Annotated in this window: 59 protein-coding genes and 1 tRNA gene (2 of these 60 cut by a window edge); 30 read left to right on the top strand and 30 right to left on the bottom strand. The window is 58.4% G+C overall.

Translation table 11 applies throughout. From position 1 onward, the window contains the following. Both NL116_RS09545 and NL116_RS09540 read left to right on the top strand, forming a co-directional pair. Positions 1–4,745 carry the 3' portion of an RHS repeat-associated core domain-containing protein gene (locus NL116_RS09545; RefSeq protein ID WP_494376950.1) on the top strand. The gene continues 112 nt to the left of window position 1, outside the view, so the window shows 4,745 of its 4,857 coding nt (coding positions 113–4,857); its start codon lies off the left edge, out of view; the stop codon is at positions 4,743–4,745. Continuing rightward, positions 4,742–5,161: a hypothetical protein gene (locus NL116_RS09540; RefSeq protein ID WP_494376949.1), complete on the top strand. Its 420-nt coding sequence runs from the start codon at positions 4,742–4,744 to the stop codon at positions 5,159–5,161. The genes NL116_RS09545 and NL116_RS09540 overlap by 4 nt, the downstream gene beginning before the upstream one ends. 454 nt (positions 5,162–5,615) lie before the next feature. Here the strand turns inward: NL116_RS09540 and NL116_RS09535 are convergent, their stop codons facing one another. The 7 genes from NL116_RS09535 to NL116_RS09505 all read right to left on the bottom strand — a co-directional run bounded on the left by NL116_RS09535 (position 5,616) and on the right by NL116_RS09505 (position 8,490). Next, positions 5,616–5,828, bottom strand: coding sequence for a hypothetical protein (locus NL116_RS09535; RefSeq protein WP_494376948.1), 213 nt, complete (start codon positions 5,826–5,828; stop codon positions 5,616–5,618). Between the two features lie 98 nt (positions 5,829–5,926). Beyond that, positions 5,927–6,109: a hypothetical protein gene (locus NL116_RS09530; RefSeq protein WP_494376947.1), complete on the bottom strand. Its 183-nt coding sequence runs from the start codon at positions 6,107–6,109 to the stop codon at positions 5,927–5,929. A 122-nt stretch (positions 6,110–6,231) separates the two neighbouring features. After that, on the bottom strand, positions 6,232–6,666 hold the full coding sequence (locus NL116_RS09525; RefSeq protein ID WP_494376946.1) for a hypothetical protein: 435 nt from the start codon (positions 6,664–6,666) through the stop codon (positions 6,232–6,234). A gap of 153 nt (positions 6,667–6,819) precedes the next feature. Then, entirely contained in the window at positions 6,820–7,191 is a 372-nt protein-coding gene (locus NL116_RS09520) for a bacteriocin (protein ID WP_494376945.1), read from the bottom strand. A gap of 329 nt (positions 7,192–7,520) precedes the next feature. Then, positions 7,521–7,709, bottom strand: coding sequence for a hypothetical protein (locus tag NL116_RS09515; RefSeq protein ID WP_494376944.1), 189 nt, complete (start codon positions 7,707–7,709; stop codon positions 7,521–7,523). Positions 7,710–7,885: 176 nt separating this feature from the next. Continuing rightward, positions 7,886–8,206 (bottom strand): YbjQ family protein, encoded by a 321-nt coding sequence (locus tag NL116_RS09510; protein WP_494376943.1) that lies wholly within the window; start codon positions 8,204–8,206, stop codon positions 7,886–7,888. Positions 8,207–8,400: 194 nt separating this feature from the next. After that, positions 8,401–8,490: transfer RNA gene (locus NL116_RS09505), tRNA-Ser, on the bottom strand. A gap of 307 nt (positions 8,491–8,797) precedes the next feature. Between NL116_RS09505 and NL116_RS09500 the strand changes: the two genes are divergently transcribed. The 3 genes from NL116_RS09500 to NL116_RS09490 all read left to right on the top strand — a co-directional run bounded on the left by NL116_RS09500 (position 8,798) and on the right by NL116_RS09490 (position 11,540). Beyond that, the gene (locus NL116_RS09500) at positions 8,798–9,487 is read left to right on the top strand and encodes a crotonase/enoyl-CoA hydratase family protein (protein WP_494376942.1); all 690 of its coding nucleotides are present in this window, start codon (positions 8,798–8,800) and stop codon (positions 9,485–9,487) included. Positions 9,488–9,698: 211 nt separating this feature from the next. Then, positions 9,699–10,421 (top strand): 1-acylglycerol-3-phosphate O-acyltransferase, encoded by a 723-nt coding sequence (locus NL116_RS09495; RefSeq protein WP_494376941.1) that lies wholly within the window; start codon positions 9,699–9,701, stop codon positions 10,419–10,421. A 147-nt stretch (positions 10,422–10,568) separates the two neighbouring features. Then, positions 10,569–11,540, top strand: coding sequence for a magnesium and cobalt transport protein CorA (locus NL116_RS09490; protein WP_494376940.1), 972 nt, complete (start codon positions 10,569–10,571; stop codon positions 11,538–11,540). A gap of 51 nt (positions 11,541–11,591) precedes the next feature. Here NL116_RS09490 and NL116_RS09485 read toward each other — a convergent pair whose 3' ends face one another. The 3 genes from NL116_RS09485 to NL116_RS09475 form a co-directional block, all read right to left on the bottom strand. Continuing rightward, entirely contained in the window at positions 11,592–12,314 is a 723-nt protein-coding gene (locus NL116_RS09485; RefSeq protein ID WP_494376939.1) for an amidotransferase, read from the bottom strand. A gap of 96 nt (positions 12,315–12,410) precedes the next feature. Then, positions 12,411–14,555: a 3-hydroxyacyl-CoA dehydrogenase NAD-binding domain-containing protein gene (locus NL116_RS09480; RefSeq protein ID WP_494376938.1), complete on the bottom strand. Its 2,145-nt coding sequence runs from the start codon at positions 14,553–14,555 to the stop codon at positions 12,411–12,413. Positions 14,556–14,581: 26 nt separating this feature from the next. Beyond that, a complete protein-coding gene (locus tag NL116_RS09475) occupies positions 14,582–15,787 on the bottom strand; it encodes an acetyl-CoA C-acetyltransferase (RefSeq protein ID WP_494376937.1) in 1,206 nt (401 codons plus the stop codon). 591 nt (positions 15,788–16,378) lie between these two features. On the opposite strand from NL116_RS09475, the gene NL116_RS09470 reads away from it, so the two are divergent. Further along, positions 16,379–17,200 (top strand): c-type cytochrome, encoded by an 822-nt coding sequence (locus NL116_RS09470; RefSeq protein ID WP_494378027.1) that lies wholly within the window; start codon positions 16,379–16,381, stop codon positions 17,198–17,200. Positions 17,201–17,259: 59 nt separating this feature from the next. Here the strand turns inward: NL116_RS09470 and NL116_RS09465 are convergent, their stop codons facing one another. The 10 genes from NL116_RS09465 to NL116_RS09420 form a co-directional block, all read right to left on the bottom strand. Beyond that, positions 17,260–18,069, bottom strand: a complete 810-nt coding sequence (locus tag NL116_RS09465; RefSeq protein WP_494376936.1) for a transglutaminase family protein — start codon at positions 18,067–18,069, stop codon at positions 17,260–17,262. Further along, a complete protein-coding gene (locus NL116_RS09460; protein WP_494376935.1) occupies positions 18,066–19,016 on the bottom strand; it encodes an alpha-E domain-containing protein in 951 nt (316 codons plus the stop codon). Before NL116_RS09460 ends, NL116_RS09465 begins: the two co-directional genes overlap by 4 nt. A gap of 12 nt (positions 19,017–19,028) precedes the next feature. Next, complete coding sequence (locus NL116_RS09455) at positions 19,029–20,438, bottom strand: circularly permuted type 2 ATP-grasp protein (RefSeq protein ID WP_027922514.1); 1,410 nt, start codon at positions 20,436–20,438, stop codon at positions 19,029–19,031. A 395-nt stretch (positions 20,439–20,833) separates the two neighbouring features. After that, a complete protein-coding gene (locus NL116_RS09450) occupies positions 20,834–21,175 on the bottom strand; it encodes a ribonuclease E inhibitor RraB (protein WP_027922513.1) in 342 nt (113 codons plus the stop codon). 213 nt (positions 21,176–21,388) lie between these two features. Beyond that, the gene (locus NL116_RS09445; protein WP_494376934.1) at positions 21,389–21,622 is read right to left on the bottom strand and encodes a hypothetical protein; all 234 of its coding nucleotides are present in this window, start codon (positions 21,620–21,622) and stop codon (positions 21,389–21,391) included. A 155-nt stretch (positions 21,623–21,777) separates the two neighbouring features. After that, entirely contained in the window at positions 21,778–22,653 is an 876-nt protein-coding gene (gene speE / locus NL116_RS09440) for a polyamine aminopropyltransferase (protein ID WP_494376933.1), read from the bottom strand. Between the two features lie 277 nt (positions 22,654–22,930). Further along, positions 22,931–23,122 (bottom strand): PLDc N-terminal domain-containing protein, encoded by a 192-nt coding sequence (locus tag NL116_RS09435; protein ID WP_494376932.1) that lies wholly within the window; start codon positions 23,120–23,122, stop codon positions 22,931–22,933. A gap of 64 nt (positions 23,123–23,186) precedes the next feature. After that, positions 23,187–23,717, bottom strand: coding sequence for a hypothetical protein (locus NL116_RS09430; RefSeq protein WP_494376931.1), 531 nt, complete (start codon positions 23,715–23,717; stop codon positions 23,187–23,189). A gap of 113 nt (positions 23,718–23,830) precedes the next feature. Continuing rightward, on the bottom strand, positions 23,831–24,349 hold the full coding sequence (locus NL116_RS09425) for an ankyrin repeat domain-containing protein (RefSeq protein WP_494376930.1): 519 nt from the start codon (positions 24,347–24,349) through the stop codon (positions 23,831–23,833). Positions 24,350–24,445: 96 nt separating this feature from the next. After that, complete coding sequence (locus NL116_RS09420; protein ID WP_494376929.1) at positions 24,446–26,284, bottom strand: long-chain-acyl-CoA synthetase; 1,839 nt, start codon at positions 26,282–26,284, stop codon at positions 24,446–24,448. A gap of 340 nt (positions 26,285–26,624) precedes the next feature. Here NL116_RS09420 and NL116_RS09415 point away from each other — a divergent pair, with 340 nt between their 5' ends. Then, positions 26,625–26,903, top strand: a complete 279-nt coding sequence (locus NL116_RS09415) for a DUF3509 domain-containing protein (RefSeq protein ID WP_494376928.1) — start codon at positions 26,625–26,627, stop codon at positions 26,901–26,903. 123 nt (positions 26,904–27,026) lie between these two features. On the opposite strand, the gene mtnC is transcribed toward NL116_RS09415, so the two are convergent. From mtnC to aroC, 5 genes are read right to left on the bottom strand one after another with little or no spacing between them, the layout of a single operon-like run. Further along, the gene (gene mtnC / locus NL116_RS09410) at positions 27,027–27,710 is read right to left on the bottom strand and encodes an acireductone synthase (protein WP_494376927.1); all 684 of its coding nucleotides are present in this window, start codon (positions 27,708–27,710) and stop codon (positions 27,027–27,029) included. A gap of 4 nt (positions 27,711–27,714) precedes the next feature. Further along, complete coding sequence (locus NL116_RS09405) at positions 27,715–28,260, bottom strand: 1,2-dihydroxy-3-keto-5-methylthiopentene dioxygenase (RefSeq protein WP_494376926.1); 546 nt, start codon at positions 28,258–28,260, stop codon at positions 27,715–27,717. A 20-nt stretch (positions 28,261–28,280) separates the two neighbouring features. Further along, positions 28,281–28,907: a methylthioribulose 1-phosphate dehydratase gene (locus tag NL116_RS09400; protein ID WP_494376925.1), complete on the bottom strand. Its 627-nt coding sequence runs from the start codon at positions 28,905–28,907 to the stop codon at positions 28,281–28,283. Next, positions 28,904–30,049 carry an MFS transporter gene (locus NL116_RS09395; protein ID WP_494376924.1) on the bottom strand — a complete coding sequence of 382 codons (1,146 nt, stop codon included), beginning with the start codon at positions 30,047–30,049 and terminating at the stop codon, positions 28,904–28,906. Before NL116_RS09395 ends, NL116_RS09400 begins: the two co-directional genes overlap by 4 nt. Positions 30,050–30,083: 34 nt before the next feature. Next, positions 30,084–31,175 carry a chorismate synthase gene (gene aroC / locus NL116_RS09390; protein WP_007914036.1) on the bottom strand — a complete coding sequence of 364 codons (1,092 nt, stop codon included), beginning with the start codon at positions 31,173–31,175 and terminating at the stop codon, positions 30,084–30,086. A 128-nt stretch (positions 31,176–31,303) separates the two neighbouring features. On the opposite strand from aroC, the gene NL116_RS09385 reads away from it, so the two are divergent. Both NL116_RS09385 and NL116_RS09380 read left to right on the top strand, forming a co-directional pair. Continuing rightward, a complete protein-coding gene (locus NL116_RS09385) occupies positions 31,304–32,257 on the top strand; it encodes an alpha/beta hydrolase (protein WP_494376923.1) in 954 nt (317 codons plus the stop codon). A 95-nt stretch (positions 32,258–32,352) separates the two neighbouring features. After that, entirely contained in the window at positions 32,353–33,144 is a 792-nt protein-coding gene (locus NL116_RS09380; RefSeq protein ID WP_494376922.1) for a hypothetical protein, read from the top strand. A 111-nt stretch (positions 33,145–33,255) separates the two neighbouring features. On the opposite strand, the gene prmB is transcribed toward NL116_RS09380, so the two are convergent. Then, positions 33,256–34,164, bottom strand: coding sequence for a 50S ribosomal protein L3 N(5)-glutamine methyltransferase (gene prmB / locus NL116_RS09375; RefSeq protein ID WP_494376921.1), 909 nt, complete (start codon positions 34,162–34,164; stop codon positions 33,256–33,258). A 239-nt stretch (positions 34,165–34,403) separates the two neighbouring features. On the opposite strand from prmB, the gene NL116_RS09370 reads away from it, so the two are divergent. The 7 genes from NL116_RS09370 to NL116_RS09340 all read left to right on the top strand — a co-directional run bounded on the left by NL116_RS09370 (position 34,404) and on the right by NL116_RS09340 (position 39,590). Beyond that, entirely contained in the window at positions 34,404–34,994 is a 591-nt protein-coding gene (locus NL116_RS09370; protein ID WP_494376920.1) for a cysteine hydrolase family protein, read from the top strand. 131 nt (positions 34,995–35,125) lie between these two features. Then, the gene (locus NL116_RS09365) at positions 35,126–35,446 is read left to right on the top strand and encodes a hypothetical protein (protein ID WP_494376919.1); all 321 of its coding nucleotides are present in this window, start codon (positions 35,126–35,128) and stop codon (positions 35,444–35,446) included. A gap of 85 nt (positions 35,447–35,531) precedes the next feature. After that, the gene (locus NL116_RS09360) at positions 35,532–36,089 is read left to right on the top strand and encodes a Smr/MutS family protein (protein WP_494376918.1); all 558 of its coding nucleotides are present in this window, start codon (positions 35,532–35,534) and stop codon (positions 36,087–36,089) included. Positions 36,090–36,166: 77 nt separating this feature from the next. Beyond that, a complete protein-coding gene (gene folE / locus NL116_RS09355) occupies positions 36,167–36,712 on the top strand; it encodes a GTP cyclohydrolase I FolE (RefSeq protein WP_003204506.1) in 546 nt (181 codons plus the stop codon). A 104-nt stretch (positions 36,713–36,816) separates the two neighbouring features. Beyond that, positions 36,817–37,188: a glutathione S-transferase N-terminal domain-containing protein gene (locus NL116_RS09350; protein ID WP_494376917.1), complete on the top strand. Its 372-nt coding sequence runs from the start codon at positions 36,817–36,819 to the stop codon at positions 37,186–37,188. 347 nt (positions 37,189–37,535) lie between these two features. Next, the gene (locus tag NL116_RS09345; protein ID WP_027922494.1) at positions 37,536–38,885 is read left to right on the top strand and encodes an NCS2 family permease; all 1,350 of its coding nucleotides are present in this window, start codon (positions 37,536–37,538) and stop codon (positions 38,883–38,885) included. Positions 38,886–38,963: 78 nt separating this feature from the next. Beyond that, a complete protein-coding gene (locus NL116_RS09340; RefSeq protein ID WP_494376916.1) occupies positions 38,964–39,590 on the top strand; it encodes a LysE family translocator in 627 nt (208 codons plus the stop codon). A 371-nt stretch (positions 39,591–39,961) separates the two neighbouring features. Here NL116_RS09340 and NL116_RS09335 read toward each other — a convergent pair whose 3' ends face one another. Next, complete coding sequence (locus tag NL116_RS09335; protein WP_494373779.1) at positions 39,962–40,987, bottom strand: IS110 family RNA-guided transposase; 1,026 nt, start codon at positions 40,985–40,987, stop codon at positions 39,962–39,964. A gap of 152 nt (positions 40,988–41,139) precedes the next feature. Then, entirely contained in the window at positions 41,140–41,493 is a 354-nt protein-coding gene (gene uraH / locus NL116_RS09330) for a hydroxyisourate hydrolase (RefSeq protein WP_042558430.1), read from the bottom strand. 420 nt (positions 41,494–41,913) lie between these two features. Between uraH and puuE the strand changes: the two genes are divergently transcribed. The 7 genes from puuE (at position 41,914) to NL116_RS09295 (ending at position 49,226) form a co-directional block, all read left to right on the top strand. Further along, positions 41,914–42,840: an allantoinase PuuE gene (gene puuE / locus NL116_RS09325; protein ID WP_494376915.1), complete on the top strand. Its 927-nt coding sequence runs from the start codon at positions 41,914–41,916 to the stop codon at positions 42,838–42,840. Next, entirely contained in the window at positions 42,837–43,352 is a 516-nt protein-coding gene (gene uraD / locus NL116_RS09320; protein WP_494376914.1) for a 2-oxo-4-hydroxy-4-carboxy-5-ureidoimidazoline decarboxylase, read from the top strand. The genes puuE and uraD overlap by 4 nt, the downstream gene beginning before the upstream one ends. 88 nt (positions 43,353–43,440) lie before the next feature. After that, complete coding sequence (gene alc / locus NL116_RS09315) at positions 43,441–44,436, top strand: allantoicase (protein ID WP_121733428.1); 996 nt, start codon at positions 43,441–43,443, stop codon at positions 44,434–44,436. Positions 44,437–44,554: 118 nt separating this feature from the next. Continuing rightward, positions 44,555–45,058: an ureidoglycolate lyase gene (locus NL116_RS09310; RefSeq protein WP_008146154.1), complete on the top strand. Its 504-nt coding sequence runs from the start codon at positions 44,555–44,557 to the stop codon at positions 45,056–45,058. A gap of 50 nt (positions 45,059–45,108) precedes the next feature. Continuing rightward, positions 45,109–46,410, top strand: a complete 1,302-nt coding sequence (locus tag NL116_RS09305) for a urate hydroxylase PuuD (RefSeq protein ID WP_494376913.1) — start codon at positions 45,109–45,111, stop codon at positions 46,408–46,410. Between the two features lie 165 nt (positions 46,411–46,575). Then, a complete protein-coding gene (locus NL116_RS09300) occupies positions 46,576–47,934 on the top strand; it encodes a nucleobase:cation symporter-2 family protein (protein ID WP_494376912.1) in 1,359 nt (452 codons plus the stop codon). Positions 47,935–48,440: 506 nt separating this feature from the next. Next, positions 48,441–49,226: an outer membrane protein OmpK gene (locus NL116_RS09295; RefSeq protein ID WP_494376911.1), complete on the top strand. Its 786-nt coding sequence runs from the start codon at positions 48,441–48,443 to the stop codon at positions 49,224–49,226. A gap of 138 nt (positions 49,227–49,364) precedes the next feature. Here NL116_RS09295 and NL116_RS09290 read toward each other — a convergent pair whose 3' ends face one another. Both NL116_RS09290 and NL116_RS09285 read right to left on the bottom strand, forming a co-directional pair. Beyond that, positions 49,365–50,537, bottom strand: a complete 1,173-nt coding sequence (locus NL116_RS09290) for a patatin-like phospholipase family protein (protein ID WP_494376910.1) — start codon at positions 50,535–50,537, stop codon at positions 49,365–49,367. A 26-nt stretch (positions 50,538–50,563) separates the two neighbouring features. Next, a complete protein-coding gene (locus tag NL116_RS09285; protein WP_494376909.1) occupies positions 50,564–51,496 on the bottom strand; it encodes a lipid A biosynthesis lauroyl acyltransferase in 933 nt (310 codons plus the stop codon). Between the two features lie 118 nt (positions 51,497–51,614). On the opposite strand from NL116_RS09285, the gene minC reads away from it, so the two are divergent. The 7 genes from minC to NL116_RS09250 all read left to right on the top strand — a co-directional run. Beyond that, positions 51,615–52,352 carry a septum site-determining protein MinC gene (gene minC, locus NL116_RS09280; RefSeq protein ID WP_494376908.1) on the top strand — a complete coding sequence of 246 codons (738 nt, stop codon included), beginning with the start codon at positions 51,615–51,617 and terminating at the stop codon, positions 52,350–52,352. A gap of 201 nt (positions 52,353–52,553) precedes the next feature. Beyond that, positions 52,554–53,366: a septum site-determining protein MinD gene (gene minD, locus NL116_RS09275; protein ID WP_027922482.1), complete on the top strand. Its 813-nt coding sequence runs from the start codon at positions 52,554–52,556 to the stop codon at positions 53,364–53,366. Next, the gene (gene minE, locus NL116_RS09270) at positions 53,366–53,620 is read left to right on the top strand and encodes a cell division topological specificity factor MinE (protein WP_007944431.1); all 255 of its coding nucleotides are present in this window, start codon (positions 53,366–53,368) and stop codon (positions 53,618–53,620) included. The genes minD and minE overlap by 1 nt, the downstream gene beginning before the upstream one ends. Before the next feature lie 90 nt (positions 53,621–53,710). Then, positions 53,711–54,346, top strand: a complete 636-nt coding sequence (locus NL116_RS09265) for an RluA family pseudouridine synthase (RefSeq protein ID WP_494376907.1) — start codon at positions 53,711–53,713, stop codon at positions 54,344–54,346. 119 nt (positions 54,347–54,465) lie between these two features. Continuing rightward, complete coding sequence (locus NL116_RS09260) at positions 54,466–55,755, top strand: M18 family aminopeptidase (RefSeq protein WP_494376906.1); 1,290 nt, start codon at positions 54,466–54,468, stop codon at positions 55,753–55,755. 157 nt (positions 55,756–55,912) lie between these two features. Next, complete coding sequence (locus NL116_RS09255) at positions 55,913–56,089, top strand: hypothetical protein (protein WP_172825912.1); 177 nt, start codon at positions 55,913–55,915, stop codon at positions 56,087–56,089. Positions 56,090–56,166: 77 nt separating this feature from the next. After that, positions 56,167–56,731 carry the beginning of a mechanosensitive ion channel family protein gene (locus NL116_RS09250; RefSeq protein ID WP_494376905.1) on the top strand. The gene runs 1,592 nt beyond the window's last position, so only the first 565 of its 2,157 coding nucleotides appear in the window; its start codon is at positions 56,167–56,169; its stop codon lies beyond the right edge, outside the window.

Below are 56,731 nucleotides of genomic sequence, written 5' to 3'. Positions count from 1 at the left end.
TGTGCCTCAACGACTACGACGCCTGGGCGGAGAGTTTCTGGACCGGCCAGACGCTGGAAATCGAGCAGGTGTTCAAGGTCGGCAACGAAGTCCGGCTGGACGCGCCAAAGCATTCCACTGCGCCTGTCAGCTCCACCGTCGGGGCGTGCCCGGCTAACGGCCCGTTGACGCTGGTGCACATGTTCGACGCGGCGCGATTCGTGCCGATTGGCAATACGCCGGTAACGCTCGAGCCGTTGAACGCTGACGGCACCTATGGCGAGCCGGTCAACCACACTATCGGCCCCAGCGGCATTCTCGAAATCCCCGACTGCGACCGCGGTCAACGTTACCGCATCACCTTCTTTCCGAATGTTTCCACTGACCATGTCAAAGCGCTGTACGCCTCCTATCAAGGCGTCATCGACGGCCTGGAAGACTGGCTGCGCAATGAGTGGACGACTGAATTCGAAGCTTCATGGGCCGAGTTCTCCGAGGCCGGATTCATCAAGCGCTACGGCCTGCTGAAACAGGCTGACTGGCGCGGTGTCGAGAACTCGCTCAATGGTGTGTGGGACGACGTGAAGCAGATTTACGAGCTGATCACCGACCTGCAGGCCAACAGCGAAAAGCTCCTTGAATACCTGACCGAGGTCGAGCTTGAAACGCTGCTGAACGCCTCGGCTGAATCGATTGCCAATCTGCTGCTGGTGTTGAGTGACGAGCCGTTGATGTTCATCCATCTGGCGGCGCTCACCAGTTGGTTGCGGATGATGCCACCGCAGCATATCGCCGAAGTTGTGGCGGAAATTCGTACAGGGATATTGATCGGACTCCTGTTGGCACGCTACACGGGGTCTGTAGGGGTGAGGGTCGGTATCAGTGCCAAGGTGCTGAGCACGATCAAATCGGAGCGAGCGAGAAAATGGCTGGCAGCCGCGAGTTTGCGACTGGCTACCCTATCCGATCTGACGCCCCATGCGGGTGTATTCAAGCCCCTCGCCGTCAACATTCGGAATGCGCCGCTGAACCCTGCGCCTGCGGTGCCGTTACAGATCAGCGCGGGCTCTGCCCCGGTTGTGTTGGTCAACAACCCGGTCGCCATCGCTCGCAACAAATCAGCAGCCAAGACTCGCCTGGGCCGGCACGAACAACGGGACGATGCCGCCGAGCAGGCGAAAAACCCAAACGGCGACAGCGCCGATTGCGCTCCACTGACCTGCACCAATGGCTGCCCGGTGTCGATGGTCACCGGCGAAGAACTGCTGACCCTGGACGATGGATCGCTTAACGGTTTGCTGCCGTTTGCGTTCACCCGGTTGTACCGAACCAGCGCTGTGGAAATCGATTGCGGACTGGGCTGGGGCTGGAGTCATTCGCTGGCGCACCGCTTGGAACTGGACGCAGAACAGGTCGTCTGGATCGACCACGAAAACCGTCGCACAACGTTTCCGCTGCCCAGTCTGGAACGCCCGGCTATTCACAACAGCCTGTCGCGGTCAGCTATCTACCTAGGCGATCAGCCAGAGGAACTGGTGCTCGCCCTCGCTGGCGAGACTGTGCGGTTCTATCACTTCCGCAATGGTCGACTGACTGCAATCAGCGACGCCTACAACAACCGGTTGCACATCACTCGTGATCGTCAAGATCGCATTCAGCGCCTCGACAACGGCGCCGGTCGTTCGCTGTTGTTGCGCTACGAGCGCCGGCACATTGTCGCCGTCGAGTATCAGTCATTTCATCCCACCGACACCGCGAATGACACCTGGCGTAACGAGCAAACGCTGATTGCCTACCGCTACGACGCCCGACAGCGACTGATCGAAGCGACCAATGCCGCCGGGGAAAGCGAACGGTACGACTACGACGACCAACACGTGATTCTCCAGCGGCAACTGGCCGGTGGCGCCAGTATCTATTGGGAGTGGGAGCGATCTGGCAAAGCGGCCCGATGCACAAGGCACTGGGCGACGTTCGCACAAATGGATACGCACTATGCCTGGGACAACAACGGCGCAGTACGGGTTAAAAACGTCGATGGCAGCGAGGAGGTTTACGTCCATGACGATACGGCGCGGTTGGTGCGCCGGGTCGCGCCGGATGGCGCCGAGCAGCTCAAGACTTATGATCAAAAAGGTCAGCTGATTGCCGAACAGGGGCCGCTGGGGGCGATTACTCAATATCGCTATGACGATCTCGGGCGGCTGGTTGCGCTGATTCCACCAGAAGATGAGCCGACGTCCTACGAATACCGCAACGGTTTCCTGCATGCGCGCTATCGCGGACAGGCGGTTTGGAAATACCAACGCAATGCTCAGGGCGATGTCATCGAGTCCATCGCCCCCGACGGCCAGATCACTCACTACCACTACGACACTCAAGGACAACTGGCATCGATTCGTTATCCGGACAACGGTCGTCATGTGTTCGTGCGGGACGCTATCGGGCAACTGATCGAGGAAACCCTGCCAGACGGCGGCCAGCGGCGATTTTCCTACGACGCTCTGGGACGGCAGATTTGCCGTCAGGATGAATATGGCGCTGTTACTTACTTCCAATGGGACGCCGTCGGCCGACTGATACAGACGACGCTTCCTACCGGCGCCAGCCGAGCCTTCAGCTACAACGCCTACGGCAAAATCACCGCCGAACGCGATGAACTGGGACGGATCACGCGCTTCGAGTACGACGATGACCTGCATCTGGTCAGCCGCCGGATCAACCCCGACGGCACCCAACTGCATTACCGCTATGACAACGCACGGCTACTGCTGACCGAAATCGAGAACGAATCCGGCGAACACTATCGACTGGACTACACGCCCAGCGGATTGATCCGACAGGAAGTCGGGTTTGACGGTCGACAAACGGCGTATGCCTACGACCTCAACGGCCACCTGCTGGAGCGAACCGAGTTCGGCGATGACGGCTCGCAACTGCTGACCCGTTACCAACGAGACTCTGCCGGTCGCCTGCTGATCAAAACCCTGCCCGATGGCAGCAATGTTGAATACCAGTACGACAGCCTCGGCCGCTTGGTCAGCGTCGATGACAACCACGATCACCCACTGGAATTCGAATACGACACTCAAAACCGGCTGATCACTGAACACCAAAGCTGGGCCACATTGCGCTATGGCTACGACGCTTGCGGCCGACTCAACCACCTGCGCCTGCCTGACAACAGCAAAATCGCTTACCACCGCGCCCAGGGTGGTGCGCTGACAGCCATCGACCTCAACGGCACCCGTCTCACAAATCACACCTATGAGTTCGGCCGCGAACTGCAGCGCCAGCAAGGCTTGTTACACAGTCAGTACGACCACGACGAACAAGGTCGCCTGACAGCCCACGCTGTAAACCAAAATCAGCAATCGCTTTATCGTCGCGACTTTGCCTACAGCGCCAACGGCAATCTCAACACCATCGCCGACACCCGCCACGGCCAACGCAACTACCAATACGATCCGCTCAATCGCCTGATCCGCGTCCGCCACTCCCGCGATCAACAGCCCGAAAGCTTCGCCCACGATCCCGCCGGCAACCTGCTGATGCAGGATCGCCCCGGCCCGGCCTCCGTCAAAGGCAATCGCCTGCTGATGCAAGGCGACCGCCACTTCGAGTACGACGCGTTCGGCAACCTGATCAACGAACGCCGGGGCACCGGGCAAAAACTCGTCACCGAATACCGCTACGACTGCCAACACCGATTAATCAGCGCCACGCTGCCCAACGGCACCCACGCAATCTACCGCTACGACGCCTTTGGCCGCCGCATAAGCAAAACCGTCGACGGCAAAACCACCGAGTTTTTCTGGCAAGGCGACCACCTTGTCGCCGAACACAGCCAGGACCACCACCGCAGTTACCTCTACGAACCCGGCACCTTCCGCCCACTCGCCATGCTCGACGGCAAAGGCCCGCGCCAAGCCTGCCCGTTCTACTACCAACTCGACCACCTAGGCACCCCGCAAGAACTTACCGACTACAGCGGCGACACCATTTGGGCCGCGCAATACACCGCCTACGGTCGCTTGACCCGACTGAACCGCGACACCCATCAGGTGCTGGATCAACCGTTGAGGTTTCAAGGGCAGTATTTCGACGCAGAGACGGGGCTGCATTACAACCGGCATCGTTATTACAACCCGGATGTGGGGCGTTATCTGACGCCCGATCCGAGTGGGTTGAAGGGTGGGTTGAACGGGTATCAGTACACGCGGAACCCGACAGGGTGGGTTGATCCGTTGGGGTTGAATGACTGTCCTGGGGTGGATGGGTGTAAGCGGCCGGCGTTTGGGGAGGAGGATCCGGCTAGCAAGATAACGATTAAAGATCGTGAACCCCAATTACCGAAACCCAAAAAAGAGGACGACTTCTTATATCGCGGAGACGAAAGGGAGCCTCACGATGTATTTGAAAATGGTTTTAAAAGCAAAGGAAAAAGCAACGACCTACTTCTACACTCATTGGACAGTCGGGATCCACCGAGCAATTTTATTAGCACATCCACTTCTAGGGAAGCCGGGAAATTTTTTGCCACTGAATACAACACAAAAACGGGCTATCTATACACACTCAACAAAATCCCCGGACACGATCTAAATATTGAATTAGGATCTTTGTACGAGTTTGGTAGAGAAAAAGAAATTGCCATTCCAAGCCGCATTGAAAAAGAGGATGTACTGGGAGCAACCCTAATTCTTGATAATGGCAAAGACTTTGGTTATTCCATACCTAACCCCAACAGGAGGATTAAAAAATGATCCGGACAGTAGAAATAACAATTGAAAACAATGGAATTAAAGAAACGGCTCGATTGACATGCGATAACAAAGGTGGAAACGGCGATGTAACCATTATGTTTACGATGCAAAACGGAGTATCTAAAACCTATTCTGACTCTGATTTTTATAGATGCTTCGCTCGCACTAGAGAAGACAACACTGAAATAAAATTCCTATGCAAAGGATCAAAAGTAAATGTTCATACGTCCAGCATGTCATCACAGATGTCCCTTGGGCTGAAAGCATATGAATTGACTTTAGGTAAAGCATCATCATTCGACGACGTGATTTACATATTCGATTACGACGAACACAATTTAACTAACGACTCAGCCAAACAGCGCGCCTTTTATAGAAAATGGATAGAGACTGAAAAAACCTACGATGAGGACTAGTCGTAACTAAATACCAAAAGCCCGGTACATTACCCGGGCTTTTTACCGCTTTAAGTACCGGTCTCTTTCTTTCTCCCATCAGCCTCTTCTCCAGAGCTGTCCGATCCACCTGCCCCACTCCCACCACTTACCGCCCCACTCCCATTCCCCGGACTAGTACTACTCCCATTAGCATCACCCCCATTCCCACCATTAATACTCCCCGGCGGCAACGCATTCCCATCCGCAGAATTCGCATCCATTTCAGTCGACGGAGGCATCCCCCCTTTATCCACAGGCGCATCGTTCCCATTGGATTGAGCAAACGCATTCAACGAGCCAAGACACAACAGCCCTGCAATGGTCAGGGCTGTTAATTCTGAACTGACCATGACGCATCTCCTTTAAAAAATGCACACTCCTGATCTGGCAGCGCTCTTTTTTCAAAGGTGCAACACAATCGACGAGCGGCTTTTCAGCTCGGCTCACCCGAGTAATCCTCACCGGCAATGTCCGGATCTTCAGGATCCGCCTCGACATCACCGCGCGTCACATCATCGGCGGGCACTTGTTCCACCGCCGTATCGTCATCCGGCGGACGCTGATCACGACTCAACGAATCAGTGGGCGAAGGCAGCGGATATTCAGGGGTGTCGTCAGTGTCGGTGTCTTTCGGACCTGCGTTCATAAGCACCTCTCAAAGGGCCTGAAAATCAGGCCCTGGTATTTCGAGGTGTGATGCCTAGTTGCGTTCGATCAGGGAGACGATCGGTCTTACAAGACACATCAACCTACGTCTTCATCCTCTTCTTCGTACTCAAGGTTTCCCACGTCACCCGCGTCATCAGAGTCGTTGAGGGGCACCGTGGCGTCGTCCATCAATGACCCCGGATCTTCATTGCCAGGGTCGTTGATGAACGGAAGCCCGTTCGGGCCTTTTTGTTCCTTACCTTCGGTTTCCGGCGTCATGGCATGCCTCGCGTAGTTGGGGGGTGTATGAAGTTCGAGACTGCCTGTAGCCAATCGTTCCGGATTGCGAATGACAGACGCAAAAAACCCGGCACCAGGCCGGGTTTCTATTCGAGAGCGTATTAGTGATTCTTGTTTTTGTGCTTATGTTTGTGACCGTTTCCGTGGCCGGAATGCGAGCCGCCATTGTTGCCGCCGTCGCCCAGGTTGTTCCCGACTGCACCACCCGCGGCACCACCAAGGCCCGCACCGATGGTCGAACCGGTAGAGCCGCCGAGGCTGTTGCCAACCACCGAGCCGCCTGCCGCACCTAATCCACCGCCAATGGCCGCTTCATTGCGATTGCCCTTGCTCGCACCGACTGCGCTACCTGCCGCACCACCAACGCCCGCACCAATGGCGGCGCCTGTGCTGCCGCCCAACTGTCCGCCGACGACGTTACCCAACGCACCGCCCAGACCACCACCCACTGCAGCGGTGCCGTCGCTGGCCGCCATTGCACCTTGAGCCGCCAACAGTCCAACCACAAACGCAGACAGCACCAAAAGTCGAGCCATGATGTTTCTACAGTTTTTGCCGTTGTTAACCGGAGTCATGGAACGCCTCTTGTTCTTCGGGGGTATACGACCTTTGAGGTGTGGGTCAAAGAATCGTTCATTAACTAAAAAGCCCGGAGTTTACCCGGGCTCTTCGATGCAGATTGATCAGGGTCAGTGACGCTTGTGACCGTTGGCCAGGTTGCTGCCAACGCCGCCGCCCAAAGCACCACCCAAACCAGCGCCGATGGTAGAACCGTTCTTGCCGCCCAGGCTGTTGCCAATCACCGAACCACCGGCCGCGCCAACGCCACCACCAATGGCAGCGGAAGTACGGTGGCCTTTGCGTGCGGCAACAGCACTGCCGGCTGCGCCCGCTACGCCCGCACCAATCGCTGCACCGGTGCTGCCGCCCATGCTCTGGCCGACCACATTACCCAGCGCGCCGCCCAGACCGCCGCCGATTGCCGCGGTGCCATCACTGGCAGCCATCGCACCTTCAGCAACCAAAAGCCCAAGAACCAGCGCAGGCAGTGTTAAACGCATGACGAAAACCTCAAAAATAGGGGATAAACGAAAGGCGGGAATTGAATGCTTTAACGCGGTAAACGTCCACACAAAATCCTCCGCACTTCGCAATTAGCGACGGTTGGACAACTTTTATGGAAAAGGTTTTATCACAGGCAAAAAAAAGCCCGCTGGGGAACGGGCCAGGTACTGCTTTCTAACGGATGGTTTGAGCCTACGGGCGACGGTGTGAAAAGTTTGTGAAAAATAAACAGCCATCACCACCGAGCGGCTGTGGACCGTTTTAAACCGATAACCGGTACCAAAATGAAAACCCCGCTCAATGGCGGGGTTGGACCGGGGAACGGTTATTTCCTGGAAGGCGCCGCCACTCTCGGCAGAAATTTCGCCTTCGGTCCTCTGGGCACTGTTGATTTCACTTTGTTGATCTGGACCGGGTCTTCCCCGAAGCCCGCCACATACTCTGTCTGGCCGCATTTAACGCAATTGTTGATTGGAAATTCAGCCCCGTCGTCTTCGATATACGGATCAGCCATACCTTTTCCCCTCTCAAAAAGAGTCGACACCGGCAAAGCCTTTTGCCTGAAAAATATCGACCACCAATGCGTTTGAGACTAGCCGGTCATTACCGGACTTGTAATTCAGATTTTTGCATGCCCGACGAATGGCCCGCGTTGGGCCGGAAAAAAACTGCGCGATTAAACAGGTCGGCTCAGTTCAGCTTGACCGCCGTCCCCGTCACAAATACCACCACCATCCCGCCTTTCCCTGCCGGCATGCTGATCTCAAAATCCAGCCCCACCACTGCGTCTGCCTGAAGTGCCCGCGCCCGCTCCTTGAGCTCGTCCGTCGCCTGAATCCGCGCTTCCTTCAACGCCCGCTCCAACGTCTGAGAACGACCCCCGAAAAAATCCCGCATTCCGGCGAAGATGTCGCGGATAACGTTAACGCCCTGCACTGATTCAGCGCTGACGATGTCCAGGTAAGCAGTAATCTGGCGGCCTTCGATGGCGTGGGTCGTGGTGGTGATCATGGGTATTCCTTTCCAAGAGAGGCTCAAGAAGACGCTAAAACCTTATAACGCACCATCCGGTACGACTTCCTACAGGTAAGAGACTCGTCCTACATAAACTTCAAAAATGAGAGTGCCACTTATAAAATCCAGCACCCAGAAACCACAAAACCCCTGATTTCTCTCGAAATCAGGGGTTCTGGTTACATCGAATTTGGCGGTGAAGGAGAGATTCGAACTCTCGATACAATTTCTTGTATACACACTTTCCAGGCGTGCTCCTTAAGCCACTCGGACACTTCACCGTATCTCGTCAAACAAGTTCTGTCTGTCGAGGCGCGCTAATGTAGTCGAAAGCTTTTCCGATGGCAAACTTTTTTTGCAGAATTTTCATGCGCTTAGCGTTTCAGTTGTTCCACCGGGTTGGGGGCATGGCAAACCCGCCAATCTCCGGCTTCGCGCCGGCTTCTATATAGAAGGGAATGCGCCGCGGATGTGGCGGGATACACGTGTCCGGCGGGGAAAGGGTGACTGGCGGGTCAGTCACGGCGCTTTACCTGGCCTGTCGTGGTGGGTAACGTCTGCCCCAACTTTCATACAAGGAATAGCGTCATGAGTGAGTTGATTTCCTACCATCTCGAAGACGGTATCGCGACCCTTACCTTGAGCAATGGCAAGGTCAATGCCATCTCGCCCGACGTGATTGCCGCATTTAACGCTGCGCTGGATCAGGCGGTGACTGATCGCGCGGTGGTGATCATTACCGGTACGCCGGGGATTCTGTCGGGTGGTTACGACTTGAAGGTGATGACGTCCGGCCCGAAAGAAGCTGTGGCGTTGGTTACTGCCGGTTCGACGCTGGCCCGTCGCCTGCTGTCGCACCCGTTCCCGGTGATCGTGGCGTGCCCAGGGCATGCCGTGGCCAAGGGTGCGTTCCTGCTGTTGTCGGCGGATTACCGCATCGGGGTTGATGGCCCGTTCAGCATTGGTCTGAACGAAGTGCAGATTGGCATGACCATGCACCACGCCGGCATCGAGATTGCCCGTGATCGTCTGCGCAAATCGGCGTTCCATCGTTCCGTGATCAATGGCGAGATGTTTAACCCGCAGAGCGCTGTGGATGCTGGTTTCCTTGATGCGGTGGTGTCGGCCGAAGAGCTGGAGGGCGCGGCACTGGCGGCAGCTCGTCAGCTGAAGAAGATCAACATGACCGCGCACAAGAACACCAAGTTGAAAGTACGCAAAGCGCTGCTGGAGACGCTGGACAACGCGATCATCCTCGATCAGGAACACTTGGGTTAACCCAAACTCGCCGCACCGAAAAGCCCGGCCGTCGTGTCGGGCTTTTTCTTACGCATTGCGTTTAAAGTCTGTAACCGCTCTAGAACGCGTCTGACCCACAAGTCGGAAACATGCGCACAAACATCGCCTATCTCCCTCCTCTGTAGCGGCAATTGCCGAAAACAGTGCACATCCGTACACTGCGCCACCTTTCGTCCCGGTGGGCCTGTAAATGCTGTTTGTGTTTCGTATGTTATTGATGGGCCTGCACTTTATTCTGGCCGGTGTGCTTGGGGTGATTCTGGGCCTGTGTCGCCCGTTCAACCCGGACAACAGCCGTTTGTGCGCGCGTCTGTATGCGTGGCCGGCGATGTGTATTTTGCGTTTACGGGTGAAGGCCGATGTCGGCCCCTTGATGGACAAGCCTGACAGCTGCGTGATCATCGCCAATCACCAATCCAACTACGACCTGTTTGTGTTTGGCAACGTGGTGCCACACCGTACCGTGTGCATCGGCAAAAAGAGCCTGAAGTGGGTGCCGTTGTTCGGGCAGTTGTTCTGGCTGGCCGGCAATGTATTGATCGACCGCGGCAATGCGCACAAGGCACGCCAGTCGATGTTGACCACCACCCACACCTTGCAGCATGAAGACACGTCCATTTGGGTATTCCCGGAGGGCACGCGCAACCTCGGCGAAGAGTTGCTGCCCTTCAAGAAAGGAGCATTCCAGATGGCGATTGCTGCCGGCGTGCCGATCGTACCGGTGTGTGTCAGCAGTTACGTCAAACACATGCGATTGAACCGCTGGCGCAGTGGGGAAATTCTGATTCGTTCGCTGCCGGCGATTCCGACAGCGGGTTTGAGCCTGGACGATATGCCCCTGCTGATGGCTCAGTGCCGCGAACAGATGCGCGAGTGCATCGCTTCGATGGATCGGCAACTGCAAGCCGCATAAAAAGAAACCCGCCTGGTGCGGGTTTTCTTTTGCCTGTGAACGTTCACCCTAGAACTCTGCAGCGTTCGCTCACTCTGAAGCATCAGACAAGGCTAAGCTAAAGATTGCCTGCCACTGCCACCTGCTAATAAGAAGTGAACCTGAATCATGGGTAGAGTTGTTGCTGCTGCGGTTTACAGCGCCGGTAAGAAAGTCACCAATATCACCCTCGACGAAGGCGCCGCCTGGGCCGCAAAACCTGGCCACTTTGTCTGGATCGGCCTCGAAGAGCCGGACGCCCAGGAACTGGCCAATCTGCAACGCCAGTTCAACCTGCACGAACTGGCCATCGAAGATGCCCTGGAGAAGCACAGCCGACCGAAGCTCGAAACGTTTGGCGACGCACTGTTTATCGTCACGTATTCGCCGATTCGTAACGACGGCAAACTGCAGTTCATCGAGACGCATATCTTCGCCGGTAACGGCTACATCATCACGGCACGCAATGGTCATTCGGCGTCCTATGCCTATGTCCGGCAACGCTGTGAGGCCCGCCCGCTGTTGCTTGAACACGGGGAGGACTTCGTTCTCTACGCCCTCCTCGACTTCGTGATCGAAAACTATCAGCCTGTGGGCGAAGCGATCCACGCCGAAATTGATGAGCTGGAGCGCAACGTGTTGTGCAGCGCCCTGAATGAACACGACATCCAGAAACTGCATGGCCTGCGCCGGGACGTATTGCGCTTGCGTCGTTATGCAGCGCCGATGGTCGAGATCGGTGAGGAACTGCAGAAACTGAGCTTCCCGTTTATCGACAAGAACATGCGCCCGTACTTCCGCGATGTGCAAATCCACGTGACGCGGCAGATGGAAGACCTGACAACGTTGGCCGACATTGCCAGCCAGACGATCGAAGTTGGGGTGTTGCTGGAGGCTTCACGCCAGAGCGTGGTGCAGCGCAAGTTTGCGGCGTGGGCAGCGATCTTGGCGTTTCCAACGGCGGTGGCCGGAATTTACGGGATGAACTTCCAGAACATGCCCGAGCTGGCGTGGCATTACGGGTACTTCGGGGTGTTGGGCTTTATCGCAGTGGGATGCACGGGTTTGTGGGCGAGTTTCAAGAAGTCGGGATGGTTGTAGCGGCTTGATTACCTGTGGCGAGGGTGTCCCTCACCGCAGATATTGTGATCGTCAGACTGTTTCTGGCTTGTGTGCGACAAACCGCATCATCCACTCCGCAACCGTGGCGCCATGATGCTCATGCTCAAGGCTGGCCACGCCTTTGGAGTAGATTTGCTCGCCCAACACTTGCTGACGAATTTCCAGCAGCGCTCGCGAATAATCGTGAATGAATTCCGGATGCCCCTGGAAGCACAGCACCTGATCGTTGATGTGATAAGCCGCAAACGGGCAGAAATCGCTGGAGGCGATGACCGTCGCGTTTTCGGGTAGTGAGGTCACCTGGTCCTGGTGGCTGATCAACAAGGTCAATTCTTCCCTGACCGGGTTCATCCATGGCGCCTTGGCCGCGAGTTTGTAACTGTGGGTGCCAACGCCCCAGCCTTGGGTGGCACGTTCGCTTTTGCCGCCCAGCAACAGCGCCAGCAATTGATGACCGAAACACACGCCCAACAGTTTGTCGCCGCGTTCGTAGCGGGTCAGCAGGTATTTCCTGAGCGTTTCGATCCACGGATCGGTGCCGAAGGAATCAGCCTTGCTGCCGGTGACCAGATAAGCGTCGAAGGTCTGATCGTCGCTTGGGTATTCGCCCTGCATCACGTTGTAAACCGTGAACTCGGCAGCGATAGGTTGCTGCGAAAACAGGTGTTTGAACATCTGCCCGTAGCCCTGATATTGGTCGACCAACTCTGGACGCAGAATGTCGGTTTCCAGAATGCAGATGCGTAACGACATAAAAAATACCTGACACGTGATGGGAATAATGCACACCCCCAGAGCCTGCCTTGAAACACCGTTCCAAGGCAAGCCCCGCGAGGCGTCACCGGTCCCTTAGAACGTCTCCCCTTTGGCGGCTTTTTCCAGCAACAAGGCCGGCGGATTGAAGCGCTCGCCATACTGCGCGGCCAGGTATTGGGCGCGGGCGACGAAGTCTTGCACGCCGTACTGATTAATGAATTGCAGCGCACCGCCGGTCCAGGCCGCGAAACCGATGCCGAAGATCGAACCGACGTTGGCGTCTGCCGTCGACGTCAGCACGCCCTCCTCCACACAGCGCACGGTTTCGATGGCTTGTACGAACAGCAGGCGATCACGCACATCCTTGGGCGAAATCTGCCCGTCAGGCTTCTCGAAACGGCTTTTGAGCTCTGCCCAAAGATGTTTCTGGCCAGCGGCCGGGTACTCATAGAAACCGCCGCCTGCCGCTTTACCGGGCCGTTTGTATTCGTTGAGCAGCAAGTCGATCACCGCAAAGGCCGGATGTTCTGTCAGCGGTTTCCCTTCAGCTTGCAGGTCTTTGGCCGTTTGCTGACGGATATGGCTCATGAGGCTGAGGGAAACTTCGTCAGAGATCGCCAGCGGGCCGATGGGCATGCCGGCCTTGCGCGCCTCGGTTTCGATCATCGCCGCGCTGACGCCTTCGCCGAGCATGGCGATGCCTTCGTTGGTGAAGGTGCCGAACACCCGCGAGGTGAAGAAACCGCGACTGTCATTGACCACGATCGGGGTTTTCTTGATTTGCAGGACGAAATCAAAGCCGCGAGCCAGGGTTTCGTCACTGGTATGGGCGCCTTTGATGATTTCCACCAGCGGCATTTTTTCCACAGGACTGAAGAAGTGCAGGCCGATGAACTTGCTCTGATCCGGCACCGCAGTAGCCAGGCCGCTGATTGGCAAGGTCGAGGTATTGGAGGCGATCACCGCATCCGGGCCAACGACTTTTTGTGCGGCTGACGAGACCTTGGCTTTGAGCTCACGGTCTTCGAACACCGCTTCGATGATCAGGTCGCAACCGGCCAGGTCCGCATCGTTTTCTGTGGTGTGGATCCGCGCCAGAATCGCCTCACGCTGCTCGGCAATCATCTGGCCGCGAGCGACTTTCTTGTCCAGCAATGCTGCCGAATGGGCCTTGCCCTTCTCCGCTGCCGCCAACGTGATGTCCTTGAGCACCACCTCGATGCCTGCCGATGCGCTGACAAACGCGATGCCCGCGCCCATCATCCCGGCACCGAGCACCCCGACTTTTTGCGTCACGTAAGGCGCAAAACCTTGCGGCCGCGAGCCGCCGGCATTGATCTCATTGAGCTGGAACCAGAAAGTACCAATCAGGTTTTTCGAGACTTGGCCGGTGGTCAACTCGGTGAAATAGCGGGTTTCGATCAGGTGCGCGGTGTCGAAATCCACTTGGGCGCCTTCAACTGCCGCGCAGAGAATTTTCTCCGGCGCGGGCATGCAGCCCTGGGTTTTACTGCGCAGGATGGAGGGCGCAATGGCGAGCATCTGCGCGACTTCCGGGCTGGACGGCGTGCCGCCGGGGATCTGATAACCCTTCACGTCCCACCGCTGTACCGCCATCGGATTGGCCAGAATCCAGGCCCGTGCCTTGCTCAATAGTTCGTCAGAGTCCTTCGCCAATTCGTCAATCAACCCGGTTTGCAACGCCTGTTGTGGCCGAACTTTTTTGCCTTCCAGCAGGTAGGGCAAGGCTTTCTCGATGCCCAGCATCCGCACCATGCGCACTACCCCGCCGCCACCCGGCAGCAAGCCAAGCGTGACTTCCGGCAGGCCGAGTTGCACGGATGGATTGTCCAGCGCTACGCGGTGATGGCAGGCCAGACAGATTTCCCAACCGCCGCCCAATGCGGCGCCGTTGATCGCGGCAACCACCGGTTTGCCGAGAGTTTCCAGGGTGCGCAATTGACCTTTGAGGGTCAGCACCCTGTCGTAGAACGCTTTGGCCTCGGGCTTGCCGACCTTGATCAGTTCATTGAGGTCGCCGCCGGCGAAGAACGTCTTCTTCGCGGAGGTGATGATGACCCCGGCGATGCTGTCTTTTTCAGCGACAAGGCGGGCGACGCAGGCTGCCATGGCTTCGCGGTAGACCGCGTTCATGGTATTGGCGCTCTGGCCCGGCATGTCGATGGTCAGGACCACGATCTGGTCCTGACCTTTTTCGTAACGGATGGCTTCAGTCATGAACATGTTTCCTTGGAAGTCGGGGCTCAGAGGCGTTCGATGATGGTGGCAATGCCCATGCCGCCACCGACGCACAATGTTGCGAGGCCATAGCGCAGGCGTCGGGTTTCCAGCTCATCGAGTAGCGTGCCGAGAATCGCGCACCCCGTCGCGCCCAGCGGATGGCCCATGGCAATGGAGCCGCCATTGACGTTGACCTTGTCCGGATCGATGGCCATGTCCTTGATGAATTTGAGCACCACCGAGGCAAACGCTTCGTTGACTTCGAACAGGTCGATGTCTTCCACCCGCAGGCCGGCCCTGGCCAGTGCTTTACGGGTGGCCGGCGCCGGGCCGGTGAGCATGATGGTCGGATCGGTGCTGGTGACCGCCGTGGCGACGACCCGCGCCCGAGGCTGCAAGCCCAGCGCCCGGCCCTTGGCTTCCGAACCGATCAGCATTAGCGCCGCACCGTCGACGATCCCGGAGCTGTTGCCCGGCGTGTGCACGTGATTGATCCGTTCGACATGGCTGTAGACGCGCAACGCCGTGGCATCGAAGCCCATTTGCCCCATCATCTCGAAACTCGGTTTGAGCTTGCCCAGGCCTTCGAGGGTGGAGTCGGCGCGAATGAACTCATCGTGATCGAGCAGGATGATGCCGTTCTGATCCTGCACCGGCACCAGCGACTTGTTGAACGAGCCGTTCGCCCGTGCCCGCGCCGCTTTTTGTTGCGAGTGAAGCGCGTAGGCATCGACGTCCTGGCGGCTGAACCCTTCGAGGGTGGCAATCAGGTCGGCGCCCACACCTTGTGGAGTGAAATGGCTGTGCAGGTTGGTTTCAGGGTCCAGCGCCCAGGCCCCACCGTCACTGCCCATCGGCACGCGGGACATCGACTCGACACCGCCGACCACCACCAAGTCTTCGAAACCGGAGCGCACCTTCATCGCGCCGAGGTTCACCGCTTCAAGCCCCGAAGCGCAGAAGCGGTTGATCTGCACGCCCGAGACGCTCACATCCCAATCCGCTACCAGGGTCGCGGTTTTGGCGATATCGGAGCCTTGATCGCCAATCGGCGTCACGCAGCCAAGCACCACATCATCAACCTGGCTGGTATCGAGCGACGTGCGCTGTTGCAGCGCGGTGAGCAAGCCGGCCACCAGATTAATCGGTTTGACGCTGTGCAAGGCGCCATCGGCCTTGCCTTTGCCACGGGGCGTGCGTAACGCGTCGAAAATCAAAGCTTGGGTCATGACGTCCTCGAACCTGGGCGGTGAGTAAATACTGAGTACTCACTCTTATGCCGGGCCGCCACGGATTCAATGACCGCAGCGCTCACGGACGTTGACTGACACGCTCAGACGGACGGTAGTGAGCTAGGGGATTAACCGATTCAGGACACGGAGCTGTCTAGCAGAAGGGCGTCCAAGAAGCTGGCAATAGGCCTCATGCCTTTTTGATAGCTTTTATAGACAATCCCATACGAAATGGATCTAAACCACGCGTGACGCGGGCTCTAAGGTGAAGTGTACGAAGTTGTCGTCGGGTTTTGCCGAGGCGCTCGTCCTACAGGAAGTGCACCGCTCTGTCGTCATGGAGATATGCAGGCAGGCATCAGGAAATAACAAAAAAGGCGGTCAAGCCATGTTCAAACATTCGAAAGTACGTCAAGCCGGGCTCATTCTTTTCGCCACCACGCTGTTGTTGATTTTGCCGAATCTGACCAAGGTGATTGGCTAGTCGGTTAAAAACGATGTCAGGTATTTATGTCGTCATTCTAAAAATGTGACTGGCCCGCTACTCGGGCCAACGTGGCTGTGCCAACCTATGGGCACTTTCACGACATGGACGGCGATCTAATGAAAACACTCATTCTGTTCGGGGCCTTGCTGCTCAGCACACCTCTGTTTGCCGCACAGTTGGTCCTCGAGCTGGGCGCGACCAGTCGCACCTGGCAGACCGAAGAACTGCTCAAGCACCCGCAAATCCAGACCCTCCCTATTGCCGACGACGTTTCCTACAAACGGGACATGAGCTATCAGGCGGTGCCGCTGGCGGCGCTGTTGACCGGCATCAAGCCCGATGACCATTTGCAAGCCGTGGCGCTGGATGGATTTGCCGCCGAGTTGGCCGCAGCTCCTTTGCTCAGCACCCAAGGCGCGCGAGCGTGGCTGGCGATTGAGGACCCGGCGAAACCGTGGCCGCCGTTGTCGGAAGGCAATGAGAGTGCCGGACCGTTTTATCTGGTCTGGACGGATCCGCAAGCCGGCAATATCAGCCCGGAGCAATGGCCGTTCCACGTGTCCAGCATCAAGCGCCTGGCGCCGGTGGCTGCACGCTTCCCAACCCTGCTGCCTGATCCGGCACTGAAGGCGGACGATCCGGTGAATCTGGGTTTTGCGCTGTTTCAGAAGAACTGCCTGGCGTGCCATCGATTGAACGGTGCCGGGGATGCGCAGTTCGGGCCGGATCTGAATATTCCGTTTAGCCCGACCGAGTATTTCGGGGCGGAGTTCTTGAAGCGCTATATCCGTGATCCACAGAGCTTGCGCCAGTGGCCGCAGGCGAAGATGCCGGGGTTTACGGCGCAGGTGTTGCCTGATGCGGATCTGGACATGTTGGTGGGGTATTTGAAACACATGAGCGGACGCAAAATTAAGCCCTGACACAGAATCCCTGTGGGAGCGAGCCTGCTCGCTCCCACAGGGGGTTGTAGTGATGCGGATTATTGCTGTTGAACGGAGATAACCGGCATCGGCGTCGGCGACACAGACACCTTTGCATGCATCTGCTCACACCCGCCGCCCCGGCGCATTCCGCGTACCGGGCAGGCATCCAGATAATCCAGGCCCACCGCCAGTTTCAAGTGCCGCTCAGGCCGGGCCAGTTCGTTGGTCACGTCAAAGCTGTACCAGGCGTCATCGAGCCAGGCTTCCGCCCAAGCGTGACTGGCCAGGTGTTCGCTGTTCTCGCTGTACAAATAACCCGACACATAACGCGACGGAATGCCCAGGCTACGCGCGCAGGCGAGAAACGCATGGGTATGGTCCTGACAGACGCCAGAACGGCCGGCAAAGGCTTGGGCAGCGCTGGTGTCGACTTCTGTTGAACCCGGCGTGTAGGTCATGTGCTGGTTCAGGCCATGCATCAAGTCGATCAGCGCGGTGCGATCCCGGCGTGTCTTGCATTCCTTTTGCGCGAACGCTCGCAAGGCTTCGTCGGCTTCGGTCAGCCGGGTGAAACGCAGGAACGGCAGCGCCGACTGACTCTCATGCTCGGCCTCGCGAAGCTCATCGATATCCACCTGACCACGGGCGCCGATGATGATCGCCTCGTGCGGCTCGTCCATGGTCAACACGTGCAGGATATTGCCGAACGGGTCGAGTTGCGCACGCACCGGCCGCGGCAGATCGAGTTGCCAGCTGAGCACGTGCTGGCGCTCGCTGTCGTGGGGTGTCAGTCGCAGGTACTGGATGCTCGCCCGCACCTGATCTTCATAGTGATAGGTGGTTTCGTGGCTAATGGACAGTCTCATGCAGCCTCCAGGTAGGAACTGTGAATGGCGTTGCCCAACTGGCGCACCAGCGGGATGAATTCGGTCAGCCAGGCGTGCAGGCCTTCGTCGAGAATTTCGTTGATTCCGGTGTAACGCAGGCGCGAATCCATTTCTGCCGCCAAGCGTTGCGCGGGGCGGCCGTTGGCGCCGGGTAAGCTGGCGAGGATCTGGTCGATTTCTTCGGTGCAGGCGCGCAAGGAGCGCGGTACATCGGCCCGCAGCAACAACAATTCGGCTACCTGACGGGCACCGGGCGCATCGCGGTAGATCTCGGTGTAGGCCTCGAACGAAGACAGGGCTCTCAGCAGCGCACTCCACTGGTAATACGCATGAGCCGTGCCGTCACTGACTGCTTCAGCCTGATCACCGGCCATTTCGTAGCGCGCATCGAGCAGACGCAGCGTGTTGTCGGCCCTTTCGATAAACGTCCCCAGACGAATGAAGCGGAATGCATCGTTACGCATGATCGTGCCGTAGGACGCTCCCCGGAACAGGTGGGAACGTTCCTTGATCCATTCACAAAAACGGCTCATGCCGTAGCGGCTCAAGCCCTGTTCGGCGATACCGCGAATTTCCAGCCAGGTGGCGTTGATGTTTTCCCACATGTCCGCTGTGATTCGCCCACGCACGGCATGAGCACTGGCCCGTGCCGAACCGAGACAGCTATAGATACTGGCCGGGTTGGCCGCATCGAGGGCAAAGAAATGCAGCAGCCGTTCAGCATGCAGCTCGCCGTGGCGCTCCAGGTAATCGTCCAGGGTGCCTGTGATCAGCAGCGGCATGGCGAGTTCGTGCAGCCCGTCGCCGCGACCATCCTGCGGCATCAACGACAGCGAATAACTGATGTCGAGCATCCGTGCGAGGTTTTCCGCCCGCTCCAGGTAACGCGACATCCAATACAAATCCGAGGCAGTTCTACTTAACATGGCAGGCTTCCTTCAATCCTCGACCACCCAGGTGTCCTTGGTTCCGCCACCCTGGGAGGAATTCACCACCAGAGAGCCTTCACGCAGGGCGACGCGGGTCAAACCGCCGGGCACAACCCGGGTTTCGCGGCCAGACAATACAAACGGACGCAGGTCGATATGGCGTGGCGCAATGCCATTTTCGACAAAGGTCGGACAGGTCGACAGGGACAACGTCGGTTGCGCGATGTACGCGTGCGGCTTGGCTTTGATCCGTGCGCGGAACGACTCGATTTCCGCCGCCGTCGCCGCCGGCCCCACCAGCATTCCGTAACCGCCGGAGCCTTGTGTTTCCTTGACCACCAGATCCGGAAGATTGGCCAGCACGTGGGACAGTTCAGAAGGATTACGGCACTGGAAGGTCGGCACGTTCTTCAGGATCGGTTCTTCGTCGAGGTAAAAACGGATCATGTCCGTGACAAACGGGTACACCGACTTGTCGTCCGCCACTCCGGTGCCGATGGCATTCGCCAGCACGACATTGCCAGAACGGTACGACGACAATAGCCCCGGAACGCCCAGCATCGAGTCCGGATTGAACGCCAGCGGATCGAGGAACGCGTCGTCGAGGCGACGGTAGATCACGTCGACGGCTTTAGGCCCGTCCGTGGTGCGCATGAACACTTTGTCATCGCGCACGAACAAGTCCGCCCCCTCCACCAGCTCAACCCCCATCTCCCGAGCCAGAAAGGCATGCTCGAAAAATGCGCTGTTAAAACGACCTGGGGTCAGCACCACCACGCTCGGGTTGTCGATCGGGCTGGAGCTTTTCAGGGTATCCAGAAGCAAATTCGGATAGTGATCGATGGGGGCAATGCGCTGTGCCGCAAACAGTTCGGGGAACAGACGCATCATCATCTTGCGGTCTTCGAGCATGTAGCTCACACCGCTCGGTGTCCGTAGGTTGTCTTCGAGCACGTAATACGTGCCGTCACCGTCGCGCACCAGATCGACGCCAGAGATATGCGAATAGATATCGCGGTGCAGATCCAGCCCTTGCATCGCCAACTGGTATTGCTCGTTGGCCAGCACTTGCTCGGCCGGGATGATGCCGGCCTTGATGATGCGCTGCTCGTGATAGAGGTCGGCAAGAAACATGTTCAGTGCCTTGACCCGCTGAATGCAGCCGCGCTCGACAACCCGCCACTCGCTGGCAGGAATGCTGCGAGGGATGGTGTCGAAAGGAATCAGGCGCTCTGTCCCCTGTTCGTCTCCGTAGAGCGTGAAGGTTATCCCGGCGCGATGAAATAACAGATCGGCCTCGCGTCGCCGTTGTGCCAAAAGCTCGTCAGGCGTTTCGGCCAGCCAACGGGCAAACTCCCGATAATGCGGGCGGACCTGGCCGCCGGCATCGTACATTTCATCAAAATAGGTGCGGATCATGCCGTACTCCTTGTCACCCGGACATCTAGGCTTCGCAAGGCCCGTGCCATCGGCAGAAACGCTTTGATATCAATCGGTTGGATAATCGCCCCGTTTACATCGCACCATTCCTGTGCAGCAAACGTCCCAACCTGACAGCCCCCGCATCATTGCAAGGCGACCGTGTCGCCTATCACCAGCATAGTCAGAGTTGATTTCACTGCCCGGCCACCGGTGCGGATAATTCGCGCATTCGCTGGAAAATCAGCCCGAACTTCCCTTTAGCCGCCTGCTCAGGCGGTTTTTTTTGCCCCGGATTCTTGTTTCAGGGTTTTGCCGGACGTGTTTTACGCCCACTGAAAACCAAAACGGCCAACCCGAAGGTCAGCCGTTAGTGCGTGTCACTGTTCATAGGATTATGCGAGTAGCCCTCGTACCTCCTGCTTGACGCCCCATCCTTCGATGATTCCACCCAGAGGCTCGACCACCGCCTCAAAGCCTTGCTCGAAATCGCCGATGTCATCGTAAGTGGCATACATCACTTTGCTCAGTTCGAGCGCCCATGCGCCGTCGTCGCGCACGCTGATTTGCGCATTCAGGGATTCACCACGGTAATGACCTGCTGCTCTGCGGGCCCGCTCCTCGTCGGGGAAAATGGCGTAGAACTCGATGGGGTGGAATCTTGAAAAGTCGAAACCGCCTTCTTTCATGCGGCGCAGCACCGAGCTGCTGATGTCTTCTTGATAGGCTGTGCTCATGAAACGTCCCCCTCATAGTGATGGATAGACTTTCCGTATTCCCGGCACGCGCAACCGAGTGGTGCGAGCGATGCGGCAACTTCGTTGCCGGTGGGAAGCAAGCATGTAGCTGACAAGACCAGACCTTAGCGATCCATTCGCTGATCTCGATTGCAGAGTAGCCTCAAGAGAGAGCCGCTGCCAAGGCCTGGATGAGAATGAGACAGGAGAGGTTCAGATTGGCGTGATGCCGAGGATTTGAATACTGTTCTGGGCTTTGAGACTTTTGACGCTCGCATCGGGGGTTCGCCCTTCCAGATCGTTCAGATCCAGTTCGGCGGCGACAGGCAGGAGTCGGGCCTTGATGAGTTTGGCGGCGTGCTCATTATCCGGGCACTCGTCGCACTCAAAGACTTCATCGACTGTTTCACCATGATCATCGACGAAAGTGATTTTCCACTTTTGCATCAGTGCCTCCTCGATAAAACCCATGGATGGGCTTACATGCATCTGGACTTTTGCGCTGATTGATCGTTCAAACGGATTGCGTTGTTCTGACAGGAAAAACATACCCCTTGTGGGAGCGAGCAAGCCCGCTCCCACATTGGGGTTGGGTACAACCTTTAGTCGTTACTTGGCTTGTTCACCGCTTGCAGCACGTATTGCGGCAAGGCGAAGGCGCCGATGTGAATCTCTGGATTGTAGTAGCGAGTGATGATGCCGCTGCCGGCGAAACGCTGTTGCAGGGTGTCACGGGACAGTTTGCGATAAGCGGTATTGGTCGCGCCCCAGGCGAACGTCATCGAGCCGCCGATGTAGGTCGGCACGGCCGCCTGATAGAAGTGCCAGTCCGGGAACAGGCTGCGCAGACGCCCGGCGGTGGTTTTCACTTCTTCGATCTGCATGAACGGCGTGCCGTTCTGGGTTACCAGAATGCCGCCCTCGTTCAGGCAGCGACGGCAGGCCTGATAAAAGTTTTCCGAGAACAGTACTTCACCCGGACCGATCGGGTCGGTGGAGTCGGAAATGATCACGTCGAACTTTTCAGTGGTGGTGGCGACGAAGCGCATACCGTCGTCGATCACCAGGTTCAGGCGAGGATCCTCGAACGCCCCTTTGGAGTGGTTCGGCAGGAACTCCTTGCACATGTCGACCACGGTGCCGTCGATCTCGACCATGGTGATGTGTTCGATGCTGCGGTGCTTGGCCACTTCACGCAGCATGCCGCCGTCGCCGCCGCCGATGATCAACACGCGCTTGGCGCTGCCGTGCGCCAGGATCGGCACGTGGGTGAGCATTTCGTGGTAGATGAATTCGTCGGCTTCGGTGGTCTGGATCACGCCGTCCAGTGCCATCACCCGGCCCATGCGCGGGTTTTCGAAAATCACCAGGTGCTGGTGTTCGGTGCGCACTTCGTGCAGCAGTTTTTCCATGCGAAAGCGCTGGCCGTAACCTTCGTAGAGGGTTTCCAGGTATTCGCTGGTAGGGGTATTGCTCATGGGAAGTGCTCCGATGAATGCGGGTGGCAACGGACGGTTACCCGCCCATGATGGCCAATCGAGCAGCTCGATCAACCGGGAAAGGCGCGCATTCTACGTCGCGGAAGATGACAGGTCGAACCTCACTTGATGAGGCGACACATTCCTCTGTGGGAGCTGCGGTGCGACGTCTCGACTTGCCTGCGATGCGGACGTCTCGGTCTGTCAGGTGGACCGCAGCGAATTCATCGCGGGCAAGCCACGCTCCCACAGGTTCAGTGTCGGTTGCGAGGACGCATCAGATGCGGGCATTGCCCCGTGGCCCCGCAATGGCCCAGATGATCAGGCCCAAGACCGGCAGGAACGCGATCAACAGCACCCAGAGGATTTTCATCCCGGTGGTGGCGCCACTTTTGAGCACGTTGATGATGGCCCAGATATCCAGTACGAAAATGATCAAGGCGACCAGGCTATTGAACGTAGAACCCATGGTGACGCTCCCTAAGAATGATGTGCACCCTTAGGATAGCCGGGCCTTGCGAGGGTTCCGCTTTTTATACGTGAATTGCAATCTTCAGCGCTTCCAGCGACGGCGCAGCGGCGATGCCGATTTCGGCGCACAACTTCACCACGCGGGGCACGTCGTTGCCGTAGACCAGCACCACTTGCAGTTCGTCGTCGAGCAACTGGCTGAAATTCATCAGCGTGTAACCGCCGTTTTCCTTGTTCATGCTGCCCATTTGCACCTGAATGCGGTTGAGCGCGGTCAGGGCCTCGGTCTTGGCCAGTTGCTTGGGTTTGATATTGAAATCAACGCCGGGGCCGAACGAGGCGACGATCTGGGCGAACAGGTCCATATAGGTATCGGCCTGAAACAGCACCGTCTCCGGCAGACTGCCGACCACCACCCATTCACCCAAGGGCATCGGGAACGTGTCGTCGTAGTTGATATCCGGGTTGGCCGTCAGGAAAGCCTGAGGATCGGCGTAGGCCTGAGCCGCTTCGTCAGCGACTTTGAGGATTTCGTCATCGCTCATGCACCCGGAGCTGATTTTGCTGATGAGTTCGACGAGTGCGGCTTTCATGAGGTGGATCCTGTAGCGAATGAATGTTGAGGGCGCGAAGGATAGCGCATTCGGAGGAAGTTACCGAGCAGGGTAAGGCCTGTGGCGAGGGGCTGCCCCCCCGCCACAAAGGGTCAGCCGAGCAGTTTTTCCAGCTGGGCGATGGTGTCGGTGGCGCCGAGGGTTTTAGCGGCATCGAGGGCCGACACGCCGTTGGCGTCCTTGGCTTTCGGATCGGCACCTTTGCTGATCAGGTAGTCGACGATTTCGACGCGGTTGAACATCGCCGCCATCATCAGCGCGGTCCGGCCATCAAACGATGAACCTTCCACTTGCGCCCCGCCCTCGACCAAGGCCTTGACCACCGCCAGGTCGCCCTTGAACGCGGCACCGGCAATCGGGCTTTGGCCGTTGTCATTGCGGATTTCCGGATCGGCCTTGTGTTCGAGCAGGACTTTCACCGTATCCACGTGGCCATGGTAGGCGGCCAGCATCAGCAGGGTGTCGCCCTTGTGGTTACGCAGGTTGGGCGGCAGGCCTTTGGTCAGCAGCGCAGCCATCATGGCCGCATCGCCCTCGCGCGCCTTGTTGAATACCTGTTCGGCAAATTCAGCGGCTTCTTCGGGGGTCATCTGGCGGCTTTGGTCGGACATCGGGGGCTCCCTGTTCGGTTATTCGCAAAGCCGACAGTTTCCAGAGCAGCCCCCAGGCTGTCACTTGTTTTTTCTCAAAAGCCGCCATAGGCACATTCAATAGCGGTACTTGCCGCCGTGAATATCCGCCAGCACCTGCTCGGTGACCTGCACGTAGGTCTGGGTGCCGGGCAGCCAGGCGTAGATCGGGTCATCGCCAGTTTTGCCGGGGTCGAAGGCTTCGTCCTTGAGCCGGGTTTTCTGGTATTTGAAGGTCCCGGTGGTTTCCATTTTCACCTTCACCCGCAAAAACAGCGGCACGGCATAGGCCGGCATTTGCTGGCGAGCGAAATCCAGCAGTTCGCTGAAGTCCAGGGTGGCCAGGGATTCGGCCGGAGTAATCGCGGCCATGCCGGCACGTCCATTGGTGTTGTGGACTTCGACGCCATACGCCACGGCTTCCGCGATATGCGGGTGTTGCAGGAGGATGTTTTCCACTTCCGTGGTCGAGACGTTCTCGCCCTTCCAGCGGTAGGTGTCGCCCAAGCGGTCGACGAATTGCGCATGGCCGAAACCAATGTTGCGCAGCAGGTCTCCGGTGTTGAAGTAACGATCGCCCTTCTTGAACACGTCATGCAGCACGACTTTTTCGGTCTTTTGCGGATCGGTGTAGCCGTCCAGCGGCGCCTTGTCGTCGATTCTCGCCAGTAACAAACCCTGTGCGCCCTTGGCCACTTTGTTCATGAAACCCTTGGCATCGCGAATCGGCTGACCGCTGTCGTGATCGTAGGCCACCAATTCCCAGGCCATCAGCGAGAATCCGATGGTGTGGTCAAAGTTGAGAATGTTGGTGAAGCCGATATTGCCGTCGCTGGCCGCATACAGTTCACAGATATGCTCGACGCCAAAGCGGGTCTTGAAGGCGTCCCACGCGCCGGGTCGCAAACCGTTGCCAATCATCTTTGTCACACCGTGCTGACTGTCGTCGGGATTGGTTGGTTGATCCACCAGATAGCGGCACAGCTCGCCGACGTAACCGAGGGTGGTCGCGCGGTACTTGCGCACGTCATTCCAGAACTGACTGGCGCTGAACTTGCGGCGGATGGCAAACCCCGAGGCGCCGCTGATGGCCGAGCCCCAGCACACGCAGAGCCCGGTGGCGTGGTACAGCGGCAAGGTGCAATAGACGATGTCGTGGGGCTGCATGTCCAAGGCGATCAGGCCGAAACTGGCGGAGCTGCGCATCCAGCGTCCGTGTTTGAAAACGCCAGCCTTGGGCAATCCGGTGGTGCCCGAGGTGTAGATATAGAAACAAGGATCGTCGAAGAAAACCTGCTGGCTGCTGGCTGGATTGCCGTCGACCGCGTCGGCACTGGCTGTCATCAGGTTGACGAAGCCGTCGGGCGCAATGCCCGGCTGGTTGTAGGTATCTTGATCGGCGACGAACCAGGTTCGCGCCGGCGCGATGGACACCCGTTCGCGGACCTGGGTAAACGCCGGAACCAGCTCACCGCCGACAATGATCGCCACCGGGGCCACCAGGTTCAGGCTGTGCGCGAGGGTATCGCGGGTCTGCGAGGTATTGAGCAAGGCACTGATTGCGCCGACCTTGGCCACCGCCAGAATCGTCACCAGTAACTCCGGACGGTTCTCAATGAAGACCGCGACCACGTCACCCTTGCCGATGCCTTGGGCCGTCAGATGATGAGCAATACGGTTCGCCCATTGATTGACCTGCGTATAGGTCAGCGTCACGTCACCCTGCAATAACGCGGGGCCATCGGGATTGCGTAACGTCGCCTGTTCAAAACACCAGCCCAGGCCACACGGTTGGGTCGGATCCTTGACGTTGGCGACTTTCAGGCCTTTCACCACGCGGGGAATGGCTCTGGCGATCGTCGGCAGTTTGCGGAGCATCATGCCCCAGGTAATCGTGTCGTTCAGCCTGCGTTTCATGCGTGCTCCCGCTGATTTTTTTATTGTCGGGCGGCGTTCCATGAGCTCGAAAATACGTCAGCGGTTCTTGGACTGTACACGCGGTTTTTGCAATGTTTTGTATCCAAAGCCCGCACAAACGGACCCTGAACCTCGACGTGCGGATTGGTTCCATCGAATCAGCAACATCTTTCAAAATGCAGGATGCACGATGGCCATTCATGCAGATTGCACGAAAGCAAAAACAAGATAAAAGTTTATCTTATTGATTTATAACGATTTTATTGATTTTAAATACTGGCACAATCGCTGCAACTACCTCTCCATGCTTGCCAATCACGTGCAAACGGAGCTGATAGACATGAGCCTGATTCAAGAAAAATTTTCCTCCCTGTTCTCCAACTTCGAAGTCACCACCCAGGCCCGCCCTGACGGCGGGATTCTCCTGACCCTGCGCAGCAGCGAAGGCCGGGTGTTCAAGCGTTCGATTTCCTACCAGCAATTGCACGCTGGCGATCAGTTGACGTGGGTAATCAGTGCAATTCGCCGTGACCTTGCCGAACAGGCGAGTGAACTGCCGCAGATCTCCATGCTGCAAAGCCAGCAACGATTTGCCTTGCCGACTTATCACACGGCGTAAATCGTTGCCGCGCTTAAAACAAACAGGCCGTGAGCTTTCGCTTCACGGCCTGAGTTGTTTCTGGCATAGCAAAATCCCTGTACGAGCGAGCAGGCTCACTCCAACAGGTAATGTGTTTGGGTTTCAGAAAGTGGAGGGATTGATTCGCGCGAAACTGTCGACGGTCAGATGCCCCGCCAATTCCCCGCCCTCTCGTGCCAACCCGCAGGTCGCCATCCCGGCCGTGCGCGCAGCGTTCAGCTCCTCGACGATATCGGATAGAAACAGAATCTGCGCCGGCTCAAGCCCGATAACCTGAGTGATGCGTTCGTAAGACTGCGCTTCCCGCTTGGGCCCCGACGTGGTGTCGAAATAGCCGCTGAACAGTGGCGACAAATCCCCCGCTTCCGAACAGCCGAAAATCAGTTTTTGCGCCTGGATCGAGCCCGACGAATACACAAACAGTTGATAACCTTGCTGATGCCAGCGCTTGAGCGCGTCAACCGCATCCGGGTAAACGTGGCCCTTCAACTGCCCCGCCTGATAACCCTGCTCCCAGACCATGCCTTGCAACGCTTTGAGCGGCGTGGCTTTGCGGTCTTCGGCGATCCAGCTCAAGAGGATGGCGATCACCCGCTCAACGTCGGCGTCCAACTCGGCGCTGTCGCGGCGCACGGCCGACAGTTGCTCCGCCACATCGGCGCGCGCGGCGTGCTGACGGACAAACTCCGGCAGGTGTTTGGCGGCGTAGGGAAACAGCACGTCGAACACAAAACTCACCGCGCTGGTGGTGCCTTCGATGTCGGTGAGAATCGCTTTGATCGGCATCGGTTCAGTCCTCAAGACGCGGGAAGCGGCTGGCGATGTCTTCGCCGGTGAAGTTGGCCACCCAGCCTTCAGGGTTGTTGAACAGGCGGATCGCGACAAAATGCGGATGCTCGCCCATGTCAAACCAGTGCGGCGTGCCGGCCGGCACCGAGATCAGATCGTTCTTTTCGCAGAGCACCGCGTAGACGTAATCGTCGATGTGCAGGGTAAACAGTCCACGACCCGCCACGAAAAACCGCACTTCGTCTTCGCCATGACGGTGTTCGTCGAGGAACTTGGCGCGCAGTTCGGCTTTTTGCGGGTGATCGCTGTTCAGGCTGATGACGTCGACGGTGATGTAACCGCGCTCGGTCATCAGTTTGTCGATCTGTTCCTGATACGCGGCGATCACTTCTTCCTGACTCGCGCCGGGCTGGATTTTCGCCGCCGCTTGCCAGCGGTCGAAACGCACGCCTTTCTCGGCCAGGGTCGAGGCGATGTCTTCGAAATGGGTCAGGACCTTGTTCGGCAGGTCAGGGCTTGAGACGTGGTAAACGGACAGGCTGCTCATCAGGGCAACTCCTTAACGGTTCATGCTTTACGGTTAAAGAGCGCGCGCATCTTCAACTCGCACTCGAACAAAAATTCAAAGGCCTCGATCTGCCGCAGCGCATCGCTCATGCGCGCGCCCCAGGTGTAGAGGCCATGGCCGCGAATCAGGTAGCCGACGCAATCGGGATGGGCGTCCAGCCAAGGCTGCACCTTGGCGGCGAGGCGCGCAATGTCCTGATCGTTGTCGAAAATCGGCACTCGCACCCGCGACTCGTGGGTCGACACGCCGGTGAAAGCTTTTTGCAGTTCGTAGTCTTCGAACTCGATGAAGTCTTCTGGCGTGAGGCGCGACAGCACCGTGGCGTTCACCGAATGGGTGTGCAGCACCGCGCCGATTTCCGCGCGCCAGCTGTAGAGCTGGGTGTGCAGCAGGGTTTCGGCGGACGGCTTTTTGCCCGGTTCCAGGCTGTTGCCCGACAAATCGGTGGCGAGCACATCGTCGAGCCCCAACTGTCCTTTGTGCTTGCCGGACACCGTCAGCAGCGCTTCGCTCGGCGACAGGCGCGTCGAGTAGTTGCTGCTGGTGGCCGGTGACCAACCGCGGCCATACAGAAAACGCCCGGCGTCGATGATTTCCTGGGCGAGGTGTTCACGGGTAAGGCTCATGGCCTGTCCTCTTGCAGTCGTGTGGCAATGATAATGGCAGCCGCCAAGGCTGCGAGGCTTGCAATACTAAAGGTCAACGGGGCGCCGAGGGCATTCCAGCTGTAGCCGGAATACAATGCGCCCAATGCGCCGCCCGTGCCGGCCAGTGCGGCATAAAGCGCCTGGCCCTGCCCTTGCTGGCGTGCGCCGAAACTACGTTGCACGAACTGGATGGCAGCGGCGTGAAAGCTGCCGAACGTGGCCGCGTGCAGCACTTGGGCAAACAGCAATACCCAGAGATATTCGGCAAACGAACCGAGCAACAGCCAACGCAACGCCGCCAACAGGAAACTCGCCAGCAGTACCCGGCGCACCGAGAAGCGTACGAGGATTTTGCTCATGGCCAGGAACATCAGCACTTCAGCAACCACGCCGACCGCCCAGAGCATGCCGATCACACCACGGCTGTAGCCCAAACGCTCAAGGTGCAAGGTCAAAAACGTGTAATACGGGCCGTGGCTCATCTGCATCAGCGCCACACAGGCATAAAACGCCAGCACGCCGGGGCTGCGCAGTTGTTTGAGAAACCCGTCCCCCGCTTCACGAAGGCCTTGAACCGGTTGTGCGTTCGGCACCCACAGGCTGCTGACGACAATCCCGGCCATGATCAACACCAACGCCACCGGATAGATGTCGAGACTGAGCCATTCGAACAATCGGCCCAGCAACACCACAGTGATGATGAAACCGATGGAACCCCAGAGCCGAATCTGGCTATAGCGCGAGGTCTGGCCCTTGAGGTGCGCCAGGGTGATCACTTCGAACTGCGGCAACACCGCGTGCCAGAAAAACGCATGCAACGCCATGACCATCGCCAGCCAGGCGTAGGTCTTGCTGACGAAAATCAGCGAAAACGTCAGCAGCGTACACACCGCACCGAAGCGCACGATGGCCAGGCGCCGGCCGGTGTAATCACCCAGCCAACCCCAGATGTTCGGGGCGACGCAGCGCATCAGCATCGGGATCGCCACCAGTTCGCCGATGCGAGCACTGGAAAATCCCAGGTGATCGAAGTACAGCGCCAGAAAAGGCGCTGTCGAACCGAGCAAGGCGAAATAGAACAGATAGAAACTGGAGAGCCGCCAGTACGGGAGCGCCGCCACGTTCTTCAGACCGCAGCGGCGTTGAAGTCAGCCATTAAAGCTGACCCAGCACCGGGGTGCTCACGCGCACATCGGCGTTCTGCCCACGGTGACGCAACAGGTGATCCATCAGCACGATGGCCATCATCGCTTCAGCGATGGGCGTCGCGCGGATGCCGACGCACGGGTCGTGACGGCCCTTGGTGATGACGTCCACCGGGTTGCCATGAATGTCGATGGAACGGCCCGGCGTGGTGATGCTCGACGTCGGCTTCAACGCCAGGTGCGCAACAATCGGCTGACCGGACGAAATGCCACCGAGAATGCCGCCGGCATTGTTGCTGAGGAAACCTTCCGGGGTCATTTCATCGCGGTGCTCGGTGCCGCGCTGGGCGACGCTGGCGAAACCGGCGCCGATTTCCACGCCTTTCACCGCGTTGATGCTCATCAGCGCGTGGGCCAGCTCGGCATCGAGGCGGTCGAAAATCGGCTCGCCGAGGCCCGGCATCACGCCTTCAGCGACGACGGTGATTTTCGCGCCGACCGAATCCTGGTCGCGACGCAACTGGTCCATATAGGCTTCCAGCTCCGGGACTTTGTCCGGGTCAGGGCTGAAGAAGGCGTTCTCTTCCACCGAGTCCCAGGTCTTGAACGGGATTTCAATCGGGCCGAGCTGGCTCATGTAGCCGCGAATGACGATGCCTTGGGTGGCCAGGTATTTCTTGGCAATCGCGCCAGCCGCTACGCGCATGGCCGTTTCCCGCGCCGAACTGCGACCGCCGCCACGGTAGTCGCGCTCACCGTATTTATGGTGATAGGTGTAGTCGGCGTGGGCCGGGCGGAACAGATCCTTGATCGCCGAGTAATCCTTGGACTTCTGATCGGTGTTGCGGATCAGCAGGCCAATGGAGCAACCGGTGGTGCGCCCTTCGAATACGCCGGAGAGGATTTCGACTTCATCGGCTTCTTGGCGTTGCGTGGTGTGACGGCTGGTGCCGGGCTTGCGGCGGTCCAGATCACGCTGCAAATCCTCAAGGGAAATCTCCAGCCCCGGCGGGCAGCCGTCGACAATGGCGACCAACGCCGGACCATGGCTTTCGCCCGCGGTGGTGACAGTGAACAGCTTGCCGTAGGTATTGCCGGACATGCAGGACGCTCCGTGAAATAGAACCTGAATACATAACGCGCCAGTATACGCAGGCTACCCAAGTAGTTCATCCTCGAACCTTATGGGTGCCTGCGAGTCCAACCGGCACCTTTGTGAATGATGGCGTGATGATGCTGCGAGTTTTAGCCTTGAGCCTGACCTTGTTTACCGGCTACGTGCAGGCCACCGTCCTGCAACGACCTATTACGCTGGATACCGGCACCGGAGAGCTTTTCGGCTCGCTGTTGCTGCCAAAATCCGACAATCCTGTACCGGTCGTCCTGATCATTTCCGGCTCCGGTCCTACGGATCGTGACGGCAATAACACTGACGGCGGACGCAATGACAGCCTCAAACGGCTGGCCTGGGTGCTGGCCAAACACAATATCGCCAGCGTGCGTTACGACAAACGCGGTGTGGCAGCCAGCCTTGCCGCCACGCCGGACGAACGCAATCTATCGGTAGAGGCCTATGTAGCCGATGCGGAAGCCTGGGGACAGAAGCTGAAAAGTGATCCGCGTTTCGGCCCGCTGATTCTGCTCGGCCACAGCGAAGGCGCCTTGATTGCCACCCTGGCGGCGCCGAGTGTGGACGCCGCGGCAGTCATCTCGCTGTCCGGCAGCGCGCGCCCGGTCGATCAGGTGTTGCGTCAGCAATTGAGCAATCAACTGCCTCCGGCGCTGATGCAGCGCAGCAATGAACTGCTCGACAGCCTCAAGGCCGGCCACACCGACGACAACGTGCCGCCTCCCCTTCAGACGATTTTCCGCCCGAGTGTGCAGCCGTACCTCATTTCATTGTTCCGTCAGGACCCGGCGGCAGCGTTCGCCAAATTGAAGATGCCGGCGCTGATCATTCAGGGCAGCAACGACATTCAAGTCGGTGTCGGTGACGCCAGGCTGCTGAAGGCCGCCAAACCGGACGCCGAGCTGGCGCTGATCGACGGCATGAACCACGTCATGCGCATCGTGCCCAACGACGTCAAACGGCAATTGGCCTCGTATAAAGACCCGCAATTGCCACTGGCGGCCGAGCTTGGGACACGCATCCTCGGGTTTATTGACGGACTTCGCCCCAGTTAAGCGCTGTCGACCCTCCAGTCCTGCCAAAAACGGCCGATAAGCCTTTGTCGCCAGCGCAATGGCTGGCGGCAGGGCTTGGACAGGATCTCGCCGTTATGACTGATACCCAGACTTCACCCGACACCACCGCTGAAAAAGACGCACCACCAGTGGTTGAGCTGCCGTGGGCGGACGTCCACGTCGAGCACCACAAGATGCTCCGTCTGGCGCCGCTGAAAACCGACCGCAACACCGGCGGGCGACCGCTGCGCTTTGTCGAATTCGGTTATGCCGAACGCAACAGCAAGGAGCAGAGCCTGATGCGCATGAGCATCACGCTGCCCGCCCAGCGCGTGCGTAAAGAACAGAATCACCTCGACGTGTGGGTCGATCACACCACCAGACGTGTGCACTTCGGACCCGACAGTGGACTGCAGATTGAACCGATGAACCGTGGCATCGGCCGCTTCATGGCCGCTCAAGGCATCACTTGGGCGAAGAAGCGCTGGTCCGGTTACACCGTCGACGGTATGGATCTGAACAACAAGGATGCGCTGAACGAAGACACCCGCCTGCGCCGTGATCACTTCCTCAAGGCCCATGGTTTTGAGGTGGTGTACGCCGATGCCCAGCATTTGAAGGGCAGCGTGAAAGACGTACAGGTCGGTGACCTGTCAGGCGAATGGAACACTGAAAAGCTGCAACTGGTGGAAATTCTCGAAGCGGCGCAGATGCTTCAGCAGGCCGAGCAGAACCTGGCCGAGCAGGAAGTGAAGCTGAAGACGCACGAAGAAAAGGTCAGCAAGTACAGGCGTGAAGACGCCGGGTTGCGCTTTACCATTACGTGTCTGGTGGCGTTTGCGGTGTTTCAGGCCGGGTTGTTGATCTGGATTGCTACGCACCGGTAAGGCTTCAGGACCGAGGCGCGGCCATCGCGAGCAAGCTCGCTCCCACAGGGTTTATGTCGTGACGCACACCGAACCTGTGGCAGCGAGCTTGCTCGCGATAGCGTTCTAAAGTCAGACGCGAGAAGCGAACAGTGCCTGATGGTCGCGGCACTGCTCAGCAGACAACATGAACACCCCATGCCCGCCCCGCTCGAAATCGAGCCAGGCAAAATCGACTTCCGGGTACAGCGCGTCGACGTGAACCTGGCTGTTGCCCACTTCGACAATCAGCAAGCCCTTCTCGGTCAGATGATCCGCCGCTTCCGCCAGCATGCGGCGCACCAGGTTCAAACCGTCATCGCCACAGGCCAGGCCCAGTTCCGGTTCGTGCTGATACTCGTCCGGCATATCGGCGAAATCTTCCGCATCGACGTAGGGCGGGTTCGATACGATCAAGTCGAAACGTTGACCCGGTAAACCCTCAAAGCCATCACCCTGAACCGTGTACACGCGCTCATCAACACCGTGACGCTCGATGTTCTGATTGGCCACTTCCAGCGCTTCAAACGACAGATCGGCCAGCACCACTTCGGCGTTCTGGAACTCATAGGCGCAGGCAATGCCAATGCAACCGGAACCGGTACACAGGTCGAGAATGCGTGCAGGCTCGGCGCCCAACCAGGGCTCGAAGCGCTTTTCGATCAGCTCACCAATCGGTGAACGCGGGATCAGCACGCGGTCGTCGACGATGAAGGACATGCCGCAGAACCACGCTTCGCCCAACAGGTAAGCGGTCGGAATGCGTTCTTCGATGCGGCGCTTGAGCAGGCGCTGCAGATTGACCAGTTCATCATCTTCCAGCGCACAGTCGAGGTAGCTGTCGGCGATTTCCCACGGCAGGTGCAACGCACCCAACACCAGTTGACGGGCTTCGTCCCAGGCGTTGTCGGTCCCATGGCCGAAAAACAGATCCTCCCCATGGAAGCGGCTGACGGCCCAACGGATATGGTCACGCAGGGTACGGAGGCGGGAAGTGATCACGGCGGCAAACTCCAGAAAAAACGACTGGCGATTCTAACAGCCAAAACGCGCCACGACGACGCAGGAAAAACCCCGGACCGAATGTAGGATCGATCCCTTTTTTCCGCTGGCTATTGAACAAAACCCCCCTCTTGACAAGGCTGTAAGCCAGTAATGACGGCGCCTACGATAGTAGCGATTCACAGAACCGCTCAGCCAGAGGACAATGTCGCAAAAGCCCCACTCCAAGGAGCCCCAGAATGTCCGTTCCAAAAACGATGTTTCAACTCAGTGGCCGCGGTTACGCAGCAGCCAATCTGAGCCATGCGACCCTTGTCATCATCGATGCCCAGAAGGAATACCTCAGCGGTCCGCTGGCCCTGAGCGGCATGGACGCTGCCGTCGCGAACATCAAACAATTGCTGGCGGCTGCCCGCGCGGCCGGCCGTCCCATCGTGCATGTACGCCATCTCGGTACTGTCGGCGGGCTGTTCGATCCACAAGGCGAGCGCGGAGAGTTCATCCCCGGCCTTGAGCCACAGGGCGACGAAACCATCCTCGGTAAATTGCTGCCGAGCGCGTTCCACGGCACCGAACTGGCAAAACGCCTGGAAGACCTTGGCGCCCTTGACCTGATCGTCTGCGGTTTCATGAGCCATTCCAGCGTCAGCACCACGGTGCGTGCCGCCAAGAACCTGGGTTTCCGTTGCACCTTGGTGGAAGACGCCTGCGCCACGCGAGACTTGCCTTACAAGGGCGGCGTACTGAGTGCCGAGCATGTTCAGCAGACCGAAATGGCGATCATGGCGGACAACTTCGCCACCCTCGCGCTCACTCACGATCTGATTTGATCGGCCCGTAATGAGCGGCCAATAGCGCCGCTCATCTGCAAAAGCCTCTCGTTTGCCGCAATTGTCTTAGCCTCAGGAACATCCCGGTCAACTCCCGGTCGAAGGGCCGATACCCATTGAGGAAGGTCGGAATGAAGTTATCCGATGGTTTTGACGCTCGCCGCTTGCGGCCCAAAGGCCAACGCAACTGGCGTTTTCGTATTGGCGCGGCGTTTGCCGCATTGCTGGCAACGTGCGGTGTGTTGCTCGCCATGGCCGCTGCCGCCAGCCTGTTTGGCCACGTCCCCGCGCTAGGGGAACTGAACACCAGCCGCACCGCTGCGGCAGTGGTCCTGGCGGTTGGCCTGTTCGTGCTGTACCTCGGCATATGGATGTGGCGTCGCTGCCGACGCCGTTCGCGTCAGTCGCGCGAGCTGAACATGTCGCCGCACCTGATGAAAAAACACGATTGAGCCGAGGCTTGGCATTTGCCGGGCCTCATTTGTTATGGATAGCGCCTCGACTTGGGTAAACTGGCCGACCTTCGCGGAGGCTGACATGCAAGACGACGATTTTTCCCTGTTCAAAAGTGCGATCCAAGGCGTAAAGCCGATCAAGCACGACCGCGCCGAAACCGGCAAACCCAAGGCTGACCGCGCGCAGATCGCCAAGCTGCGTCAAGCCGCAACCATTCGCACCGATGCCACCACGGTTGATGGACTGTCCGATCAGTTCGTCATCGACGTCGGCCCGGAAGATGAGTTGATGTGGGCCCGTGACGGCGTCCAGGAAAGCCAGATGCGCAAGCTCAAGGTCGGGCAGATTCCGTTCGAGGGCAGCCTCGACCTGCACGGCATGAGCGTGGAAAAAGCCCGGGAAACCCTCTGGGCTTTTCTGGCCGAAGCAACCAAATTCGAAATTCGCTGCGTGCGCGTCACCCACGGCAAAGCCGTGCGTCTGGACGGCAAGCGGCCGATGATCAAAAGTCATGTCAACACGTGGTTGCGCCAGCATTCACAAGTGCTCGGCTTTACCTCGTGCCAGGCCAGACATGGCGGCGCCGGAGCGGTGTATGTGATGCTCAAACGCACCATGATGGAAGGTCGCGACGAGTAAAGCTGTCGCGTCATGCTTGCAGCGCCGTGTTTGCCACCGTACCCTTGCCCTTTGCGAAAATCCCCACAGGTAGTTTCATGTCCCTGGAACAGAATTACACCGCGATTCTCGGCCAACTGGGCGAGGACGTCTCCCGCGAGGGCCTGCTCGACACGCCAAAACGTGCCGCCAAAGCCATGCAGTACCTCTGCCGCGGTTATGAACAGACGCTCGAAGAGGTCACCAACGGTGCCTTGTTCAGCTCCGATAACAGCGAAATGGTGCTGGTCAAGGACATCGAGCTGTACTCGTTGTGCGAACACCACCTGCTGCCGTTTATCGGCAAGGCCCACGTCGCTTACATCCCGAGCGGCAAAGTATTGGGCCTGTCGAAAGTGGCGCGCATCGTCGACATGTACGCTCGCCGCCTGCAGATCCAGGAAAACCTCAGTCGCCAGATCGCCGATGCGGTCCAGCAAGTCACCGGCGCCCTGGGCGTTGCGGTGGTGATCGAGGCCAAGCACATGTGCATGATGATGCGCGGTGTGGAGAAACAGAATTCGTCGATGATCACGTCGGTGATGCTCGGTGAGTTCCGCGAAAACGCGGCCACCCGCAGCGAGTTTCTCAGCCTGATCAAGTAACGTGCGACACGAAGAAAACCGGCATTCATCGCCGGTTTTTTTTCGTCTGCAAAAAATCAGGTAAGCTGCGCGCCCTTCTTCATTCGCACCGTGAGGCTTTCAACGTGTTCGTAAAAGCGCTTCGTGTCGGCCTTGGCCAACTGATCATCTTCATCGACTTCATCACCCGTCCGGGCAAGAAGCAGCGCCCTGCCGAGGCACAGGCCAAGGTCAACTCCGCTGCCAAGGACCTGACCCTGTATCAATTCCACGCCTGTCCGTTCTGCGTGAAAACCCGCCGCAGCCTGCGTCGCCTGAATGTGCCGGTGGCGCTGCGTGATGCAAAAAACAACGAACAGGATCGCCAGGCCCTGCTGGAGCAAGGTGGCAAGATCAAAGTGCCGTGCCTGCGCATTGAAGAGAACGGCCAGACCACCTGGATGTATGAATCCAAGGTGATCATTGATTATCTGGATAAGCGGTTTGCTGCTGCTTGATGGTTTTGGTGGTGTTCTGACGAACGCCGGTACAGTCATCACAAACCCCAGTCAAAAATAAACCGGCCTTGCGCCGGTTTATTTGTTTCTACCCCCCTCAGGTGGCTGGCCTGGCCCCTTCGCGAGCAAGTCGAAGGCGTCCGCACAGGCGATATATTCCTTTCGCCAAACTTTTCGCAAACAAAATCGAAAACATTATTTGCTTTCTTTGTATACAAAAGCATAATCCACTTCGTGCGAGTTCCTGACCAACCGGTCAACAAATTCGCAAGTGCCTCAAAGGATCGCTGCCACCCTCATGGGTCCGGTCCTGGAAATAACAATAAAACTCTTGAGGAGTACTCGCTGTGGAAAGCCGCAAATCCGAAGCATCGACGCTGGAACTCTCGCCGCCGTTACGCAATGGCTTGCTTGAGCGCATCTTCAAACTCACCTTGCATGGCACCACGGTGAAGACCGAGCTGATCGCCGGTCTGACAACCTTCATCACCATGGCTTACATCATCTTCGTCAACCCCAACATCATGGCCGACGCCGGCATCGATCACGGCGCCGCGTTTGTGGCGACCTGCATCGCGGCTGCGCTGGGTTGCCTGTTGATGGGCCTCTACGCCAACTGGCCCGTCGGCCTGGCGCCGGGCATGGGCCTGAACGCGTTCTTCACTTACACCGTGGTCGGCACCATGGGCTACAACTGGGAAACCGCCCTTGGCGCGGTGTTTGTCTCCGGTGTGTTGTTCATGATCCTGACGTTTTCCAGGATTCGCGAATGGCTGCTCAACAGCATTCCAGTCAGCCTGCGCTTCGCCATGGGTGCCGGCGTCGGTTTGTTTCTGGGGCTGATCGGCCTGAAAACCGCAGGCATCGTTGTCGATAGCCCGGCGACTCTGATTAAGCTCGGCTCCCTGCGCGAACCCGGCCCGCTGCTCGCCGCCATCTGCTTCCTGATGATCGCCATCCTCAGCTACCACAAAGTGTTCGGCGCGATCCTCATCAGCATTATCACCGTGACCCTGGCCGGTTGGGGCCTGGGCCTGGTGCACTATGAGGGCATCATGTCGGCCCCGCCGAGCCTGGCCCCGACCTGGATGGCGATGAACCTGGCCGGCGTGTTCAACGTCAGCATGATCAGCGTGGTCCTGGCCTTTCTCTTCGTGCACATGTTCGACACCGCCGGCACCCTGATGGGCGTGGCCCAGCGTGCCAACCTGGTGGGCGCTGACGGCCGGATCGAAAACCTTTCCCGTGCGATGAAAGCCGACAGCGCTTCCAGCGTCTTTGGTGCGATCGTCGGTGTTCCCCCAGTCACCAGTTATGTTGAAAGTGCCGCGGGTGTTGCCGCGGGTGGCCGGACAGGTCTTACCGCCGTGACCGTCGGTGTGCTATTTATTGCCGCGATGTTCTTCGCACCACTGGCCGGGATGATCCCGGCCTATGCCACCGCTGGCGCGCTGATTTATGTGGCGATGCTGATGATGGGCGGTATGAAGCACATCGAATGGGACGAAGCGACCGACAGCATTCCGGCCATCGTGACCGCGATCATGATGCCGCTGACCTTCTCGGTCGCCGACGGCATTGCACTGGGTTTCATCACCTACGTGGCATTGAAGGCCGGTACCGGTAAATACAAGGAAATCTCTGTCAGCTTGTGGGTGCTTTGCGCCATCTTCATCGCCAAGTTCATTTTCTTGTAAGCGCTTACGTTCCAAAAACAGTGTTTCAAAACAGCCTCACCCCACCGGGTGGGGCTTTTGCACAAATGGAGGAAAGTGATGAGTCTGGAAACCTGGCTGCTGTTCAGCGGCGCTGCGCTGGTGGTGATCCTGATCCCGGGGCCTCTGTCGTTGCTGATGATCAGCAACAGCCTGAATTACGGTTTGCGCCGCTCGTATCCGGCGTTTCTCGGTGGCGTGATTGCTTCAATCTGCTTGCTCAGTGCTTCCGCGCTGGGACTGGGCGCCTTGCTGCTGGCGTCGGAACAGCTGTTCAGCGCGCTGAAAATCGTCGGGGCACTGTACCTGTTCTATCTCGCCTGGCAGAGCTGGCAGCAATCGCGCCTGCCATCGGTGGGTGCTGAAGTACCTCAGGCGGCGCCGGTGCCACGCTTTCGCGCACTGTTCGGTCGTGCGTTTGTGTTGGGGGCGAGCAATCCGAAAGACATTCTGTTTTTCGCAGCCTTCCTGCCGCAGTTCTTGAGCGCTGAACAACCGTTCCTTCCACAGTTGCTGGTAATGATTGCGACCTGGACCGTACTCGACCTGCTGTGCAAATTGGCTTATGGGCTGGGTGCGCATGGTGCGGCGCGGTATCTGCGCAGTGGCAAGGGACAGAGCTGGTTTAACCGGGTCAGTGCGGGGTTGTTTGGCGGGGCTGGGGCGGCATCCCTTTTGAGCCGCTAAACGCTAAAAGCATCGCGAACAGGCTCACTCCTGCAGGGGATTGCATTCTCCTGTAGGAGTGAGCCTGCTCGCGATTGCGTTAGACCGGACACAACATTCCTCAAGGCGAAAAAATCTATGGTCACCCCATTTTTTGCAATACTGATTAACGGGTGAAGTGGTTGGCTTGCTTAAATCTATCCGGCGTCTGTTGGGGCAAACCCCGCGCCACGATGAGAGTCGCGCCTGACGATCCTTGAAAAAGCCCACGGCTTTATTAAGCCAAATTTTTCGTCAGGATCTTCGTCAGGCCGGTCGGCCGTTCACGTCATCTGTTGTTCAGCTATCGCAAAACCTGAAGGGTGAGTCGTGGTACTGCAACAACCGCAGGGTCAAGCAGCCATGCTGATTGGCCCTGCTTCAAACTCGGTATGGTTGGCCGCTATCGCCCAAGCGATACGGGCCAGCTTGTTGGCCAAGGCGCAGGCCACTACATTGGAGTGGCGTCGCATCAGCAGCGAGCGTACCCAGTCCGCCAGGGGGCCTTTCTGGTACTCCAGATGCTGCAGGTAAACCCTAGCGCACTGCACCAGCAGGCGTCGCAAGTTCTTGTCGCCGCGCTTGCTGATCCCCAGCAAATTGGCCTTGCCACCGGTACTGTATTGTCTGGGCACCAAGCCAACAGAGGCCGCAAAGTCACGGCTACAGCCGTATTGCTTACCGTCGCCCATTTCCACAGCCAGCAGGCTGGCGGTGATCGGACCGACACACGGCAGGCTCAGTAAGCGAGTGCCCAGATCATCGTCAGCCAGTTGGCCTGCCAGCTCTTTATCCAATGCCTTGATTTGTTCATCCAGGTAGACGAAGTGATCGTGCAGGCGCTGCAACAGAACTGTCAGCCGAACGGGTAATTCATATTCCGCCAGGATGCTGGCCAAGCGTTTCATCATGACCAGTCCTGGTGGAAGGCTGATGCCGAACTCCAGCAGAAAACCATGCATTTGATTAACGGCCTTGGTGCGATCATGAATCAGCGATTCGCGCAGGCGATGCAAAACGGAAAGGGTTTGCTGAGCCTCAGTCTTTGGCGAAACAAAGCGCATCGATGGCCGCGAAGCGGCTTCACAAATGGCTTCGGCATCGACGAAATCGTTTTTGTTGCCTTTGACGAAGGGCTTAACGAACTGCGGGGAAATCAGCCTGGCTTGATGCCCCATGGCCATCAGCTCGCGAGCAACGAAATGCGCCCCGGCGCAGGCCTCCATCACCACCGTGCAGGCTGGCAGGTTGCCGAAGAAGCACATCATCTGCTGACGTGAACACTTCTTGCGAAACAGCTCTCGCCCCGACTTTTCCTGGCCGTGCAGGTGGAAGGTATGTTTGCCGAGGTCAATACCGACCAGCGCTAAATCGCTCATGGTGATGGTCTCCAAAATAAAACACCCTGCGAAAGCGTAGCCCTCGCAGGGTGTGGGGGTGACCATCTCATTAAGCCCGCAGTGTGAGCGGGCGAAAGACCAAAGAAGCTATATGCGCAGTCGCTTCCAGGTTGAGGCAGCTGCTTGGGGGATCAGCTGCCGCGGTACGTGGAATAGCTGTACGGCGATATCAACAGCGGCACATGGTAGTGATCCTGTTCCGCAGAGATGCCGAAACGCAGCACCACCACATCGAGAAACGCCGGCTCCGGCAGCTGAACGCCACGGGCACGGTAGTAGTCGCCCGCATGAAACTGAACCTGATAGACCCCGGTACGGTAGTCATCGCCTTGCAGCAGCGGTGCGTCGACACGGCCATCGCTGTTGGTTGTCGCACTGGCGACCAATTCCAGCTGAGAACCTTCAACACGGTACAACTCGACTTTGATCGAGCTGCCCGGGCAACCGTGTGCAGCGTCCAATACGTGTGTAGTCAAACGTCCCATTGATTCTGCGCGCCTGCCTGCGTGGAGCAGCCAGACCTCGCGCCCCCCGAAGTCAGTTGAAAAGGAGACCGCACCGATTCGGAGCACGAATCACTGCGGCGAGCGATTGATTAAGACACTTTTCAAAAAAATTGTACACAATAAAAACGACATTTTTACCGCCATGTCCGCCAGCCGGGAACTTGCAGCGCATTGACGGCCACACCATACGACTGGCGGACCTTCTATCCCATAGCTGACCTGACAGGCAGGTTTCTTGCAATACCTGCCATTCATGCCTGTTCGCGAAAAATGCAGAAATACAGGCTTACAAAGTGAATATAAAGTTGTATACAATCAGCCCATCGCTGTGACGCCAGCCTGACTTTCATCGCCAAGGCGCCATACAACCTGTCAACACGAATAAGAAGGAAGACTGCAGTGAGCGCTGACTACCCACGCGACCTGATTGGTTACGGCAGTAACCCTCCTCACCCACACTGGCCGGGCAATGCCCGCATCGCCCTGTCTTTCGTACTCAATTACGAAGAAGGCGGCGAGCGCAATATCCTGCACGGCGATAAAGAATCCGAAGCCTTTCTCTCCGAGATGGTATCGGCGCAGCCGCTGCAAGGCGCGCGCAACATGAGCATGGAATCCCTTTACGAGTATGGCAGCCGTGCCGGCGTCTGGCGGATTCTGAAACTGTTCAAGGAATTCGACATTCCGTTGACTATTTTCGCCGTCGCCATGGCCGCTCAGCGCCACCCGGATGTAATCCGTGCGATGGTCGATGCCGGCCATGAGATCTGCAGCCACGGCTACCGCTGGATCGACTATCAGTACATGGACGAAGCGCAGGAACGCGAGCACATGCTCGAAGCGATCCGCGTGCTCACCGAAATCACTGGCGAGCGCCCGCTGGGCTGGTACACCGGCCGCACCGGTCCGAACACTCGTCGCCTGGTGATGGAAGAAGGCGGTTTCCTCTATGACTGCGACACCTACGACGACGACCTGCCCTACTGGGAACCGAACAACCCGACCGGCAAGCCGCACCTGGTGATCCCGTACACCCTCGACACCAACGACATGCGCTTCACCCAGGTCCAGGGCTTCAACAAGGGCGACGATTTCTTTGAATACCTGAAAGACGCGTTCGATGTGCTGTATGCCGAAGGCGCCGAAGCACCGAAGATGTTGTCGATCGGCCTGCACTGCCGCCTGATCGGCCGTCCGGCGCGTCTGGCTTCGCTCAAGCGCTTTATCGAATACGCTAAAAGCCATGAACAGGTGTGGTTCAGCCGTCGCGTCGACATTGCACGCCACTGGCAAGTTACCCACCCGTACCAAGGGGCTGCCCAATGAGCACCTTTCAAACGCTGAAGCCATCGAGCCTGAGCCGCGATGCATTCGTCGCCGCCTTCGCCGACATCTACGAACATTCGCCATGGGTGGCCGAGAAGGCCTTCGACCTGGGCCTGGACGCCTCGATCGACCAGATCGAAACCCTGCACCAGCGCATGAGCGACATCCTGTTGAGCGCTGATCACGCAAGCCAACTGGCCCTGATCAATGCCCACCCGGACCTGGCCGGCAAAGCCGCCGTCCAGGGCCAACTGACCGAAGCCAGCACCAACGAACAGGCTGGTGCCGGTATTCACCAATGCACGGCCGAAGAGTTCCAGCGCTTCACCGAGCTGAACGACGCCTACAAAGCCAAGTTCAAGTTTCCCTTCATCATGGCGGTAAAAGGCAGCAACCGGCATCAGATCCTCGCGGCGTTCGAAACGCGCATCCACAACTCGGTCGACACCGAATTCAAGTGCGCGCTGGCGGAGATCAACAAGATCGCCCTGTTCCGTTTACTGACCCTATAGCGATCCTGGCCCGAGCGTAACTGAACGCACAAATCGCCCAGGGCCCTGAGAGCATCCCAAGCCAACTTATTAAAGGCAGACAAGAAGAATGAAAGCTTACGCCGTACCTTTCGAGAAGTTCGTCAACCTGGCCGATGCCCGCCTGGGCACCAAAATCATCTCGGTCACCGATGACTGGTTCGCTGATGCCAACCGCCTGTTCCAGCCGACCCCGGCGGTGTGGAAAGAAGGCGTGTTCGATGACAACGGCAAGTGGATGGACGGCTGGGAGTCGCGCCGCAAGCGCTTCGAAGGCTACGACAGCGCCGTGATCCGCCTCGGTGTACCGGGCTCGATCAAAGGCGTCGACATCGACACTTCATTCTTCACCGGCAACTTCCCGCCGTCGGCCTCCCTGGAAGCCTGTTTCCTGGCTGAAGGCGAGCCAACTGAAAACACCCAGTGGGTGGAAGTGCTGTCGGCCGTCGAGCTGCAAGGCAACAGCCACCACTTCCACGAAATCAACAACGACCAGGCGTTCAGCCACCTGCGCTTCAACATCTACCCGGATGGCGGCGTCGCCCGTCTGCGTGTGTACGGCGTGCCGCACCGCGACTGGTCCGCTGTGGGCGACAACGAGCAAATCGATCTGGCAGCAGCCCTGAATGGTGGCCGCGCCCTCGCCTGCTCCGACGAACACTTCGGCCGCATGAGCAACATCCTTAACCCGGGCCGTGGCATCAACATGGGCGACGGCTGGGAAACCGCACGTCGTCGTACCCCGGGCAATGACTGGGTGATCGTCGCGCTGGGCCATGCCGGTGAAGTCGAGAAAGTCATCGTCGACACCCTGCACTTCAAGGGCAACTACCCGGACACGTGCTCGATCCAGGGTGCGTTCGTCAAGGGCGGCACTGACAGCCAGATCGAAACCCAATCGTTGTTCTGGCGCGAACTGCTGCCGGCGCAGAAACTGGAAATGCACGCCGAACACACCTTCGCCGAGCAGATCAAGGCACTGGGCCCAATCACCCATATCCGCCTGAACGTGTTCCCGGATGGTGGTGTGAGCCGCCTGCGTGTATTGGGCAAGGTCGCTAAATAAGCAGTGAGGCCATTCGCGAGCAAGCTCGCTCCCACATTTGGAATGCATTCCCCTGTGGGAGCGGGCTTGCTCGCGAAGACGTCAGAACTAACAACATAGAATTTTGGATAAGAACAGCATGCGCACCCTGACGATTGAACCGCTGACCAAAGAAGCCTTCGCCCCTTTCGGTGACGTGATCGAAACCGACGGCAGCGATCACTTCATGATCAACAACGGTTCGACCATGCGCTTTCACAAACTGGCGACGGTGGAAACCGCGAAGCCAGAAGACAACGCGATCATCAGCATCTTCCGCGCCGACGCGCAGGACATGCCGCTGACCGTCAGCATGCTGGAGCGTCATCCGCTGGGCAGCCAGGCGTTTATTCCGCTGCTCGGCAACCCTTTTCTGATCGTGGTCGCGCCACTTGGCGATGAACCTGTATCAGGCTTGGTCCGCGCCTTCGTCACCAACGGCAGGCAGGGCATTAATTACCATCGCGGCGTTTGGCACCATCCGGTGCTGACGATCGAAAAGCGGGATGACTTCCTGGTGGTTGATCGCAGTGGCACAGGCAATAACTGCGATGAGCATTTTTTCAAAGAGGATGAGCGTTTGATCCTCGCCCCCCACCAATAAGAGAAGGTCTGATCACTCGACAACAGAGTGACAGGCGAGAGGTAAAGACTGTGGAAGCACATCTGTTCGAATGGCTGAACCTTAGCGTGCGCTGGGTTCACATGATTACTGGCGTGGCCTGGATCGGTGCGTCGTTCTATTTCGTCTGGCTGGAAAACAACCTCAATCGGGTCAACCCGAAAAGTGGTCTGGCGGGCGATCTGTGGGCGATCCACGGCGGCGGTATCTATCACCTGGAAAAATACAAACTGGCTCCATCGACCATGCCGGACAACCTGCACTGGTTCAAATGGGAAGCCTACTTCACCTGGATGTCGGGGATCGCGCTGCTGTGCGTGGTGTTCTACTCCAACCCGACGCTGTACCTGCTGGCACCGGGCAGCAGCCTGAGCGGCCCTGAAGGGGTGATGTTGGGCATCGGCTCGCTGTTCGTCGGCTGGTTCGTCTACTCCTTCCTGTGCGACTCGGCGCTGGGCAAACGCCCTGCTCTGCTCGGCTTCATCCTGTTTGTGCTGATCATTGGCGCCGCTTACGGCTTCAGCAAAGTGTTCAGCGGTCGTGGTGCTTACCTGCACGTCGGCGCGATCATCGGCACCATCATGGTCGGCAACGTGTTCCGCATCATCATGCCGGCACAACGCGCACTGGTGGCGGCGATCGCCGAGAACCGCACGCCGGACCCGGCACTGCCGGCCAAAGGCTTGCTGCGTTCGCGTCACAACAACTACTTCACCTTGCCGGTGCTGTTCATCATGATCAGCAACCACTTCCCGAGCACCTACGGCAGCCAATACAACTGGCTGATCCTGGCCGGGATCGCAGTGTTGGCGGTGTTGGTGCGTCACTACTTCAACACCCGTCATGACAGCCACAAGTTCGCCTGGACGCTGCCAGTGGCCGCCGTCGGCATGATCAGCCTGGCTTACGTCACCGGCCCTGCGCCGATGACCAGCCCGGACGTGGCCAAGGCGCCTGCGAAGATCGAATACCAACCGCTGCCGGAAACGGCTGTGGGCGGTGGTTTGAAACCCGCCGAGGCCAAACCCGCAGAAGCCCCCACCGCGGCACCTGTTCAAGCCTCTAACGCCGGCCCTGGTTTCGACAAGGTCCACAGCGTGATTCAGGAGCGTTGCGCGGTTTGCCACTCGGCCAAACCGACCAGCCCGCTGTTCAGTGCCGCGCCTGCCGGTGTGATGTTCGACACCCCCGAGCAGATCCGTCAGAACGCGCCGCGTATCCAGGCTCAGGCCGTCACCAGCCAGATCATGCCCCTGGGCAACATCACGCAGATGACCCAGCAGGAACGTGACCTGATCGGCGCCTGGATTGTGCAGGGAGCCCAGACCAATTAAGTAGCAAAAGCATCGCGAGCAAGCTCGTTCCCACAGGTTTTGTATCGCCCGTGTGGGAGCTAGCTTGCCTGCGATTGGCCGCAACGCGGCCCACCCGATTCGAAAACAGCTGCCAGCAGCACCGCAGCTGTACATCACAAGAATAAAAAAGATCCGAGGTGTTGCATGTCCGAGCTATCCCAAGCGCGCATCCCCGACGCACCCGCCATTCAGCGTTTGCCCCTTTTGCAATTGATCCTGGTCGGTCTGCAACATGTTTTGCTGATGTACGGCGGCGCCATCGCGGTGCCGCTGATCATCGGACAGGCCGCTGGCCTGAGTCGTGAAGAAATCGCCTTTCTGATTAACGCCGACCTGCTGGTTGCCGGCATCGCCACCATCGTCCAGTCGTTGGGCATCGGTCCCATGGGCATCCGCATGCCGGTGATGATGGGCGCCAGTTTCGCCGCCGTCGGCAGCATGGTCGCCATGGCCGGCATGCCCGGGATCGGTCTGCAAGGGATCTTCGGCGCGACCATCGCCGCCGGGTTCTTCGGCCTGCTCATCGCGCCGTTCATGTCTAAAGTCGTGCGCTTCTTCCCACCCCTGGTGACCGGCACGGTCATCACCTCGATCGGTTTGTCGCTGTTCCCCGTGGCCGTGAACTGGGCCGGCGGCGGTGCCAGCGCCACACAATTCGGTTCGCCCATTTACCTGGCCATCGCTGCGCTGGTGCTGGGTACCATTTTGCTGGTGCACCGATTCATGCGCGGATTCTGGGTCAATATTTCCGTGTTGATCGGCATGTGCCTGGGCTACGTACTCTGCGGCCTGATCGGCATGGTCGACCTCAGCGGCATGGCGCACGCGCCGTGGCTGCAATTCGTCACCCCGCTGCATTTCGGCATGCCGAAGTTCGAGCTCGCGCCGATTCTATCGATGTGCCTGGTGGTGGTGATTATCTTCGTCGAGTCCACCGGGATGTTTCTCGCCCTGGGCAAGATCACCGGCCAGGAAGTCTGCCCACGGATGCTGCGTCGCGGCTTACTGTGTGATGCCGGCGCCTCGTTCTTCGCCGGCTTCTTCAACACCTTCACCCACTCCTCTTTTGCGCAGAACATCGGTCTGGTGCAGATGACCGGCGTGCGCTGCCGTTCGGTGACCATCGTCGCTGGCGGCTTGTTGATCGTCTTGAGCCTGCTGCCCAAAGCCGCCTTCCTGGTGGCGTCGATTCCACCAGCGGTCCTGGGCGGTGCGGCGATTGCGATGTTCGGCATGGTCGCCGCGACCGGCATCAAGATTCTTCAGGAAGCGGACATCGGTGACCGACGCAATCAGCTCTTGGTGGCCGTCAGTATCGGCATGGGCCTGATCCCGGTGGTACGGCCGGAATTTTTCGCACACCTGCCGGTATGGATGAGCCCGATCACCCATAGCGGTATTGCCATGGCCACGATCAGCGCCCTGACGCTGAACCTGTTATTCAACATTTTGGGTGGCGCTGAACGCGCGGCCATCAACGACTGCCCTGCTCACCCGCATTGATACCGACGAGAACAAAACCTGTGGGAAATCATTCCCACAGGCGCGACTGACTGCGCCTCAACAATAAAAACAAGAGGGAGCAACAGATGGTTTTTACCGACGTAAGCCGCTCGTTTTGCGACGGGCAGCCAACCTCCGACAACCGTGCCCCACACCTGTCGTCGGTGCGCTGTTGCGGGGCACTTGAGACCTGTCCGAGTAGTCAGTATTCTCCGCGGCCGCCTGAATCGGCTTTAAAAAAAAGCCCGAATTTAATTCCTGACCAGAAAGCCAGCTTATCCTGGACCTGGACGGTACAAAGGCACTCCACCTTCCCTCTCAATCGACTGTTTTTGAGCAGCCGAGCGGGAGTTTTTTTGTTTTTTGAAAGCCTTGGCGCAGCTCTTGCTATCAGCATCAAAGCTGACCGATTGGATGATTTTTTACCGCTACAGAAACAGGCGTCACACCAGAGCGCCGACCTTAAAAAAATAACGTGGAACCACCTACTTTTTGGGAGCAACCGAATGAAACGTACGTGCACCAGCCTGATGCTCGCGGGATCTTTACTGGCCGGCGGCCAGGCCATGGCCGGCGACCTGCTGCAATGGCAGACCAACAGCCTGACTTACCTGTACGGTAAGGATTTCCAGGTCAACCCTAACATCCAGCAGACGGTGACCTTCGAGCACGCCGATGGCTGGAAGTACGGCGACAATTTCTTCTTCATCGACAAAATCTTCTACAACGGCAAGGAAGATGCCTTTGCCGGGAAGAACACCCACTACGGTGAGTTGAGCCCGCGTTTGTCGTTCGGCAAGATTTTCGACCAGAAACTGGAGTTCGGCCCGATCAAGGACGTCCTGCTGGCGATGACCTATGAGTTCGGCGAGGACGACACCGAGTCGTACCTGATCGGTCCGGGTTTCGACCTGTCTATCCCGGGCTTCGACTACTTCCAGTTGAACTTCTACAACCGCCACAGCGAAGGCGGCCGCCCGGGTGACAACATCTGGCAGGTCTCTCCGGTCTGGTCCTACACCATTCCAATGGGCAGCTCGGACGTCGTGATCGACGGCTTCATGGACTGGGTAGTCGACAACGACGTCAACAAAGAAGGCGAATACCACGCCAACCTGCACTTCAACCCACAGATCAAATACGACTTGGGCAAGGCACTGAAGCTGGGGGACAAGCAGTTGTACGTCGGTGTCGAGTATGACTACTGGAAAAACAAATACGGTATTGAAGACAGCCAGGGCTTCAAGACTGATCAGAGCGCGACGAGCTTGCTGGTCAAGGTTCACTTCTGATCCGGCAGTAAGTGGCGTCCGCAAGGACGCCATCGCGAGCAAGCTCGCTGCCACAGGGTTTCAGGTCGTTCTCAATTGGTGTAAACGACACAAAACCCTGTAGGAGCGAGCCTGCTCGCGATAGCCGCGCCACCCATCTCAAGCCGTAACCACAGACTCCGCCAACCCAAGAAACCGGCAAAGCTCCTCACGCTTGGCCAACGCATCCCGCCGCCCCAGATCGATCAATTCGCTGCAATACCCCGCCTCGAACAGCAAATAACTCAACACCCCCGCCCCGCTCGTCTTCGTCGCCCCCGGCCCACGCAGAAACAAGCGCAGCGCCGCCGGCAATTCCTGCCGATGCCGCGCCGCAATCTCATCAATCGGCTGGCTCGGTGAAATCACCAGCACCTCCACCGGCGCCACACCCAACGCACGAGTTGGCGTACCCGCGGGCATCAAGTGGCTGAACTGGTTCAGACGCTGCAACAACTCGATGTCGCTTTCCAGGCTGTCAATGAACGTACTGTTGAGCATGTGCCCGCCGATCTGCGCCAGGGTCGGCTGTTGCCCGGTATAGGCGCGTTGCAGCGGCTGCTGCGGGTCGACGCCACGCGGGTTGCCGCTGACGCCCACCACCAGCACGCGACTGGCGCCCAAGTGCAACGCCGGGCTGATCGGGGCGGATTGACGAACCGCACCGTCGCCGAAGTATTCCTCGCCGATTTTTACCGGGGCAAACAGCAAGGGAATGGCCGAACTGGCGAGCAGATGCTCGACACTCAGTTGGGTCGGAATGCCAATGCGCCGATGGCGCAGCCACGAATCGATGGTGCCGCCGCCCTGATAAAAGGTGACCGCCTGACCGGATTCGTAGCCGAACGCCGTCACCGCGACAGCCTGCAACTGTTTCCGGGCAATCGATTCGGCGATGCCGGCCATGTTCAGTTTGTCGTTGAGCAACCCACGCAACGGCGAACTGTTGAGCAACGCCACCGGTACGTGGGTGCCAAGCCCGAGCAAACTGTGACTGACAAAGCGGCTGGCTTGATGGATGACGCCGGGCCAGTCACTGCGCAGCACCAGATGGCTGCGAAAACCCTGCCAGAACGCAGTCAATCGCTCGATGGCACCACGGAAATCCATCGCGCCACTGGCGAGGCTGACCGCGTTGATCGCCCCGGCCGAAGTGCCGACGATCACGGGAAACGGGTTGCTTGCCCCCAGCGGCAGCAACTCCGCAATCGCTGCCAGCACGCCCACCTGATACGCCGCCCGAGCCCCGCCGCCGGAAAGAATCAACCCTGTAACCGGTTCAGCAGGACTCATCGCAACACTCCAAGGCGCTTAAGGGGTCAACCGCGTTTTTTGTACAACTTGGGTTCACCGGGGGGCCGGCTCTTGAAACGACGATGGGCCCAGAGGTATTGCTCCGGGCATTCGCGCAAGGCGCCCTCGACCCACTGATTGATACGGATGCAATCGGCCTCTTCGGTCTCGCCGGGAAAACCTTCGAGCGGCGCATGGATCACCAGTCGATAACCGCTGCCGTCCGCCAGACGTTCTTGAGTGAATGGCACCACCAGCGCCTTGCCCAGCCGCGCAAACTTGCTAGTGGCGGTCACGGTGGCCGCCTGAATGCCGAACAGCGGCACGAAAACACTTTGCTTGGCGCCGTAGTCCTGATCCGGTGCGTACCAGATCGCCCGGCCGGCGCGCAGCAGCTTGAGCATGCCACGTACATCGTCGCGCTCGACCGCCAGCGAATCGAGGTTGTGCCGTTCACGTCCCCGGCGCTGGACGTAGTCAAACAGCGGGTTCTTGTGCTCGCGGTACATGCCGTCAATGGTGTGCTGCTGCCCCAACAGTGCCGCGCCGATTTCCAGCGTGGTGAAATGCAAGGCCATCAGGATCACGCCCTTGCCGTCGCGCTGAGCCTTTTTCAGGTGTTCCAGGCCTTCGACGTGGGCCAGTCTGGCCAGACGCTGACGCGACCACCACCAGCTCATGGCCATTTCGAAGAAGGCAATGCCGGTGGAGGCAAAGTTTTCCTTGAGCAGGCGCTTGCGTTCGGCAGCCGACTTTTCAGGGAAACACAGTTCAAGGTTGCGTTTGGCAATGCGCCGTCGGTCGCCGGCCACCCGATACATCAAGGCACCGAGCACTCGCCCGATAAACAGCAACGCCGGATACGGCAACTGAACAATCAGCCACAACAGCCCCAAGCCACACCAAAGCGGCCAGAAACGCGGCATAAGAAATGTTTTTCGAAAACGCGGGCGATCCATTAAAGGTTCCGGAAAGACAATGGCCGCGCATTCTACATCGTTCGACCCGGCTTGCGGCTTGCGGGCGTTCTCGTTATAAGTCTCGGCACTTTTAGTGACAAGCCGTTGTATGCCGACCATGAGCCAAACCGAACCGCAAGACCAGGATCCCGTGTTCCAGTTGAAGGGCAGCATGCTCGCCATTACGGTGCTGGAACTGGCCCGCAACGACCTCGAGAACCTTGATCGGCAATTGGCCGCCAAGGTCGCTCAGGCACCTAACTTTTTCAGCAATGCACCGCTGGTGCTGGCCCTGGACAAGCTTCCGGCCAGCGAAGGCGCGGTGGATTTGCCGAGCCTGATGCGTGTCTGCCGCCAACATGGCTTGCGCACCCTGGCCATCCGCGCCAGCCGCATCGAAGACATCGCGGCCGCCATTGCCGTCGATCTGCCCGTGCTGCCGCCGTCCGGCGCCCGTGAGCGTGCGCTTGACCCGCTCGAAGGCCAGGTGAAGAAAAAACCGGAAAAGCCGCCGGAACCGACCATCAAGCCGACGAAAATCATCACGTCGCCCGTGCGTGGTGGCCAGCAGATTTATGCCCAGGGCTGCGATCTTGTGGTGATTTCCTCGGTCAGCCCGGGTGCGGAACTTCTCGCCGATGGGAACATCCATGTATACGGCCCGATGCGCGGTCGTGTATTGGCCGGCGTCAAGGGCGACACGAAAGCCAGGATTTTCTGTCAGCAAATGAGCGCTGAACTGGTGTCCATCGCAGGCCACTACAAGGTCTCCGAGGATCTGCGTCGCGACCCGTTGTGGGGCGCGGGGGTACAGGTCAGCCTGTCCGGTGACGTGTTGAACATCATTCGGCTTTAACGGATACTGCCGCATTTTCCAAGCATCTCTAAAACGTAGCGAAAACGGCTCAAACGAAGTAGGAAAACGGCCAAAGGCAGTGTTTACCGACGGTAAGCCCCGCTGAGGACCGGATTCCAGCCAAGGCTGTCCGACTGCAGTAGTTTTTCAAGAGATGTTTTTCAGGGGCTAAATGTCCTTTTTCCTTAGGGGTGAAACACCTTGGCCAAGATTCTCGTGGTTACATCCGGCAAGGGTGGTGTGGGTAAGACCACCACCAGCGCCGCTATCGGTACCGGCCTCGCTCTGCGTGGTCACAAAACAGTGATCGTCGACTTCGACGTCGGCCTGCGTAACCTCGACCTGATCATGGGTTGCGAGCGTCGCGTGGTGTATGACTTCGTCAACGTGGTCAACGGCGAAGCCAACCTTCAACAAGCCCTGATCAAAGACAAGCGCCTGGAAAACCTCTACGTCCTGGCCGCCAGTCAGACCCGCGACAAAGACGCGCTGACCGTGGAAGGCGTGGAACGAGTCCTGATGGCGTTGAAAGAAGACTTCGAATTCGTGGTCTGCGACTCTCCGGCCGGCATCGAAAAAGGCGCCCACCTGGCCATGTACTTCGCGGACGAAGCGATTGTCGTGACCAACCCGGAAGTGTCCTCGGTACGTGACTCGGACCGTATGCTGGGCCTGCTGGCCAGCAAATCCCGTCGCGCCGAACGTGGCGAAGAGCAGATCAAGGAACACCTGCTGATTACCCGCTACCACCCGGAGCGTGTAGAGAAAGGCGAGATGCTCAGCGTCGAAGACGTCAAGGAAATCCTCTCGATCAAATTACTTGGCGTGATCCCGGAATCCCAGGCGGTCCTCAAGGCCTCCAACCAGGGTGTGCCAGTGATTCTCGACGACCAGAGCGACGCGGGCCAGGCCTATAGCGATACGGTTGATCGCCTCCTGGGCAAAGAAAAGGAACATCGTTTCCTCGATGTCACGAAGAAGGGATTCTTCGAGCGCCTGTTTGGAGGTAGGTAATGAACATTTTTGACTTCTTTCGTGCCAACAAGAAGCCAAGTACCGCATCGGTAGCGAAAGAGCGTCTACAGATCATCGTGGCGCATGAACGCGGCCAACGCAGTACGCCGGACTACCTGCCAGCCTTGCAGAAGGAACTGGTGGAAGTGATCCGCAAGTACGTCAATATCGGGTCCGATGACGTGCACGTCGCTCTGGAAAACCAGGGAAGCTGCTCGATTCTGGAACTCAATATCACCCTGCCGGATCGTTAATCGATCCGGTCGGAGCCACGGCGGCTCAGGGCCCTTCTATCACTGGAAGGGACTTGAGCCGCCGTTGGCGTTTGTTACGAGGCTGTTTTAATGCCGTTGTCCAATGTCCACATTCTTTATCAGGACGCCGCCGTACTGGTGGTGAACAAACCGACCCTGTTGCTCTCCGTCCCAGGCCGGGCCGATGACAACAAGGATTGCCTGATTACCCGCCTGCAAGAAAACGGCTACCCGGAAGCGCGAATCGTCCATCGCCTGGACTGGGAAACCTCCGGCATCATTCTTCTGGCCCGTGACCCGGACACTCATCGTGAGTTGTCTCGGCAATTTCACGACCGCGAAACCGAAAAAGCCTACACCGCGCTGTGCTGGGGTCAGCCGGAACTGGACAGCGGCAGCATCGACCTGCCCTTGCGCTATGACCCGCCGACCAAGCCACGCCATGTGGTCGACCACGAATTCGGCAAGCACGCCCTGACATTCTGGCGAGTGCTGGAACGCTGTGGCGACTGGTGCCGCGTTGAACTGACGCCGATCACCGGCCGCTCGCACCAACTGCGCGTGCACATGCTTTCCATCGGCCACCCGCTATTGGGTGACGGGCTCTACGCCCACGAACAAGCCCTGGCGGCCTGGCCGCGCCTATGCCTGCACGCCAGCATGCTCAGCTTTACTCACCCGCAAACCGGTGAGCGCCTGCGTTTCGAGTGCCCTGCGCCGTTCTGACAGTCAACATACAAGGAGTGAGCATGCTCACTCCTACAAGTGATTTTCCACACCCGCAGCCCACCGCCAATTCTCTGACCAATACGTTAAACTGGCGCCATTGCTGTCTGGAGCTTCTTATGCGCGAAGAGTTGAACCAAGGCCTGATCGACTTCCTCAAGGCCTCCCCTACCCCGTTCCATGCCACTGCCAGCCTCGTCCAGCGCCTGGAAGCGGCCGGCTTCGTGCGACTCGATGAGCGCGAGCCATGGGCCACCGAAGCCAATGGCCGTTACTACGTCACCCGTAACGACTCCTCTATCGTCGCGATCAAGATGGGCCGTCATTCGCCACTGCATGGCGGTATTCGCCTGGTGGGCGCGCACACCGACAGCCCGTGCCTGCGGGTCAAGCCTCAGCCGGAGTTGCAGCGTCAGGGTTTCTGGCAATTGGGCGTCGAAGTCTACGGCGGTGCATTGCTGGCGCCGTGGTTCGACCGTGACCTCTCCCTTGCCGGCCGCGTGACCTTCCGCCGTGATGGCAAGGTCGAGAGCCAGTTGATCGACTTCAAGGTGCCTATCGCGACCATTCCGAACCTGGCGATTCACCTTAACCGTGAAGCCAACATGGGCTGGGCAATCAACGCGCAGACCGAATTGCCGCCGATCCTCGCGCAATTCGCCGGTGACGAGCGAGTGGATTTCCGCGCCGTGCTCACCAACCAGTTGGCGCTGGAACATGGCTTGAACGCCGATGTCGTGCTGGATTACGAACTGAGTTTCTACGATACCCAAAGCGCGGCAATCATCGGCCTGCACGGTGACTTCATCGCCGGCGCACGCCTGGATAACCTGCTGTCGTGCTACGCCGGCCTGCAAGCGTTGCTGACCGCCGAAACCGACGAAACCTGCGTGCTGGTCTGTAACGATCACGAAGAAGTCGGTTCCTGTTCAGCGTGCGGTGCTGATGGCCCCATGCTCGAGCAGACGCTGCGGCGCCTGCTGCCTGAAGGTGACGAGTTCGTACGCACCATCCAGAAATCCCTGCTGGTCTCGGCCGACAACGCCCACGGCGTGCACCCCAACTACGCAGAAAAGCATGACGCCAACCACGGCCCGAAACTCAATGCCGGCCCTGTAATCAAGGTCAACAGCAACCAGCGCTACGCCACCAACAGCGAAACCGCCGGCTTCTTCCGTCATCTGTGCATGGCCGAAGAAGTGCCGGTGCAGAGTTTTGTGGTGCGCAGCGACATGGGTTGTGGCTCGACCATCGGCCCGATCACCGCCAGCCACTTGGGCGTGCGCACCGTGGACATCGGCCTTCCGACGTTCGCCATGCACTCGATCCGCGAACTGTGCGGCAGCCACGACCTGGCGCATCTGGTCAAAGTGCTGAGCGCGTTCTACGCCTGCCAGGAATTGCCTTAACGCCCAAAAGCATCGCGAGCAGGCTCACACCTGCAGTTGGAACACATTTCAATTGTAGGCGTTAGCCTGCTCGCGAATCACTTTGCTTGATGCACATCACCCTCGGTCTCCCAAAGCCACCTAGACTTTAATTATTCCTTTCGACAAGGCAGTCTCCATGATCTCGATGTCTTCGTTCCACGCCATGCTGATCCCGATCCTCGTCGGGATGATCATGCTGGCCATCGGCTTCAACTTTCGCGACAAAAATGCCGGTGTGTTCGCCATGTGGATTGGCATGCTGATCATTTTCGGCACCGTGGTATTCAAGATCCTCGCCAAACTCAACGAATAAATTCTCCCCCCGACTCGCATTGATTTAGACGGGCTCGTACACTCGGTCGATCCGCTCATCCCGAGGTTGACCGCCTAGTGCTTGCCCGTCTATTCGCCCTGCCGTGTTTCTTCCTTGTCTGCCTGATGACGCTGCTGCCGATGGCGCCTGCCCAGGCAGCCGGCTTGCCGAGCCTGCTCAGCGGCTCGACGAAAGCCCAGCCAGAGGCGCAAGAACCGCTCGGGCAATCGCTGGACGAAGTCATCAAGTCGCTGGAAAACGACCAGCAGCGCAGCAAATTGCTGGCCGACCTGAAGAAACTGCGCGACGCCACCAAAAAGGCTCAACCCGCCGCCGAAGAAGGCGTGCTGGGCTTGATCGGCGGCACGCTCGCCAGCTTTGAAAAACAATTCTCCGGGGCCGACAGCCCACTCAATCGCTGGTCTGAAGAGTTTGGCCTGGCGAGAGACGAACTGTCAGCCTTGATGATGCCGGCCAGTGAATGGCTACCGATCATCTTCGCCTTCGCCATGATCCTGATGGTCTGGAGCCTGCTGGCGGCGGCGCTGATCTGGGTCAGTCATCGGGTGCGCATGCGCTTCGGCCTGACCGAAGAACTGCCGCAACACCCCAGGGCCGTGGACATGTTGCGCTTCGCCCTGC

The sequence above is a fragment of the Pseudomonas sp. FBCC-B1667 genome, assembly GCF_059133255.1.
This window is presented reverse-complemented; position numbering and strand designations above follow the sequence as displayed.

Bases quoted from the DNA above. Each gene is read 5' to 3' on its own strand.
- mtnC (WP_494376927.1), bottom strand. From the start codon at position 27,710: ATGCCGATCAAAGCGATTCTCACCGACATCGAAGGCACCACCAGCGCG.
- NL116_RS09530 (WP_494376947.1), bottom strand. From the start codon at position 6,109: ATGACGCCGGAAACCGAAGGTAAGGAACAAAAAGGCCCGAACGGGCTT.
- NL116_RS09540 (WP_494376949.1), top strand. From the start codon at position 4,742: ATGATCCGGACAGTAGAAATAACAATTGAAAACAATGGAATTAAAGAA.
- NL116_RS09265 (WP_494376907.1), top strand. From the start codon at position 53,711: ATGCCGTTGTCCAATGTCCACATTCTTTATCAGGACGCCGCCGTACTG.
- NL116_RS09475 (WP_494376937.1), bottom strand. From the start codon at position 15,787: ATGACCCAAGCTTTGATTTTCGACGCGTTACGCACGCCCCGTGGCAAA.
- NL116_RS09495 (WP_494376941.1), top strand. From the start codon at position 9,699: ATGCTGTTTGTGTTTCGTATGTTATTGATGGGCCTGCACTTTATTCTG.
- uraH (WP_042558430.1), bottom strand. From the start codon at position 41,493: ATGGGACGTTTGACTACACACGTATTGGACGCTGCACACGGTTGCCCG.
- NL116_RS09480 (WP_494376938.1), bottom strand. From the start codon at position 14,555: ATGACTGAAGCCATCCGTTACGAAAAAGGTCAGGACCAGATCGTGGTC.
- NL116_RS09310 (WP_008146154.1), top strand. From the start codon at position 44,555: ATGCGCACCCTGACGATTGAACCGCTGACCAAAGAAGCCTTCGCCCCT.
- NL116_RS09450 (WP_027922513.1), bottom strand. From the start codon at position 21,175: ATGAGCACAGCCTATCAAGAAGACATCAGCAGCTCGGTGCTGCGCCGC.
- NL116_RS09455 (WP_027922514.1), bottom strand. From the start codon at position 20,438: ATGATCCGCACCTATTTTGATGAAATGTACGATGCCGGCGGCCAGGTC.
- NL116_RS09520 (WP_494376945.1), bottom strand. From the start codon at position 7,191: ATGCGTTTAACACTGCCTGCGCTGGTTCTTGGGCTTTTGGTTGCTGAA.
- NL116_RS09435 (WP_494376932.1), bottom strand. From the start codon at position 23,122: ATGGGTTCTACGTTCAATAGCCTGGTCGCCTTGATCATTTTCGTACTG.
- NL116_RS09295 (WP_494376911.1), top strand. From the start codon at position 48,441: ATGAAACGTACGTGCACCAGCCTGATGCTCGCGGGATCTTTACTGGCC.
- NL116_RS09285 (WP_494376909.1), bottom strand. From the start codon at position 51,496: ATGGATCGCCCGCGTTTTCGAAAAACATTTCTTATGCCGCGTTTCTGG.
- minE (WP_007944431.1), top strand. From the start codon at position 53,366: ATGAACATTTTTGACTTCTTTCGTGCCAACAAGAAGCCAAGTACCGCA.
- NL116_RS09370 (WP_494376920.1), top strand. From the start codon at position 34,404: ATGTCCGTTCCAAAAACGATGTTTCAACTCAGTGGCCGCGGTTACGCA.
- NL116_RS09380 (WP_494376922.1), top strand. From the start codon at position 32,353: ATGACTGATACCCAGACTTCACCCGACACCACCGCTGAAAAAGACGCA.
- NL116_RS09500 (WP_494376942.1), top strand. From the start codon at position 8,798: ATGAGTGAGTTGATTTCCTACCATCTCGAAGACGGTATCGCGACCCTT.
- NL116_RS09510 (WP_494376943.1), bottom strand. From the start codon at position 8,206: ATGATCACCACCACGACCCACGCCATCGAAGGCCGCCAGATTACTGCT.
- NL116_RS09405 (WP_494376926.1), bottom strand. From the start codon at position 28,260: ATGAGCAGCCTGTCCGTTTACCACGTCTCAAGCCCTGACCTGCCGAAC.
- NL116_RS09430 (WP_494376931.1), bottom strand. From the start codon at position 23,717: ATGAAAGCCGCACTCGTCGAACTCATCAGCAAAATCAGCTCCGGGTGC.
- NL116_RS09340 (WP_494376916.1), top strand. From the start codon at position 38,964: ATGAGTCTGGAAACCTGGCTGCTGTTCAGCGGCGCTGCGCTGGTGGTG.
- NL116_RS09460 (WP_494376935.1), bottom strand. From the start codon at position 19,016: ATGTTAAGTAGAACTGCCTCGGATTTGTATTGGATGTCGCGTTACCTG.
- NL116_RS09535 (WP_494376948.1), bottom strand. From the start codon at position 5,828: ATGAACGCAGGTCCGAAAGACACCGACACTGACGACACCCCTGAATAT.
- NL116_RS09485 (WP_494376939.1), bottom strand. From the start codon at position 12,314: ATGTCGTTACGCATCTGCATTCTGGAAACCGACATTCTGCGTCCAGAG.
- NL116_RS09365 (WP_494376919.1), top strand. From the start codon at position 35,126: ATGAAGTTATCCGATGGTTTTGACGCTCGCCGCTTGCGGCCCAAAGGC.
- NL116_RS09385 (WP_494376923.1), top strand. From the start codon at position 31,304: ATGATGCTGCGAGTTTTAGCCTTGAGCCTGACCTTGTTTACCGGCTAC.
- aroC (WP_007914036.1), bottom strand. From the start codon at position 31,175: ATGTCCGGCAATACCTACGGCAAGCTGTTCACTGTCACCACCGCGGGC.
- speE (WP_494376933.1), bottom strand. From the start codon at position 22,653: ATGAGCAATACCCCTACCAGCGAATACCTGGAAACCCTCTACGAAGGT.
- NL116_RS09445 (WP_494376934.1), bottom strand. From the start codon at position 21,622: ATGCAAAAGTGGAAAATCACTTTCGTCGATGATCATGGTGAAACAGTC.
- NL116_RS09415 (WP_494376928.1), top strand. From the start codon at position 26,625: ATGAGCCTGATTCAAGAAAAATTTTCCTCCCTGTTCTCCAACTTCGAA.
- NL116_RS09360 (WP_494376918.1), top strand. From the start codon at position 35,532: ATGCAAGACGACGATTTTTCCCTGTTCAAAAGTGCGATCCAAGGCGTA.
- NL116_RS09335 (WP_494373779.1), bottom strand. From the start codon at position 40,987: ATGAGCGATTTAGCGCTGGTCGGTATTGACCTCGGCAAACATACCTTC.
- uraD (WP_494376914.1), top strand. From the start codon at position 42,837: ATGAGCACCTTTCAAACGCTGAAGCCATCGAGCCTGAGCCGCGATGCA.
- alc (WP_121733428.1), top strand. From the start codon at position 43,441: ATGAAAGCTTACGCCGTACCTTTCGAGAAGTTCGTCAACCTGGCCGAT.
- NL116_RS09420 (WP_494376929.1), bottom strand. From the start codon at position 26,284: ATGAAACGCAGGCTGAACGACACGATTACCTGGGGCATGATGCTCCGC.
- NL116_RS09260 (WP_494376906.1), top strand. From the start codon at position 54,466: ATGCGCGAAGAGTTGAACCAAGGCCTGATCGACTTCCTCAAGGCCTCC.
- minC (WP_494376908.1), top strand. From the start codon at position 51,615: ATGAGCCAAACCGAACCGCAAGACCAGGATCCCGTGTTCCAGTTGAAG.
- NL116_RS09425 (WP_494376930.1), bottom strand. From the start codon at position 24,349: ATGTCCGACCAAAGCCGCCAGATGACCCCCGAAGAAGCCGCTGAATTT.
- NL116_RS09515 (WP_494376944.1), bottom strand. From the start codon at position 7,709: ATGGCTGATCCGTATATCGAAGACGACGGGGCTGAATTTCCAATCAAC.
- NL116_RS09470 (WP_494378027.1), top strand. From the start codon at position 16,379: ATGGACGGCGATCTAATGAAAACACTCATTCTGTTCGGGGCCTTGCTG.
- NL116_RS09400 (WP_494376925.1), bottom strand. From the start codon at position 28,907: ATGAGCCTTACCCGTGAACACCTCGCCCAGGAAATCATCGACGCCGGG.
- NL116_RS09525 (WP_494376946.1), bottom strand. From the start codon at position 6,666: ATGGCTCGACTTTTGGTGCTGTCTGCGTTTGTGGTTGGACTGTTGGCG.
- NL116_RS09300 (WP_494376912.1), top strand. From the start codon at position 46,576: ATGTCCGAGCTATCCCAAGCGCGCATCCCCGACGCACCCGCCATTCAG.
- NL116_RS09465 (WP_494376936.1), bottom strand. From the start codon at position 18,069: ATGAGACTGTCCATTAGCCACGAAACCACCTATCACTATGAAGATCAG.
- folE (WP_003204506.1), top strand. From the start codon at position 36,167: ATGTCCCTGGAACAGAATTACACCGCGATTCTCGGCCAACTGGGCGAG.
- NL116_RS09290 (WP_494376910.1), bottom strand. From the start codon at position 50,537: ATGAGTCCTGCTGAACCGGTTACAGGGTTGATTCTTTCCGGCGGCGGG.
- NL116_RS09490 (WP_494376940.1), top strand. From the start codon at position 10,569: ATGGGTAGAGTTGTTGCTGCTGCGGTTTACAGCGCCGGTAAGAAAGTC.
- NL116_RS09255 (WP_172825912.1), top strand. From the start codon at position 55,913: ATGATCTCGATGTCTTCGTTCCACGCCATGCTGATCCCGATCCTCGTC.